This is a genomic window from Bradyrhizobium sp. 186 (assembly GCF_023101685.1).
Lineage (GTDB): Bacteria > Pseudomonadota > Alphaproteobacteria > Rhizobiales > Xanthobacteraceae > Bradyrhizobium.
This window is the reverse complement of record NZ_CP082164.1, coordinates 4741034-4797089: the sequence shown is the minus strand read 5'-3', so window position 1 is coordinate 4797089 and position 56056 is coordinate 4741034. Positions and strand designations below refer to the sequence as shown.

The following is a 56056-nucleotide window of genomic DNA, read 5'->3' as shown; positions in this document are numbered from 1 at the left end:
TCCGATTTGCACATCCAGGACGGCTATGCCGATCTCGGCGGCGGCAAGAAGCTCGACACCACGCGCGGCATGACGCTGCCGTTCACGCTCGGCCACGAGATCGCGGGCGTCGTCGACGAAGTGGGCCCCGACGCGCCGGCAAGCCTCATCGGCGCGAAGAAGGCGGTGTTTCCCTGGATCGGCTGCGGCCAGTGCCGCGACTGCAAGAATGGCGACGAGAACCTCTGCGTCAAGCAACGCTTCCTAGGCGTCTCCATTGACGGCGGCTTTGCCAGCCACGTTCTGGTGCCCGACGCGAAATACCTGCTCGACTATGATCCCCTGCCCGTCAACCAGGCCGCGACCTTGATGTGCTCCGGCGTCACCGCCTACGGCGCGCTCAAGCGCCTGGTCGACCGCCCGCGCCAGCGCAACCTGCTGCTGATCGGCCTCGGCGGTGTCGGCATGATGGGCCTGTCGTTCGCGCAAGCCATGTTCAAGCAGCCGATCACGGTCGCCGACCTCAGCCCGGCCGCGCGCGAGACCGCGCTGAAGAACGGCGCCGCGGTTGCCTACGACCCGGCCGAACCGGAAGTGATCCGGCGCATCCTGAAGGAGACCGAAGGCGGCTTTGACGAGGTCGTCGATTTCGCCGGCAACGAGAAGTCGATGGCGTTTGCGGTCGCGGTCGCCGCGCGCGGCGGCAAGATCGTGGTGTCCGGTCTGATGGGCGGCCAGTTCACGCTGCCGATGGTGCAATGGGTCTACAAGCGCATGACCATCGAAGGCTTCATGGTCGGCACGCTCGCGGAAGCGCAGGAGCTGATGGCGCTCGCGCGCGCCGGCAAGATCAAGCCGACGCCGATGCAGGAAGAGCCGATGGGCGATGTCCAGAAATGGATCGACGAGCTGCGCGCCGGCAAGGTGGTCGGCCGCATCGTTCTGAAGAACTGAGACGCAGGAGCGCTTGGAAGCCCCCCGGCGGCGTGATGCATGTCTCGCCGCCACGCTTTCATCGGCGTGATGACACGAAACAGCGGGTTGGGTTCCTCATGGGGGAACGCAGGAGTTGCGAACCATGGGTCTCGCCAGCCTGCTTTTCGGAATCTTGTGCTGAAATTGCGTGAGACGCGCGTTCCTTCAGGCAACGACGCGTGCGGAACGTCAGCGGCCGCACCGCGTTGGCAGCGCATGTCCATTCGCTGCACCGTCGAGAGCGCATTCTTCATTGCCTGGAGCTTCCTGGAGCAGAGCGGCGAGCTCGGCCCGCCGGATGCGACCGCAAACTTCCTTCTCGATGCCATCGAAGCGCGGCTCAAGACCGGCGAACGGCGGCCGTTGATGCTCGCCAACAAGGCGATCGACGCCTACCGCGAGCAGCTTGCCCAAAGCCGCATGTCCGCCGAACGCCAAGCGCGCCATGGATAGCGGCCCCTCGGCCCCCGGGCCTGGCGGCGTTAAGGTGGGTATAGGCCGGCAGTCCGTCGGGCAGAGCGCGCGGAGCGCACTCGGCAACAGTAACGTTGGTCCAATCCGCAAGGTCGTTATGTTCACTCCTGAACAGAGCGGCCAAACCCTGTTTCGAATTCCGTAGTTCTCCGGCCGTGAACAAAGTTCACGGCGTGGCGCTGGCACCACAGCGCTGTCTTCACCGCACCTTTTGGCGACTTTTCGCCCGCTGTCGGGTCCTTGTGTTCACTTTCGACGCAAACAGCATGAGCGCCACCACTGAGAAAGGCACGCCCAGCCCTCACGACCCGTCGGGCAAAACACCTCGTCAATCTCTCTGCGCAAAAACATTTCACTTTTCCGAATTTCGGATTTATGGCATATACCCCCTCACCTCGGCCCTGCCAAAGGGGCGTTCGCGATCGTCACGATATGCGGGCCGGGCGGCGATGGACGCGGCAGCGTCGGCGCGGGAGGTGGTGGCAGGGCGGGCAACCGTGAGCCTCACGCGACGCGGTACGACACGGTGCTGTCACGGCGGCCTCGATGGTCAGCAGGGGGTGAGCACGCGCCAGCCCCGGATGATCGGCGGGGACGTCCGCGGACGGAGAAGTCGTGTGGTCCTGTAATCCAGTACTTTTTTTCGTTCGCCAACCAACGGATAAAGGCCATAAAAACCAAATACTTAGACGATATGCACAAGATCGGCATAGGGGGCGACCTTGTGTGTCGCACCCCTGCCACACCACCCGGCATGCGGGTCCGCACCGGGCGGTTCGAGAAGTTGAGGTCATGAGAGCCGGGGCAGTCCCAGCCGGTCCGACCAGTTCAGGGTCAACACGGCGTTGAGGAGCATGCCGCTGTTACGCCACCAGCGACGGCTGTTGGCCGCCACCACCTGTCGCGCAACGTCGAGATTGGCTCCCAGCGCCAGCAGTTCCCTGTACATAGTCGTACCGCGCTTCCACTGCTTGAGCTGAATGGCGCGCAGCCGATGACGCATCCATTGATCGAGCTCTCGCCAGACCCGTGGGGTTTGCGCCAGCCGGAAGTATGCCTTCCATCCCCGAATGTAGGGCCGCAGATGATCCACCACATCCTGCATGCTGCGCCCGCCTGAGCGGCAGGTCAGTTGCCGGATGCGCTGCTTGAACGTCCTCAGCGGCTTGACGGCGACCTTGCGTTTGATCACTCCACCCGGGGCTGCCCAAAAACCGTAGCCCAGGAATTTGCGACCAAACACACTGGTCACCGCGCTTTTGGTCTCGTTGACCGTCAAGCGCAGCTTGTCATACAGCCGCCGAAGCAGCGCCATCACCCGTTCACCCGCCCGGCGGCTGCGGACGTAAACGTTCGCATCGTCGGCGTAGCGCACGAAGCAATGGCCCCGGCGTTCCAGCGCCTTGTCCACTTCGTCGAGCAGGACGTTGGCCAGCAGCGGCGATAGCGGCCCGCCTTGCGGCGTCCCCATCGTGCGCGTCTGGACCACGCCATCGTCCATGATCCCGCTGTTCAGATACGCCCGGATCAGCCGGATGACCCCGGCGTCTCCAGTCCGTTTCTGAAGGCGGTCGATGAGGATGTCGTGATCGACCCGGTCAAAGGAAGCGGCCACAGACTACCCATCACCGTGATATTCCAGATTCGCTGACCATCACCCGCGAGCGCCACGCCTTCGAAGGCCAGTCGCTGGCCGTGATCAGCAGCATCCGGCGGCGCGGCGTCCTCCTCGTTCTCGTGGTCTTGCCAGACGGTAGCCGCTCGCTGATTCCGGCCAATTGGACCGATTGGAACGCCGAGCAGGCAAGGCGAACGCCGGCGAACGATGCTGGTGGTGCCCACGATCTCGGCCGGCTTGGCGATTTGCTCCACCTGCGCAAGATCATTGACGCTCTCTACGACCGACCCGTCGAGTCGGTGCAGTGCAAGGAGCGCAACCATGCAACTGAACCTGGCCTTTCTCGACCGCCCCGATCTTCCACCGAACCCCTTTCCAGCAGCCCCGTCGGCGACGGCGTGGGAGCAGCTCGACGAAGCCTCGCGCGTCGCAGCGCTCGAGATCCTCGCACGTCTCATCGCCCGCATGATCTCGGCCAGGTCGACGAGGGAGGCAAGCGATGAATGAACGCGCCAAGATCACGGCCAGCCATCTGTCCCGCCAGGCCATCGTCTACCTGCGCCAGTCGAGCGCCGCCCAGGTCGAGCACAATCGCGAGTCGACCGATCGACAGTATGCGCTTGCCGCCAAAGCCCGTGAACTTGGCTGGCCCAATGATCGCATCATCGTCATCGATGAGGACCTCGGGCTCTCCGGTTCCGGCTTTGTTGCGAGATCGGGCTTCGCCCGCCTCACCGCCGAAGTCGCACTCGCCCACGTCGGCCTCGTGCTCGGACTCGAGGTCTCGCGCCTGGCGCGCAACAACGCCGATTGGCACCGCCTCATCGACCTCGGCGGCCTCACCGACACGCTGATCGGCGATGCAGATGGCATCTATCATCCAGCCCTCTTCAATGATCGCCTCCTGCTCGGGCTCAAGGGCACCATGAGCGAGGCCGAGCTGCATGTGCTGAGGGCCCGCCTCAACGGCGGCATTCGCAACAAGGCAGCACGCGGTGAACTCCGCCGAGGATTGCCGGTCGGCTTTGTCTGGGGCGAGGCCGATGGCGAGGTCCGCTTCCACCCCGACGAGGCCATTGTCACCGCCGTCCGCAACGTCTTCGCGCGCTTCGCCGAAACGGGCTCGGCGCGCCGCGTCTGGCTATGGTTTCGCTCGGAAGGGCTCACATTCCCTCTGCAGATGCACCAGAACGCAGAGATCCGCTGGGTCGAGGCCAGCTACACCGCCATCCACCACGTGCTCACAAATCCCGTCTATGCTGGCGCCTACGCCTATGGCAAATCACGCCAGGAGACGATGCTGGATGCAGCGGGTGCACGCACAAAGCGCGTGCGACAACTGCCGCGCTCCGAGTGGCAGGTACTCATCCCGGACCATCATCCGGGGTTCATCGATTGGCAGACCTATGAGGCCAACCAGGATCGCATCGCCAAGAACACCCGCCCCGGACCGCACAAAGTGGGTGGCGCCGTGAGGGAGGGCAGCGCCCTGCTGCAGAGCCTTGCCAGCTGCGGGCACTGCGGACGCCGCTTGCACACGCACTATCGCGGGCGCAGTTCCGCACCGGGGTATCATTGCCCCGGCAAGATCCTGGTCGAGGGCCGCGGCGTCTATTGCCTCAACATTGGCGGCATTCAGATCGACGAGGCCGTCACGCGGGCCTTCATCGCCGCCCTCGAGCCGGCAAAGCTCGCTGCCACGCTCGCCGCTGCCGAGCGGCTCGAAGCAGATCGCGATACCTCGCTCAAGCAATGGCGTCTCGGCGTCGAGCGAGCAAGCTACGAAGCGAGCCGCGCCGAGCGCCGCTACCGTGCCGTCGATCCAGACAACCGGTTGGTCGCTCGCGGCCTGGAGCGCGAGTGGGAGGAGAGCTTGAGCGCACTCGAAGCCGCCAAGGCCGAGCTTGCACGCCGCGAACGGGAGCGTCCACGCGTGCTCTCCCAAGAGGAGCGCGACCGTCTGCTCGCGCTCGGGCCCGATCTTGCCACCGTCTGGCACGCGGCAACGACCACGCCGCGTGACAGGAAAGAGCTGCTGCGAGCATTGCTCGAGGAGGTCATCATAAAGGTCGAGCGCGACAAGGCTGCAGCCCACCTCACGCTGCGCTGGAAGGGCGGCGCGCTCAACGAGATCGATCTCGCGCTGCCGCGCTCGCGGCCGGCCACGATACGCACCGATGAGGACACGATCGCGCTCGTCCGCCGGCTGGCGGGGCATTATCCCGACGCCGTGATCGCCGGCATTCTCAATCGCCAGGGGCGCGCCACAGCATACGGCCATCGCTTCGAGGCAAGCCGCGTCGGCAATCTGCGTCGCCACTGGGATATCCCGTGCTTCGAGCCGAAGGCCGAGCAAGCCGGAGGCGAACTGCTGACCATCAGCAAGGCCGCGGTCGTGCTCGGCGTCGCCCCTTCGACTTTGCACCGCTGGCTCAACGACGGCATCATTCCGGGCGAGCAGCTGACGCCCGGCGCACCCTGGCGCATTCGCCTGACCGATGACCTCATCGCCCGATTCAGCGAGACTGCTGGGGACGGCTTCGTGACCATGCACGAGGCAACCCGCAAGCTCGGTGTCTCGCGCCAAACCGTGTTGCAGCGTGTCAAGCGCGGCGAGCTCGAAGTCGTGCACGTCACGAATGGCAGGAAAAAGGGAATCCGGATCAAGGTGATAACCCGGCAATCCGAACTCTTCGATCAAACCTCATGAACCAGGGGGCAATATGAAGCGGTGTCCAAGTAGTCCGCGAGGTCAGCGTCAACGACTTCCGGGTGGCCACGGAACAGCAGCCCTTCCACCTTGACCACCGCCTGTTGGGCATTGCGCCCTGGACGGTACGCGTACTGTTCGGGTGGAAGGTCGGCTTCGAAGATCGGTTCCAGCACCAGCATTGTCGCTGTCATGCAGACCCGATCCCGCACCGTCGAGATGCCCAGCGGCCTGAGTTTGCCGTTGGCCTTCGGTATAAACACTCTTCTGATAGGATCCGGTTGGTAGCTCTCGTTCCGGAGCGCAAGCGCCAGTTCGCCAAGCCACCGCTCCACGCCGTACGTCTCAATATCCGCGAAGTCCTGCCCATCTACTCCCGGTGCGCCCTTGTTGGAGCGACACTGCGCGTAGGCGTGTGCCAGAATGTCCTCGCGGCTGATCTTGTCGTACAGCGCGTAAAAGCGACACCCGGCTTCTGCCTTCGCTTTCGCGTGCAACGCCTTCTGCAGTTTCTGAACAGTTTTCGGAGTTGATAGGTTGCCCAATCTCCAAATCCCTCACCACTTGTTGCGTCTGTCTTGAACTGAGGTCCCTTCCCTCCACCGGCGTTACCCGGCTTCCGCGGTAATACGAACCCCTCCGCCACCCCATGGCGCCCGGCCTGTCCCTCGCGGGCGTTCGGTTGGTCATCGCTGACCACGCCACGGGGCCTCCCGTGTTGCGTACGCTTTCCTTGTGTACATGCCGCCGCCACTACCCCGGCGCAGCGTCTGAACGTATCCTTCGCTCATTTCGTCCAGACGTATCAGTCTTCCCCGAAAGGGTTGTCGGGTCGACCTGCGCATTGTCCTTTTCGAGGCTTGCTCGGCGTTCACTCGCGTTGCGGCCTGCACACTCGCGCTGTCACCAATTCGTGACACGCTAATCGAAGGCTTCAGCCACTTCGTTACCTCCATGACTGCTCCGATGCTTCCGGCTGGAGCGGTTGCCGGGTGGGGTTTGCACCCACTGGAAAGCGCCGCCTTTGCACGGCGCACACCCAAGGCGGACGTCGCACGTCGTTGTGGCACGGCCGCTTTCGCATTGCGCCGCTCGCGCGGTTTGAGCAAAATCTATCGTCCCTCGCGTCCGCCAAAGCGTGCCGGGCGAGAGACGGTGATCTGACCGCCGGGTCGCGGCGACGAGTGCAGCAACGGGAGGCTCAAATGACAACCTGTATCGCAAGCGGGCCGCGGACCCACAGCACGCGGGCCATAACTGTCATTGCTCTGTGGTGTCTTGCAATTGAGTTTTCTGCCGGGGGCGCCGGTGCGCAGCCAGCCGGATTGGAGAAGATTCAGCACATCATCGTCATCTATCAGGAGAATTGGAGCTTCGACGGTCTGTACGGCAAGTTCCCCGGGGCGGACGGCATCGCCAACGCGGGCGAGCGCATCAGACAGATGAAAAAAGACGGCACCCCCTACACGATACTTCCACAGCCGCTCGATACGTCGAAAAATCCTCCGATCCCCGACCCCCGATTCCCGGCAGATCTGCCGGTCGCGCCGTATGACGCCGCCCGGTACGTTCCGCCCGACCAGAAGACTGGGGACATCGTGAATCGCGCCCTCCAGCAGGAACGTCAAATCAACGGCGGCCGAATGGACGGGTTCGTAGCCTGGAGCGAGAACGGCGGGTTGGCGATGAGCTACTATGACGCGACCGACCTGCCCGTCGGCCGCTTGGCTCAGCAGTACGTTTTGGCCGATCATTTCTTCCACTCGGCGTTTGATGGCTCACTGTTCAACCATTTTTGGTTGGTCTGCGCCTGCACCCCAGTCTGGCCGAACGCACCGGCGAATTTGGTGATCCAACTCGACGCGCAAGGTGTCGTGGTCAAGAATGGTTCGGTCACTCCGGACGGCTACGTAGTCCATACGGTCTATCCAACGAACCGGCCGTATCCCGCGAGCATCAAGGACCCCGCCCAGCTGATGCCGCTGCTGACGATGCCAACGATCGGAGACCGGCTAAGCGCGAAGGGGATTTCCTGGGCCTGGTATTCCGGGGGCTGGAATGACGCGGTTGCCGGCCATCCCGATCCGCTCTTTCAATTTCATCATCAACCATTCAACTACTTCCTCCCGTACGCAGAAGGCACGTCCGCCCGAGCCGAGCACCTGAAGGACATTGAGGACTTCCTCGCTGCTCTGCGGACAGGCAACCTGCCGGCCGTGGCCTTTGTCAAGCCAATCGGCGCTTACAACGAACACATGGGTTACGGGGATTTGCTAGGAGGTCAACAATACGCGGCGAATCTGGTCAAGGCGGTGCAGGACAGTGGCGTTTGGAAGGACAGCGCGATCATCATCACCTACGACGAAGCCGGCGGACGATGGGATCACGTGCCGCCCCCGCGGGGCGACCGCTGGGGTCCAGGGGTTCGCGTTCCGGCCATCATTATCTCGCCCTATGCCAAACGCAGCTTCGTCGATCACACCACCTATGAGACCACTTCGATCTTGAAGCTCATCGAAACCCGCTGGAGCTTGGCGCCTCTCGGTCCTCGAGACGCTGCGGCCAATAACCTCCTGAACGCCTTCGACTTCTCTCAGAACCCTTGATAGCGGGAGGGGCGCTGACCAGACTCGCCGCTCGATGGGATGTCCGCCTCTGTGCAGGTTTTCGGATGCCGGCATGCCGAGACCATCCCCACGCTCGGACAGCCGGCGCCCGAAAAGCGCCAAGGCACGAAATCGCGGGATGTGGGGCACCGACTGTGCAGCGGGTGCTATGGGGATTTGGCTTCGGCGTGAGTGTTGCGGAAGTTGAGCTGATGGTGGCGATCGGATCGCTTTAGCTCGAATCTTGGGCGTGCGTGCTGGCGCGAGCGAGCGGATCGCAGGTTGCTCGACAGGATTTGCGGCGCGATCACGGGCCAGTCTTGCTGATCGGCGCAAGTGGATGTGCTGCCGGGCGAGAGCCGGCCAAAATGGTGCGCTTCGGTGCGGTGCTGGATCAGCGATGACAGCATCATGAGGTGTCGATCCTGATCGCGGCCGGCGTGGGCGTGGGTCGGTGCTTTGGCTCGCTGCCGCGCGCGAAGGTCTCGATGACGAACATGCGTCCGCCGCAGCAGGGGCACGGTCGTGGCAGCATGCGGGGTTCGTCGGCCGCTGGGGCCTCTGAGGCATTTTGCTGTTCGGAGCGGATCGGCACGGCGAGCAGTTCGCGCGCCCGCGCGATGTTGGCGGCGCGGCTGCCACTGGCCAGCAGTCCGTAGTGCCGGATGCGGTGGAAGCCCCCGGGCAGCACGTGCATCAGGAAGCGTCGGATGAACTCGCGGGTCGACAGCGTCATGGTCTGATAGCGGCCAGGCCCCTCGATCCGGTAATTCTTCCACCGGAAGGTGACGCCGGTGTGGTCGGCCGCGATCAGGCGGCGATTGGAGATGGCGACCCGGTGGGTGTAGCGCGACAGATAGGCGAGCACGGCCCTGGGGCCGCCGAATGGCCGCTTGGCATAGACCACCCCATCGATCTTGCGCAGCGGCGCCAGATACGCCTTGAAGGCTCTGATGTTATCGAGGCGGGCGTGGACGCCGAAAAACTTGAGACGTCCGGCCCGGTGGGCGGCGACGAGCTTGGCCAGGAACAATCCCCGGAACAGGCACGAGAGAACCTTCACGGGCAGGATAAAGTCTGTCCTGCACGGTACCCACCGCGTGCCATCAATGGAGATGCCGCCGCCCGGCACGATCATGTGGACATGGGGATGATGCGTCAGCGCCGAGCCCCAGGTGTGAAGCACCGAGGTGATGCCGATGCGGGCGCCGAGGTGCTTGGGATCGGCCGCGATGGTAGTCATGGTCTCGGCCGAGGTCGTGAACAGGATGTCGTAGATCACGGCCTTGTTCTGATAGGCGATGTCCGCGATGGCGGCCGGCAGCGTGAACACCACATGAAAGTACGGCACCGGCAACAGATCGGCCTCGCGCGCGGCGAGCCATTCCTTGGCAGCGGTGCCCTGACACTTCGGACAATGGCGATTACGACAGCTGTTGTAAGCGATGACCGTGTGCGGGCAATCTTCGCAGCGCGCCACATGGCCGCCGAGCGCCGCCGTGCGGCAGCGCTCGATGGCCGACATCACCTTCATCTGGTCGAGGCTGACGTGACCGACATTGGCACGACGCCACGCCGCTCCGTGGTCGCGGAAGATATCCGCGACCTCCAGCACCGGGCGAGACATGACCGCTGGCCGCTACGTCGGCGGCTGGTCTTTCCTGTTCTTCTTCGGCTTCTTGCAAGGCTGCGACAGCAGGTCGAGCGGGCTCTTGATGCCAGCGATCATGCCGGTGGCGACGCGGGCGTAGCGCGCCGTCGTGTCCAATTTGTCGTGCCCCAGTAGTCACGATTCATAATGCACCTCGGCTAACTCATTGAAAGTCAAGGACCCGCTGCGTGGCATTTTGTGTTAGCGGAGGCTTCCGACGCTTTCCCTTGGCGAAACCTGCCAAGTCCTCGGCCCTGATCACCCAAGGCGCGCCCACGCAAGCTTGTCGGCCTTTGATGTCGCCGCGGCGGAGCATACGCAAGGCCGTCATGTTGCAGACGCCGATGAGTTTTGCTGCCGCTTCGAGCGTAATTTCGCCGCGCTCCGCCCACTCGCCGTCGCGGAAGACGGCGATGTCGTGGTGATTGCGGAAGCCGCACACGCGCTCTTGCGTCCAGGCATTGCCGTGCCCGGTCTCCACGCCAGCGCGATTGAGCAGGCGCGCGATCTGCCGATCGGGCATCAGCCGCGCCAGCTCACGCACGAGTGCGATCGTGTCGTCGGGGATGCGTGGATTGTGCCGGCCGGCCGCATTCAGTCGCTGTTTGACTTGCAGTTGGGTATGATCGCCGCCTTGCCAGTGCAGGACCGCATGGATGATTGCGCCGTCCCTGCGCACGACGATCTCCGTGAGTGCCGCGCGAAGGATACGCTTGCGCGTTGCGGCGGTTGCAGCGGGATGCAACCAGGCGCGCTCCAGATCAGCACCGAGCGCCACCAATTGCTGGCGCTCCGGCTCACCGAACGGCGGCGGACGGCGCGCAATCAGGGCGGCGATCTCTCCTTCAAGCTTTGCGACAGCCTGCAATGCCTCGTTCCAGCGGCGCTCCAGCTCGCCGGCGACCAGCCGGTTTGCCGGGTCGACGGCGTCGTACTGTCGGCGCGCGTGCGCGGCTTCGTAGCGCGCCTGCTGCAGCGACAGCTCCAGCTGGCGCTCGGCCGCGGTCGTCGTGCTCGATTGCGCCTTGATCGCTTTGAGTGCTGCCTCGGCGCCGAGCGGCTTCAGCACGCGCAGGACCTCGTTACTGATCGCTGCGTCGATGCTCAAGCCGCTGATCGAAATGCAGCGCGCGGCACCGTGGTTCGTACGCGCACCGTAGCAATTGTAGCGGCCGATCTTGCCGCTGTAGTGCACATGGAGCTTGCGGCCGCAGTGGCCGCATCGCAGCAGTCCGGGCAGCAGCAACTCGCCTTTACGAGCTGCTCCGCGAGCGAGTGCGCTGCTCATGCCGGTCGCATTGTTGGCGATCACCTCGAGGTTGTGCTCGAACTCGTCCCAGGTGATGTAGGCCGCGTGGTGATCCTTGATCAAGACATCCCATTCCGCCATGGGCTTTTGCACACCACGCCGGACATGCTTGCGTCCACCTTTGACACTCACACGGCTCGTCGTGCGCCCGAACGCGTAGGCACCTGCATAGATCGGATTGGTCAGGATGTTGTGCACGATGTTGTAGGCCGGCAGTCGCCACACGACGCCGTGCGCCTCTCCTTGGCGCGACTTGACCGGCAGCTCGATGCCCTCCTCTCTCAGCCAGATGTGCACCTGTCTAGCACTTTGCAGCTCGGCGAACTTGGTGAAGACCAGCTGCAGGGCGTCCTGCACGCGTTTGTCCGGATTCTTCTCTATGCGATCGCGACCGATCTTCACATAGCCGGCGGCGACACCGAGGACCAGCGCGCCGCGGCGCGCCTTCTGCTTCAGCGCTTCCTGCGAGCGGTGGCGGAACATCGAGAGTTCAAGCTCGCTCATCGTGCCCTTCATGCCAAGCAGCAGCCGATCGTTGGGATGGCGAGGATCGTAGATTCCGTCCTCGTCGACGATGAGCGTGCCGACCAATCCACAGAACTCGATCAGCGTATGCCAGTCGCGGCCATTACGGGCAAGACGCGACGCCTCGATCGCGAGCACAGCGCCGACACGGCCGTCGCAGATCGTTGCAAGCAGCCGCTCGAAGCCGGGACGCGCGATGCCGCCGCCGGACCGGCCGAGGTCGTCGTCGATGACTTCGACGTTGCTCCAGCCAAGCTGCTTGGCGCGATCGACGAGGCCGTATTGGCGCCGTCGGCTCTCATGATTATGCGCGAGCTGGTCTGCTGTCGATTGCCGGATGTAGACGCAGGCGTTGCGGGCGAGATGCTCAGTCGTGATTTTGGTCATCGCCGCTCCCCCCGCTTGCCGCCTTTGCCAGCGCCGCCGCGATCTCGCGCAGCAGCACCTCGATGACCATCGCGAGCTCGCTCTTTTGAGCTGCACGCAGTTCGACGCACGGTCGCTCGGCCTCGAACAGGCTTGGCTGGAAATTCTCGGATCGCTGCGTCATTCTCTAGTCGCTCCGTTTTTGATTCGGACGCCAGAAAGCCTAGAAGCGCATCGACCTCGTTGCGTAGGGAGCGAAGAACATTCAGGGGAAAATGCGGCTCAACGCTGATCTCGAATCGGGACGCAGCCTCGTCAGTCATCCACGCCGGAAGGCAGGCAAAGGTGCCGTCAAGTTGGTGAACAACGAGAAACGCGGCGCCACCTCGCTCAAGCCGCCGCCTAACACCTACCGTCTCCCCGAAGCGAGGATGAAATCGGTAAGTGATGCGTGCTTCAGCCTGTTGTTCGCGGGCAGTATGTCGCCCTTCCGAGCAGCGCCTGGATGACGCGAATATCGGTGCCACGTTCAAGGAGATGGGTGGCAAAGGAGTGTCGAAGCGCATGGAGCGTTACGCCCTTGCGGATTCCGGCCGCATCGGCCGCCTCATGGAACAGGCGGTTGAGTTGGCGGGTTGTCACCGGCTTACCGGGCTTGCGGCCGGGAAACAGCCAGCGTTCCGCCACGGGCGTTGTGGAATCGTAACTCGGCGGGCGCGTCTTCCACCATTGGCGCAGCAGGTCGAGCGTGTCGGGCGACAGCATGACATTGCGGTCCTTGCGGCTCTTGGACTGCTCGACCCGAATGATCCTCTGCGCGCTATCGATGTGCTTGACCTTCAGCCTGACCACCTCGCCGGCGCGCAGGCCGCAGCCATAGCCGAGACTGAGCAGCACGCGCACCTTGAGGCTACTCGCGACCGCGAGCAGGCGCCGGGTCTCGTCCTGGCTCATCACCAGCGGAATCTTCTGCGGCTCACGGAGGTGATAAATCTCGGCCGCAAGATCCAGTCGCCGCAACGTCACGCGAAACAAGAACCGCAACCCGGTCATGATGCGGTTGCGATTGCAGATGCTCGCGCCCGTCTCGGCAAAGATGCAGTTGAAACCGGCGGATATCCTCCGCCGTGGCCGTGTCCGGGGACTGCTTGAGAAACCTAGCAAACCGCTTGCAGCTGTGAACATGACCCCTCTGCGTCCCCGCGCAGAGCTTGCGTGCATTCATGTCCTCGATCATGCGCTGGCGCAACGGGCTGACCGTAACCGTACTCATGGGCAACTCCTGTCTTGGATGAGGTTGACGACACCCTCGATCTTCAAGACAGGCCGACCGGCCGGCTACCGATGATCTCTCATAGGTTCCCGCACCCTCGGCTAAGCCCCCCGCTTCAGCGGGCTATCGCGCAGCGATTTAGTGCTTTGACCCAACGGGGACATTGACCCAAGACCAGCCGATCCTGTCTACTCAACTGAGTGGCTGGCAACTGAGTGGCTCGCAGCGTGGATGTTAGACAATGCTGACGCAAATTTACGAAGTGGCGACACCTGCGGAAGCCGAGGCGATATCGACAATCGGCGTGGATCATGTTGGCGTGCTCGTCGGCGATGGTGCCTTCCCTCGCGAACTTCCGGTCCAGAAGGCGTCAGCCGTTATGAAGATGATCCGGGCGCCGTCCGTACTTTCCGCGCTGTTCCTCTCGGCGGATGTCGCTCTTATCGAACGGATGGCAGAGGAGCTTGATCCGCCCATCGTCCATCTCGGCGCATCAAGCGAATTGCTTACGCCTGATCTTGTCGTGGCGCTGCGAAAGTCCCTGCCAAAGACCAAATTCATGCGCAGCGTACCTGTCACCGGACCTGAGGCGGTAGGTGTGGCGCACGCATATGATGGAGTTGTCGATTGGATCCTGCTTGATAGTCATCGCACAGGTGATGCGCAAATCGGCGCGCAGGGCGTGACGCATGACTGGAGCATCAGTCGAAAGATAGTGGAGAGTGTTCGTACCCCAGTAATACTTGCTGGCGGCCTCGGACCAGACAATGTCAAAGAAGCTATTCGGTCCGTGCGACCTGCCGGTGTTGATTCGAAAACAAGAACCGATCACGAGGGCACTCACTCAAAAAACCTGGAGAAGGTAGAAGCCTTCTATCGCGCTGCGACGAGCGGTTAGATCGCACTTCTCTTCTTGTGCACTTTTCGGACTTCGCTCGATGTCCGCGTTGCGTCTGCAATGCGAAGCAAAGCGGACATAGCTATGGTTGATCGGAACAGCCAACAGGCGATCCGCCCGTTCGTCGGCAAACGCGGTAGCGCCAAGGTTCCTGGAAGCTACCGCTCCAAATTCCAAGGTTCGCGGACTTCGCCACCGATTGCGTGCCGCATAATATCCTTGGTCACGCGCCTGATCTCACTGACCCATCTCGCGGCGGCGGCCCCGGAGCTTCCGATACTTCAATCTCGCTGTGGTCGTGGATGTGCTCTGCGAGCTGACCGAGATCGCGCATGTCATACCATTGCCCGCAGGCCGGGCATCATTTCATGCGGTGGTCGGCCTCGGTCCTAGCGATGCCGTTGACGTCCCGACCCGGTTTCGTCATCTACAACGCCTTTGATCTCGTATTCAAACACGACACCTTCAGGATCGTTCACCATGAACCATTTTTCGGCGGCGTCCTCGCTCGCAAACCTTGTCGCCAACTTGCTTGCTTGTGCGGACAAGAGCAGGCTTGGACCCTGCCAGGAGTGCCAGCCTCACTTTTTAGCTGACAATCTCCCTGACCTTGATGCCGCGCAAGGTCTCGATGCAGTCAGCTACCAAATGCAACAACTCTTGCCGCTTTATGCTTTTCACCTGACGACCTTCCATGTTGATGAGAATGAATCTCGCCATCTCGTAGGCGACTTCAAACTGCGATTTGCCGGTAACCTCGACATCGATTCTTTCAGCCATTTCGCTCCCCGCTAGTTGGAGTTCTCCTCTAACCACTCATCGGCAAGGCCCGGGCTTGCGAACACCTTGAGATGATCAACATCGCCAACCTGTTTGCTGGTATCGACGTAAATCCAAACCGTTTTCATCGATCTCGCGCCAGCTTGCGGCGTCCCCAGTGAGGGTCCTTGAGAGATAGGTTAAACTCCCGAACGTGGCCCCGGTTCAATGCTTTCATGACGCCGATCCGGGCAAACATCGTCGGGCCTCCCAGTTCGACCACGCTATCGGTCACGCGGCGGCGGCCTTGTCTTCCTTATCCTCGCCCCGTGCGACGATCCTCAACGCTTCGTCCGGCAGCGGTCGCTGCAACGACTTCGCTTCGTCCCACGGCGCGCGCATCCAAACGTCGCGCTCCTCGTCGGTCGTGAGGAGAGCTGGCCCCGGTTGTCTGAACAGAATCTCCGCGTCGATAGGTGGAGCTTCTGCCGGGGTTAGGCCGCCGCGCGGAGCGGAGGAAGATCGAAGTAGGCTTGATCCGGGGTGCGGTCGTCAAGGCTCGAATGTGGTCGTTGTCCGTTGTAAAAGTCGAGATACCGGCCAATCGAATGTCGCGCCTCACTGACGGTTTCGTAGGCTCGCAGATAGACCTCCTCGTATTTGACGCTTTTCCACAGTCTCTCAACGAACACGTTGTCGCGCCAGGCTCCTTTGCCATCCATGCTGATGGCGATGCCGTTGTCGGCGAGAACGCCGGTGAAGGCCGCACCAGTGAACTGCGAGCCTTGGTCGGTGTTGAAGATGTCCGGCCTGCCGTGACGCGCGAGAGCATCCTCCAGCGTCTCGACGCAGAAGGCCGCCTCCATCGTGATCGACAGCCGCCACGACAGGACACGACGTGTCGCCCAGTCCAGCACCACGGTGAGATAGACGAAGCCCTGCGCCATTGGAATGTAGGTGATGTCCATCGCCCAGACCTGGTTCGGCCGCGTGATCTCGATGCCGCGCAGCAGATACGGATAGATCTTGTGGCCGGGTTCGGGCTTCGTGGTGCGCGGACGGCGATAGAGCGCTTCTATCCCCATCCGCCGCATGAGCGTCTTCACATGCCGGCGGCCGATCTTGCACCCTTGCAAAGCCAACAGGCCTCGCAACATACGCGAACCGGCGAAGGGATACTCCAGGTGCAGCCGATCGAGCTGCCGCATGATCTCGAGGTCGGCAGAAGAAACCGGCCGCGGCAGATAGTAGACGCTGCCGCGGCTGACCTTCAAAATCTCTGCTTGCTTGGTGATCGACAGATCGTGCTTACGGTCGATCATCGCTTTGCGCTCAGCAATCCCGCCTTGGTGAGCGCGCCTTCTAAAAAATCGTTCTCCAGCGTCAGCTCCCCGATCTTGGCGTGCAGCGACTTCACGTCGATCGCAGGCGCGGACGGCGCCGTGTTCCCCGATCCGAAAACTCCGGAAGCACCGCCCTCCAACTGGGCCTTCCAGGCCGTAATCTGATTGGGGTGGACATCAAAGTGTTCGGCCAGTTGGGCTATCGTCCGGTCGCCCTTGACGGCGGCAAGCGCCACCTTCGCCTTGAAAGCCGGTGTGTGGTTCCGGCGCGGTCGTTTGCTCATGGTCTCTCCTGCTCGCGGCGATTATCGCCGTTGTCAGGCAGAAATTCCACTTATCGACCTGTTCAAATTTGCGGAGCCGGCTCTAGGATCACCGGCATGGCCTTCGGGTGGATCGGCTCAACCACCCCGTTCGGCGAGGTCGTTAGAAAGCCGTAGACCAAGTGTGGACCGGGGATTGGCTTGGACTTGGTACCCCGATCGCCTTTGAACTCGGTCCAGATGCCCCCAAACGCGAACAGCGGGCGCTCCTCATTGAGTGCGAACCACACGACATCCTTTTTCTTGGTGTCGGGGTTCGCCTCTGGCGCATACTCGGCAAAGCTGTTCGCCGGGACCAAGCAACGGTGCTCTGGCTTGAGCCAGCCGCGCCAATGGGGCGATGACGTGTTGCGGATGTTGGTGACGGGCGGCCCGCCGGTACGCGGCGGCGATGGCATGCCCCACCGCATCAACATCATCTCACGGCCTGCGTCGTTGTTGCGGATCACCGGAGCCGGATAGTCCGGAAACATGCCCGGCATCGGCGGCAGATTGCCGACATAGCGGTTGACCACGCGAAACAGAGCGCGGATCGCCTCTTGGTTCGTGGTGACGCTGTAGAGATTGCACATGGACCCTGTCTATCACGGATGCCAATCCTGGCGAACATGGGTCGGGCCGCCGCGCTCGACTACCAGCAGCAGGGCTTCGGCCGCCGCAAGACGGGACCATCACTAGCCCACCGGATTATCTGCCGCCCGAGCACGCCACGTTGGGCGAAAAATCAACGATGGCGGCAGGGCTGAGCGAAAAGATGGGCATGTGGCCTGATTGGTGCCGCAATGGCACCTACCTTTTGATGTGGGCATGGGCGCTAGCTGGAGGCCCGAATGGGTAAGCAACAGACCGTCTACGAGAAGAAGCAAGAGCTAGAGAAACTGCTCGCCGAGATAACCGAAGCCACGCAGCGCGCGCGTGACGCCGCAATAGGCGTCACCGATGCCGACCTCAAACGCCAGATCGAATGCAAGCTCGACGAAATGCTTGAGCACGCGCATGTCGTTCAGCAGGAACTCGACAAGACCGGGATTGGATAACCCTCGCGTTCCGCCTCGAGCGCTTGCAGCGCGTCCCACGCGTGCGTTAATTCCGGCTCCGCGCGCGAACACAGCGGCGATCGTGCGAACGCATCAGCGGCCAAATAGCGCGTTTCAGTGTGTTTCAAAGGAAAGCCCGGCCAACTTCTTGCTGACCGGGCTTGTCGTTTGATGGGCGGCTTATTGATAGCTGATCTCGCCAGGTCTGATTACCACCCGCGCCGCCTCGCCATCATGGTCAACCACCACCACGTTGATGGGCGTCTTGAAGGCATTGTCCTCAACGTGCTGCGCCAGCGTGTCCGGTCCGCGACCTTCATTAATCCGCGTCACCAGCACACTGCCGTTGGGGCTCATGGCGCATAGAATGAAGGGCAGCTTCATCCCGTCATCGATGCACTGTCTCAGCACTTCGACGAAATGCTCCTGTAGTTCTTCCATCTTTGGGTCTCCATCGGTTTGAGGGAGACCTTGGGCCCTTGGCCCTGACCACGCTCGCCTTAAGAGCCGGCAAGGTCGAAATCCTTGCCTTGCCTTGCCTCGCCATGCCGCGTTGCAGCGCCGAAGCGCTGTGAGGCCGTCTAGGGTCAGGTCGGCGGCCTCAATGGTCCTACCTGAGCGCCAAGACTTGGCGAAGTTAAGGCGCGCTTCACGGCGTCTCAGCGGCGCTAGAACCTAGCGCCGCGAAGGAATGGGATCGGGCTTCCAGAAAGCTCAGGCTACGAGACGCAGTTCGGTTTCCGCTTGGCTCGTTGGTGCAGGCTCGCCGATGATCCGCCGCAGTTCCGCTGCGACGCCGTCGAGCACGGCGCGCTTCTCCTTCATCCGCTTCAGTAGTTGCCCGTGATTTGGTGGCTCACACTCTAGATGAATTGCGGAGCATCGACCTCGATCATCCTGATACGCAAAAGGCCATCGAGGAGATCAAAGTCATCTTTAAATCCACGGGGCGGCCGACCGGGTTGATGGCGAAGGAAGTGTCGATGCTGAGGGAGATCAGGCACTCGTTTGGCGTTTGAGGGCCACTCTCGCGCGATAGCATCTGTCAACACTGAGGCGGTGCTGCCTATCGCCACCACCACGCGCTCATGTCCGGGCGGCTTTGGCCTTGCGACCGATGTCCGAGATCAGCCGGTAACCGGACGTATAGCGGATATGACAAAATCGGCGTGATTGACCCGCAACAGACACTCGGTAAGTCGTGCGGCTACCTGAGAAGTTCAGGAAAGGTTCTAAGTTGCCGATCTGACCCCTTTCCACTCAATAAGTTGGTGAATGGTCCCTTTTGATTTTTAACAGTGGCCCCTTTTGATCACGATGCGCTCTCGAGAGAGCGGTGCTGACCCCGTGGGATTACGGTTCGTAGAAATGCGTACTTACCGCGCAGCCGGGCCGTGGATTAATTTCTCCACCTTGCCGAGCGGTCCCCAAAGGGAAGGATGCTGTTCCGGCTGGTTAGGGGTCCGAACAAACCCTCTTCCGGAGTCCCGCCTCAGGGCCATCCACCCATCAGTTCGCGGCCTCTTTCATTTACAGACCATGGCCTTTTGAATCGTCAAATCGCAACGGCAGACCTCCACCCGGCCTGACGCTGATGTGACCACGTTGCCCTCGACTAGGCTGGCCGAAATCGAGCCTACCCGTGCAGGTCAAGAATTCCGTCCTTATCGGATCGTTGACTGTTCAATCGACGAACGGGCGGCGGGTTATGTCAGGGAGAAAATAACCATAGTGTCGATTGCGTCAGCCGTATTCAGCATTGCGCAACGGTTGCGACAGCACGATTCGGATGGAATTGCACTTACCAAGATATATCACGGGGGCGCCATCCGCATGTTTACCATATACAGCTGCATCGCCTACGAGCATGACCTGCGACTGGTGGTGCTGGCGGCCCTCGTATGTGCGCTCGCGTCTTTCGCGGCGATCAACTTCCTCAATCACGTCCGCAAGACAACGGGGTACATGCGCGATGTCTGGTTGTGCGTCGCCGCCACCGCATGCGGCTTCGGCATCTGGGCAACACACTTCATCGCCATGCTTGCGTACTCGCCTGGCATCCCGAGCGGATACAACATCATTCTCACCCTGCTATCGCTCGTTGCGGCCATCCTGCTCACCGGCGTGGGTCTTTCGATCGCGTCCGGAAACAGGGTGCCTGCCGGGCGCTGGATCGGTGGAGCGACGGTCGGCGGCGGCATCGCAGCGATGCACTACACCGGAATGGCAGCTTTCGAGATCGCCGGACGGATACAGTGGGACCCCTTTCTCGTTGTCGTTTCCATCGTGCTGGGGGCAGCGATCGGAGCTACCGCGCTGCCAGCCGGTTTGCGCGACGGGTCGATGAAATGGAAGGCTATCGGGGCGGTGCTGCTCACGCTGGCAATCTGCAGTCACCACTTCACCGCCATGGGCGCGGTTTCGATCATCCCCGACCCAACTGTCGTGGTATCGGAACTGGCGCTGCCGGCTGGCTGGCTTGCGCTCGGCGTCGCGCTTGCGTCGCTGACGATCCTGTTTCTCGCTTGCGCGGGTCTTGCGCTCGATATCCGCGAACGCCATCGCGCCGAACTGGAAGTCGATCGCATGCGCGGTCTCGCCGATGCGTCGGCCGAGGGGCTGCTGGTCTGCTACGGCGACAAGATTGTTTCAATCAATACAAGCCTGACAGAACTGACAGGCTATGTCCCCGACGATGTGATCGGCGAATCGCTGGCGATCTGCCTGCCCGAGGAGTCCGTCAGGCGCAAGCTGGTAGCGAGGCCGCGCGAGCGGATCGAGGCTGAATTGCGCGACGTCAACGGCCAATTCATTCCGGCTGAGTTCATCCTTCGCTCGATCGATTTCGCCGGTCAACCGCATCATGCCATCGCCGTCCGCGATCTGCGTGACCGGAAGAAAGCTGAGGAGCATATTCATTTTCTGGCGCACCACGACGCCTTGACGGGTTTGCCGAACCGAAACAGCTTCAACGCCCGGCTCGATCAGGAAATCGAAGCGCATCAGGCCTCGGGCCGGTCATTTGCAGTGCTTTGCCTCGACCTTGATCGCTTCAAGGAAGTGAACGATCTGTTCGGGCATGCCGCCGGTGATGCGCTCCTGAAGAAGGTCGCGAAATGTGTCACGGCAGTTCTAGAACGGAACCAGATGATGGCGCGGCTCGGTGGCGATGAATTTGCGATTATCGCGACAAACCTCTCCAGTCCATCGGCGGTAGGCCGCATCGCCGAGAAAGTCGCCGAAGCGTTGCGGATCGAAAACGAATCATCGACCACGGCCTCGTTCGTTTCCACCAGCATCGGCATAGCGATTTTCCCGAACGATGCCCGGGACGGACGGGGCCTTCTTACCCACGCAGATACCGCGCTCTATCGCGCCAAAACCGACGGCCGCGGTGTTTATCGCTTCTTTGAAGCCGCGATGGGCGTTGAGGCACGCGATCGCCGCATGCTTGAGCACGATCTTCGCAGCGCCATCGCACGGCACGAATTTGAACTGGCCTATCAGCCGCAAGCCCGGCTTGATACGCGCGAGATCACCGGCTTCGAGGCCTTGTTGCGATGGCGTCATCCGCAGCGCGGTCAGGTTCCACCGGCCTTATTCATTCCCGTCGCGGAGGAAAGTGGAACGATCCAGCAGATCGGCGAATGGGTGCTTAGACAGGCATGCGCGGAAGCCAGCGGCTGGACGAATCCGCTCGGAGTCGCCGTGAACGTCTCGGCGATGCAACTGCATAATCCGCAGTTTACGCAACTGGTTCACGGAATCCTTGTTCAAACCGGGCTGAACCCCGGGCGGCTCGAACTGGAGATCACTGAAACCGCGCTGGTCCGCGACTTCAACCGGGCGCTGGCGACGTTGCGTCAGCTCAAGGCGCTTGGCGTCCGCATCGCGATGGACGATTTCGGGACCGGTTACTCGTCGCTATCGAACTTGCGGGCATTCCCGTTCGACAAGATCAAGATCGATGGCTCCTTCATCAAGGCGGTCGACACCAACGAACAGGCGGCGACCATCGTTCGCGCGGTGCTTGGCATCGGGCGCGGGCTCAAGCTGCCGGTGCTGGCGGAAGGTGTCGAGACCAGCGAGGAGCTGGGTTTCCTGAGCGCCGAACTCTGCGATCAAATTCAGGGATATTGGCTCGGGAAGCCAGCCGACGTAGCTGCTTTCCGCCACCTCACGCATGCCGCGGAAAGCGTACGCGATCTCGAGTTTCCCTCGCCCCACACTGGTGAGGGCGTTGCGCTGAAGGTCGTCCGTCGATGAAAACATTGAGCGCGATCAGTGCTTCGTTCGGCAATCACGCTGCTTCCGCCATCGACCGCGCAAACGGGATTAGCTTTCGGCGAGTTCGTCCAAAAATCTTCCGCGCATAGCCGTCGATTGGCCTCTGGCATCCGTTCCAGATCAAATAGTGGCCTGACGCCGGCGCCTTTGTGGCCGCAGACCTGACAAACGAACAGCGGCTCAAGATGCGACAACCGAATATGGTCCGGCCACTGCTCCGCGCTGATCTTTGACGTAGTGAGCGCACTTGTAGTCTTCGCAATAAACAGGAGCCGACGAAGGCCCGTGGCCCGCATTTCACCGAGAGTGATTTTCTGTTCTCGCCGAACTTGGGCAAGAATGAATCTGGGTGTGTAAGCGCTCCTCCTCGAACTAACACCATAAGTACGCGCTCCTGCGGGTGTCTCCTATTTGGCACTTTTCGGACTTAGCTCGATGTCCGCGTTGCGTCTGCAATGCGAAGCAAAACGGACATTGCTTTGGCTCATCGGAACAGCCAACAGGTGGGCCACCCGTTCGTCGGCAAGCGCGATAGCGCCAAGGTTCTTGGAAGCTGCCGCTCCAAATTCCAAGGTTCGCGGACTTCGCCACCGATTGCGTGCCGCATAATATCCTTGGTCACGCGCCTGATCTCACTGACCCATCTCGCGGCGGCGGCCCCGGAGCTTCCGATACTTCAATCTCGCTGTGGTCGTGGATGTGCTCTGCGAGCTGACCGAGATCGCGCATGTCATACCATTGCCCGCAGGCCGGGCATCATTTCATGCGGTGGTCGGCCTCGGTCCTAGCGATGCCGTTGACGTCCCGACCCGGTTTCGTCATCTGCAACGCCTACGACCTCGTACTCAAAGACGACGCCTTCGGGATCGTTCACCACGAACCACTCATCGGCAAGGTCCGAGTTTGCAAACACCTTGAGATGGTCACGGTCGCCGACCTGTTTCCTTGTATCGACGTAAATCCAGACCGTTCGTGAGAGGACCTGAGCACCAAGCGCTATTGCGTTTAATCGGTACGCTGGTCGAGGTGCCGCCATATGCCTAGAGGTCCGGGCTGCTTCCTCGGCATCGGCGTAGGGCCAGTCGGCTTTGAATTTCATGCGGCAAGCCTATCTTCCTTATCCGCACCGCGCATGACGATCTTGAGCGCATCGTCCGGCAGCGGACGTTGCAACGCCTTCGCTTCGTCCCATGCCGCGCGCATCCATACATCGCGCTCTTCGTCTGTCGTCAGGATTACCGGCATGGCCTTGGGATGGATCGGCTCGACCACAGCATTCGGCGAAATGGTCAGGAAGCCGTAAACGAGGTGCGGTCCGGGGATCGGTTTCGACTTAGTGCCCACGGTCGCCTTTGAACTCGGTCCAGATGCCGCCGAAGGCGAAAGGCGGTCGGTCATCATTCAGCGCAAACCACACCACGTCCTTGTTGGTCTCGGGTTCGGCATTCCTTCAGTGCAAATCAGCACCTTCCTCAGCCGAGGTGATCTCGCCACATTGGGGGCACCGAAAAATACGAACCGTCTTGCCCGTGCGTGTATCTAATGGCGTGGTGAGCAAGTGGGGCTGACGGTCGCAGCGAGGGCAGCGACGATCTTCCTGCACCTGCTGAGGTGGGAGCTTATCGCCATTCGAAGAGTTCATCGTCCGCTCCACCGCAGACGAAACCACCCCATCACCGCTAGACATATTAAATTACAGAACGAACGCTAGTTCCCAACAAATTGGTGACACCCGCGCGGTTTCAGGATCGGCGAAGGGGCGCTGCCGGGGCCTGTTGGAACGTCGCCGCCGTCCCAGTGGTGCGCCAGGACCCGATCCCGGATAGAAGCCGCAACGCCAGCACCACGGATCGGAGCCGTCCGGATTGCCGCTCCTCATAGCGATCTCACCAGCGCGGACATCCCCGTAGTAGACCAGCCCAAGCTTCCCTGGCTGGCATTGGGATCACGGCGGCAGTTGAGTTCGGGCATGCGCGCATCAAAGGGCACGTCGGACCGGTCCGCAAATGACGCTGTCCGTTGTGCCGCCCATGCCGTCTGGCGAGTACGGTTTCGATCTCTTGCAAATCGCTGCAGTCGCTTACTTGAAAAATCTGGACGAATTACATGATGACCGAGGCGCGAGACGCGCGGCAGATCAAGCTTTGGCCGAGTGTTTAGAGTCACGACGTGCGCAGGCCGACACATAGTTTTGGACCATACACCAGAGAAGGAGCGAACAGCATGCCAGACAATATCTCTAACGCAAACCGATCTGCGGGCGACCCACAAAGGCGCATCACAGCAGCAACTACAATCGGCATGAATGCCTTGAAGCCAATCATGCACTTTCAGGTCTCAATGCTGAGGATGTGGGCCGACAGCATCGAGAGGTTCGCGGGCAATTACGAAAAGGGGTTGGAAGAAACCGCGACTATTGTCGAGGAACAGTCAGACAAGCAACGCGCCGCGTAATGTCGCAAATGAGATTAGGCGGAGTCCGAGTTGGGTCAAAGGCGTCGTTTCCGCTATATCTGCGATGGGTCCGCTTCGCCTCTGGGAACAGACATTGCCTACCTTGTTCCGATCTCGGTCAAAACGTCGCGCACTTTGCGGTCGATCCCGGCAAGGTCAATGCTCCGATAGGTGCGGCAGCCGTACCGCGCCGTGCGGACGGCCTGCCCATACGTTTGCGCGCGGCCCCCGGACCATTTCCCCGCGCGTCGGACAAGCGTACCAGCAGCCAAATGGCGCGTTTCATGGTGTTTCAAGAAGCAACCCGGCCAGCTTCGCGCTGACCGGGCTGCCGAATCTAAGGAGCTTCCAGATTTAGGGGATCACGCCGCGAGCCGCAGCTTCTGGTCAACGGCCTTGACGGGCGGCTTGCCGATGATCCGCCGCAACTCGGCCGCGACGCCGTCGAGTACCGCGCGCTTCTCTTTGATGCGCGGCGAGTGATTGTAGACCTTGCCGGTGACGGTGGGCACGATTGCGTCGCCCTTTTTCGTCACTGCGTGGTCGAGGCACTTGGCAATTGCGGCGTCGTCAAATTCAAGATCGCCCGCCAAGGTCGCCGCCGTCCGGCGCAGGTCGTGCGGCGTAAATGGCTTGAGCCCGAGCAGCGCGCAGATGCCGGGCGTTTTCACCTTGCCCTTGACTTTGGTGCCCCGCAGCGCGGTCGCCATCACCTTTCGGTTCATCGGCTGATCGCCGAGCGGGCTCGCAAAGACGTATTGCTTGTTAGACCCTCTGAGGGCCTCCCGGACGATCTCCACCGCCAGATCGGACAGCGGCTGCTGGATTTGCCGGCGCTTTTTCACCCGCTTGAGTGGGACGTGAAGTAGCGGATCGGCGCCGTCGAGGTCGAATAACTCGTCGCGGCGGGCGGGCAGCAATTCACCGGATCGCAGCATGGCAACCAACTCGAACTTGAGCGCGAGGCAGGTCCGGCGATCCCACGGCGGGTCGTCACGGTCGAGGCCGTGCCAGAAGATCCTGATCTCGTCGGGCGACAGAACGCGGGTGCGAGGATGTTCGGGATCGAGCTTCGGCAGGTTGACGCAGGGGCTGGCAGTCACGTAGTCGCGGCCGGCTTCGGCTGCCCAATTGAACAGGCCCGAGGCCGCGCGCCGCATATGCCGGGCGTTGGCGACCGACGGCTTGCCGCCGTGTTTGCCTGCAACGATGTCATTCGATAGCGTGGCAATGTCGTGCTTGGTGACTTCGCTGGCGATCTTCTTGCCGAGCCGAGGCCTGATGAAGCGCCGCAGATGGCTGGCGACGCTTTCCCAGCTTTCGATCCGGGGCCGCATCTCGCCGTCCGGCTTCTTGACCGGCGTCTTCATCCACTCGATCCGCTCCTCGATGATCTCATCGACGGTCTTGCCGCGCTTCGCCTTCTCCGCCTTCTGGTCGCGGAAGGTCTCCGCCAGCGCCTCGCCACCCATGCCCTTGAGGCCGTAGACCCGGCTGCGGGCGTCCTCGACGGTGAAGGTCTCGGGATTGTAGACGCCGAGCCATCCGGTGCGCTGCTTGCCGGTGGTCCGATCGGTGAACTTGAAGGAAAAGGTAGCCACGCCGGCCGTGGTGATGCTGACGTAGAGGCCCGGACATTTGCGGTCGTAGAATTTGACCCGCTTGGTGGCCCGCTTCTCGCAGAGGCGATCGGTCAGGATGACGCTGCCATTGCGGCCGCGCTTCCCGGCGGGCTCGGTGGTCGTGGTAGTATCCATTTCGGTTTCAGGCTCCTAAGTGTCTGTCCGGGAACATCTTGAATCATCGGAATCATTTGTGATTCAAGGGTGGCGGTCCGATTCGAAGGGGCGCCCATGTGGACGAAGGAGAACCGCGGTCGTTACGACCGAAGCCGGCTACGCTATCCAAGCGATTTGACTGATGAGGAATGGGCGTTGGTGGAGCCGCTGATTGCGCCAGCCAAGCGAGGCGGCAACAAGCGCACGGTCGATGTGCGCGAGGTGATCAATGGCCTGATGTATGTGCTGAGCACCGGTTGCCAATGGCGAGCGATCCCGAAGGACCTGCCGCCACGCAGCACGGTGCACGACTATTTTGACTTGTGGGCTTGGAACGGCACGCTCGATCGCATCCATCACGCGCTCTATGTACAATGTCGAGAATTGGCTAACCGAGAACCCAGCCCGAGCGCCGCCATCATCGACAGTCAAAGCGTCAAGAGCGCGGAAAAAGGGGGGCGTGGATCGACCCGCATGGCTACGATGCGGGCAAGAAGATCAAGGGCAAGAAGCGCCACATCCTAGTCGATACTCAAGGCTTGCTGCTCCACGCCCTCGTGCATTCGGCGGACATCCAGGATCGTGACGGTGGGGTACTGGTGATGGCCACGCTGTTTGGCCTGCATCCATTCCTGCTGAAGCTCTATGCTGACGGCGGCTATCAGGGGCCGATCTTTCAGTCCGCCGTTCGCAAAATCCTCCGGCAAATCGACGTCGAGATCGTCAAGCGCTCCGATACAGCAAAGAGTTTTGCGATCTTGCCCAAGCGATGGATCGTCGAACGCACCATCGCCTGGCTCAACCGCTGCCGCCGTTTGGCCAAGGATTGGGAGTGCCTCAACCGAAAGGCATTGGCGTTCTTGCGCCTCGCCTCAATCCGCCTCATGCTGCGAAAGCTCTGCCAAAAAACAGCATGATCCCGGACAGACTCTAAAGGGTTTTGACCAACAGGGCCGGCCTTGGGGCCGGGCCCTAGACCGAACTTCCCCTTGAGTAGCGACGTAAGCATTTGAGCTGGCGTGTAATTCCAGCGGGCGTGACGGCGCGTCTGCCTACATTATGGGGCGATAGGAATGCCGAGCCGATTGAAGACGTCTTGTTGTAGTGGGGTTGGACTTGTGAGCATAGCGGCCGGGGCGTCCTGACCGATGCGAACGATGTTGCGTGTGAGCGTGGCGAGATCCTGCAACAGCGTTCGAAAGCTGTGCACGGGCCGGCCATCGTGGGTGTGCTTGCGATTAGCCTTGGTTCTGGCCGCGGCCGAGACTCTGGCCTTGGCGACGGGCGAGACGCGCGCGGCGTCGGCGGCCTCGCGGTCGTGATCGTCGAACAGGATCGGGGCCAGCGCGCGGCGCATGTGCCAGACGATGTAATAAGCGAGCATGCAGAGGAAGACGTGGGCGCGCACGCGGCCAGCGAGGCGATGGTGGATCGGGCGCACCTCCAGTTCGACGGTCTTGATGGTGCGGAAGGCGCGTTCGACCTGGGCCAGGCTCTTGTAGGCACGCACCGTGGCGGCGGTGTCGAGGTTCTCGGCCGGCACGTTGGTCCGTAGCACATAGAAGCCGTCGAGCGACGCTTCGTTGGCGATGGCATCCTCGATCCGACTGAAGTCGAACGAAGTGTCGGTGATGGCGAGGTGGAAGTGCTTGGCCATCTTACGCTTGCCCAGCACGGCGCCGACCTTCAGACCGATCTCATCCTCGCCGCGCAAGGGGTTGCGCTGACGCTGCACGGCGGCCTTGACGCGGGCGAGATCCTTCTCGGTCGCCGCCAGCAACTCGCCGCGCTTGCGCCGACGCTCGTCGGCCAGATCCGGGTTGCGGCACACGATCAGGCGCTCGCCGGGGAAGTCGGGGGACGTGATCTCGGCCATATCGCGATCGTCGAACAGCGACAATTGCAGCGGGCCGCCGTCCTCGGCGAGCTTGCGGATCGCCGGCGCCCGCAGAGCGGTGATCCAATCGAGCCCGGCCGGCATCAGATCGGCTTCGATACGGGCGCTGGTGATCATGCCGCGATCGCCGACCAGTACCACACGCGACAGCTTGAAGCGGGCCTTCAGTTTGTCGACTTGCGCGGCCAGCGTGCTCGGGTCGGCGGTGTTACCTTCGAACACCTCCACCGCCACCGGGCAGCCGTCGGCGGCGCACAGCAAGCCGAACACGATCTGCAGCTTGTCGGAACGACCGTCGCGGCTGTAACCATGCCGCGCCAATTCGCAATGTCGCCCCTCCAGATAGCTGGAGGTGAGATCGTAGAGCACCAGCGAGCCGTCATGCAGATGGCGCTTGGCGAGCGTCGCCTCGATCCCCGGTTGGGCCGTGCCGAGCAGGTCGAGCGCTTCGTAAAGCTCGTCCTCGTCGACGGCGCTGAGATCGAGCAGTTCGCCCAGCGAATGCGCCGCCGTCGCCTCGCTGAGCTGGCGCGCCGTGGCCAGCTTGGCGGCCGGTTCGATCACCCGTGCCACGATCAAGGCCAAAGCCAGCCTGGCCAACCGTCTGGGCTTGTCCGGGACAAGGCGATGCAGTCCGAGCTGGCGCGCCATGCCGAGCACCGCGGCCACGTGGCCGTGCGGCAGCGAGCGCTCGATCCGCAGTTGCTCGGCCGGCGAGACCAGCTCCTCGCCTTTCAGGACGCGGCGCAGCGCATCGATCTTCTCATCCGGCCAATGCGACAGGTTGGCCAGCGTGCGCGACTTGATCTTGTCGCCCTCGCGATAGCTCTCGCGCAACAGGATCGCGGGCGGTGAGTTGCGGTTGGGAATGCGGGCGACGAACATGCCGGAATCGAATCACGGAAACCTGCCATTCGCAAGCCAAAAATCATCATTTACATGCCTACAAAATCAGCCCGATCCAAACTTCTCAAATCCTCTCAACGCTCTAACAAAAATCCCGAGGGGAAGTTCGGCCTAGATTTGGCGAAACCCGCCGAAGCACCCCGAAACAGGGTAGGCGAAAAGAGCTTGTTTTAAAGGGTTTTCTTAGTTTCGGCGTGTTTCACCGAATGCCAAGATATAGACGTGTGGTCCTGACGCCCGGAGTCTGTGCGTCAAGTCTTGCGGTGATGTTGCGGCCCGACCGGGCGCGCGCATCAGCCATCCGCAGGGCGACGGGGGCAATAGTGCATCGCTCCCCGAGGAGAGCACGAAGGACACCGTTAAAACCATCCGCGCAGGGAAGGCCGGGCGTTCGGCTACACCTGTGGTCCAAACCGTGGGCACTTCTGTAGCGCACGGACCAAGGGTGCCGCCGGCGCCCGGCCTTCCCTGCGCCCTTTGGTTTTGAAGGGCGACGAGTTGAAGCAAGGCTCGGGCAAAACCTGCCGCGAGAACGCGAAGCCGTGGCCCCGCGCCACAACCGGCGCAGTCGCCGGGGCCAGGGCGCGACGACGGGTGCCCTGGGACATGGAGATCGACCGAGCAATGGCGGAACCCAAAAAACCTGATTTCGCGGCGGAACGAACGCGCCGCAGGCCCAATTCAGGCCACATCCTCTCCGGATTTGCGGCTCATTGCCACCCAACTCTTTGATGAGAAAGGGAAGGTAACGAGTTGCATCGGGCGTAAACGGGAGACCAGGATGGGCAACCGCACCGCGAAGTTCATTTCGACGCTGTTCGCCAGCATCATTGCCGGCGCGCCGTTGGCGGCCGTGTCGCAGAACGCGCCGAGCACATCGAGCACGGCAAACGCCGCCGCCGCCGACTGCCTCGCCTCGCCGAAGAGCACCGCGCCGCAGGGACAGCATTGGCACTATCGTCTCGATCGCAGCACCAAGCGGCAATGCTGGTACCTGCGCGCCGAAGACGGCAAGGCGACCACACAGAGCGCGCAGGCCGCGACCGACACACCCGCCCCGGATTCAGCGGCGCCGCCGCAGCACCCGGTGCAGGATGCGCGCGCTGAATATCTGACACCGCAGAGCTTCGCCGCACCGAGAATGCCGAACGCGCCGGCGCAGGGCGCGGCAATCGCACCGGCCGCGCCCCAATCTCCGGGCGCCAACGACAGCAATGCCCAACAGCCCGCGCTCGATGCACGTTGGCCCGACGCTTCCGCCACGGTCGCTTCGCCCGCGCCGCAATCGGTGACCCCACCTGCAACGGCCGCCGCGCAACCGAGCGCGAAGCCGGCAAAACCCGCTGCTCCGGTGGCGCTCGCCGCGGCCGATGCGTCCGCCGACAGGCCGACCGGCTCGCTCCAGATGCTCCTGCTCGTCATCGGCGGCGCACTCGCGCTCGCAGGCCTCCTCGCCAGCCTCATCTACCGTTTTGCCGGCGCACGCGTCCGCGTCCAGGCGGGCGACCGCCGCGTGAATTGGGACGATTGGGAGCCGCAGGATCAGCATGGCAGCCGTGCGCCATGGCTCAATGCGACGCCGCGCACGCAGCAGCCGCGTCCGGTGGACTTCGATGCCGCACCTCCGCAGGCCGCAACACCCGTTGCGATCGCCGACAAGATCGACATGGTTGTAGCGCACAAACCCGCCGCAGCAGAACGTGACGAGGCCAAGATCGAGTCATTCGACGGGGAATTTGAGGTCGAGGCATCGGCGCCTCAGCTCGCGGCCAACGATACCCATGACGAAGAGCCGGCCGATCACGTTGAAAATTCGCACGATGAGGATGCGGTCGACATCGACGTCATCACGACGATGCTGGAACGCCTGGCGAAGGAAGGGCCGAGGTTGACGCGGCCAGCTATCTCTCGAGCTGATTCCGCAGTCCACGTACGAAGCCTTCAAGACCGACCTGGCGTTCGCGCTTAAGCTGTTCGGCTCGTAGGATCGAGCGCACCGCCTCGAAAGCAATGCCGATATTGTCGTTGACAACAATGTAGTCGTAGGCGTCGAAATGGCTCATTTCATCGCCCGCTTTTTTCATGCGGCCGCGAATGACCTCGTCAGAGTCTTGCGCGCGAGTATGCAGCCGTTGCTCAAGCGCAGCAACCGACGGCGGCAAGATGAACACGCTAACGACATCCTTACCCGAACGATCGCGAAGCTGCTGGGTCCCCTGCCAGTCGATGTCGAACAACACGTCATTCCCCGCCGCCAGCGCAGCGTCGACGGGTCCGCGCGGCGTACCATAGCGATTGCCGAACACATTCGCCCATTCGAGGAGTTCGCCATTCGTCACCATCGTCTCGAAGCGATTTTGGTCGACGAAGAAATAATCCTTCCCATCGACCTCGCCCGGCCGCATCGGCCGCGTTGTCGCTGAGACTGACATTTGGAGGCCGGGGGTCTCCGCAATCAGCATACGCGACAACGTTGTTTTGCCCGCGCCTGACGGCGAGGACAGCACGAACATCAGCCCGCGCCGCTCGACACCGTCAGTTCCGTGACCGCTTGTCGTCATCGATCACTCCAGATTCTGGACCTGCTCGCGGAACTGCTCGACCACGTTCTTCATGGCGAGCCCCGTATTGGTCAGCTCGATGTCGTTCGACTTCGAGCAGCAGGTGTTGACCTCGCGGTGAAATTCCTGCGCCAGGAAATCGAGCTTGCGCCCGACCGGGCCGCCCTTGCCGATCAGTTCGCGCGCTTGCGCGATATGGGAGGCGATGCGGTCGAGCTCCTCGCGGATGTCGGCCCTGGTCGCGATCAGGATCGCTTCCTGCATCAGGCGATCGGAATCGAAACGGTCTGAGGTGTCGAGCAGCGCGGCAATCTGCTCGGCGAGCCTGGCCTTGATCGCCTCGGGCTTGCGGCCGGGCGCGGCCTCGGCCTTTTTCGCGAGCGCCTCGACCTCGTCGACCCGCTGGATCAGGATCTGCCCGAGCGAGGTACCCTCGCGCTTGCGCATCTCGACGAGTTCGGCGAGCGCCTTGTCGAAGGCTTCGGCCGCCGCCGCTCGCGCGGCCTTGTCCTCCTCCTCGTCGCCGTCGGGCTCGGCGACCTCGATCACGCCCTTGATGGCGAGCAGGCCGTCGACGCTCGGCGCCACCGCGTCGACCTTGCCGGCGATCACGGCGGCGGCCTTCAGGACGGCGTTGAGCACGTCCTCATTGACGCGGACCGTGGCGGCGGCATTGGTGCGCTTGACCGTGAGATTGGCGTAGACGGTGCCGCGCGACAGCACCTCGCCGGCGCGCTTCTTGGCATGCGCCTCGAGCTCCTCGAACCCCTGGGGCAGCCGCACGCGCAGGTCAAAGCCCTTGGCGTTGACCGACTTCAATTCCCATTCGAACGTATACGGCCCGCTAGCGCCGTGGCTTCGGGCAAAGCCGGTCATGGACGACAGCGCCATCGGGTCAGTTTCTCCGGACAGATGAGATTCGCGAGGCCATCAAGGCACGCGAATCTTAAGACAATTTTGCAGGAAAGTGGAATCCGCAGAGACCGCAGGTCTGCGTAGCCTCTAGCGTTGGACCACCGGCGGCGAAGGCTGCACCGCGCCCTGCCGGGCCGGCGCGGGATTGGCGGGCCGTGCCGGCGGCTTCTTCTGCTGGTTGGGCCGCGCCGGCGTGGTCGCGGTCGGCGTATCGGCGGCGGCGGGCGCGGCGGCGGCCGGCGCCTGCGCATCGTCGGCCGGCTCGACCGTGTCGTTCTGGATCTGCTTCTCCATCGCGCGCAGCTTGGCGACATTCTTCTGGTGCGCGTCGTAGGTCTCGGTGAAGGCATGCCCGCCGCTACCGTCGGCGACGAAAAAGAGGTCGCGGGTGCGGGCCGGGTTGGCGGTGGCTTCGAGCGAGGCGCGGCCCGGATTGGAGATCGGCCCGGGCGGCAGGCCTTCGATCACATAGGTGTTGTAGGGCGAGGGCTGCGTGATCTCACTGCGCTTGATCGGGCGGCCGAGCGTGCCCTTACCGCCGACGATGCCGTAGATGATCGTGGGATCGGACTGCAGCTTGATCCTCTGCTTCAGGCGGTTGACGAACACGGCGGCAACACGGCTGCGCTCATCCGGCTTGCCGGTCTCCTTCTCAACGATCGAAGCCAGAGTCACGAGCTGCTCCGGAGTCTTGACCGGAATGTCCTGACTACGGCGCTCCCAGATCTCGGCCAGCACGCGCTTGTGCGCTTGCTGCATGCGCTGGATTACCTGCTCGCGCGGGGTCCCGCGCGGGAACTTGTAGGTCTCCGGCAGCAGAGTGCCTTCGCGCGGCAGCTCACGCACGCTGCCGGTGAAGATGTCGTTGTCGGACAGCCGCGCCACGATCTGCTCGGAGGTCAGGCCTTCCGGGACAGTGACGGCGTGCTGCACCACCTTGCCTTCGACGATGGTGGCGATGACGTCGCGCAAGGAGGCGTTCTTCTGGAATGCGTACTCGCCAGGCTTCAGGTCCGAGCTCGCCTTCAGCGCAGCCACGCTGGCGATGAACACCCACGGATTGACGTCGGTCACGCCTTCCCGGTTCAGGGTCTCGGCGATGTCGCGCTTGCCCGCGCGCTGCGGGATGTTGACGATCTTGTCTTCCTTGAGCGGACCCGCTGCCTCAAGCACCTGCCGGCCGTAATAATAGACGGCGCCGGCGCCGACCATGGCGATCAAGAGGATGGTGATGATGGCGTTGCCAACGATCACGAACGGATTGCGCGCCCGGTCCGATCGCTTCGGCGGCGGCGGGACCTGCTCGGGCTCGAGCGCTGCCCGCGGACTCCGGGGCGAAATGGGCGGCCTTTCACTCATCCAAACAACCTGAATCCTGCCGGTTCAATCGCGGCCTGACAATCGCTTGTCCTGCCAAATGCACGCGCCCACGAGTATGACTATCGCCGAATACGGCAAAACGGTGGATTCGTCTCAAACGCAAGCTAACTGGCCAAACGCCGGAAGATCACCGACGCATTGGTACCGCCGAAACCGAAAGAATTCGACAGTACGACGTTGATCTCGCGCTTCTTGGCCGTGTGCGGCACGAGATCGATCGCAGTTTCGACCGACGGATTGTCCAGGTTGATGGTCGGCGGCACGATATTATCTCGAATCGCGAGGATGGCGAAGATCGCCTCGATCGCGCCGGCCGCGCCCAGAAGATGGCCGGTCGACGATTTGGTCGAGGACATCGCGACCTTGGAGGCGGCATTGCCGAGCAGGCGCTCCACCGCACCGAGCTCGATTTCGTCACCGAGCGGTGTCGAGGTGCCGTGCGCGTTGATGTAGTCGAGATCGGATGGCGAGAGGCCGGCGCGCTTCAGCGCGGCCGCCATGCTACGGAAGCCGCCGTCGCCGTCGGGCGCTGGTGAGGTAATGTGATAGGCATCGCCGGAGAGGCCGTAGCCGATCACCTCAGCGTAGATCTTGGCGCCGCGGCGTTTGGCGTGCTCGAACTCTTCGAGGACCAGGACACCGGCACCTTCACCCATGACAAAGCCGTCGCGGTCCTTGTCGTAAGGACGCGAGGCCTTCTCGGGCGTCTCGTTGAATCCGGTCGACAGCGCGCGTGCGGCATTGAAGCCGGCAATGCCGATGCGACCGATTGGGGATTCCGCGCCGCCGGCGACCATGACGTCGGCGTCACCCAGCGCAATCAGGCGGGCGGCGTCGCCGACCGCATGTGCGCCGGTCGAGCAGGCCGTGACCACCGAATGGTTCGGCCCCTTCAGCCCATGCTTGATCGAGACATAGCCGGAGGCGAGATTGATCAGGCGGCCTGGAATGAAGAAAGGAGACACCCGGCGCGGCCCGCGTTCCTTCAACAGGACCGCAGTGTCGGCGATGCCATTGAGGCCGCCGATGCCGGACCCGATCATGGTGCCGGTCGCGCATTTGTCCTCTTCGGTCTCGGGATGCCAGTTGGCATCGTCGAGCGCCTGGCCCGCTGCGGCCATGCCGAAGATGATGAAGTCATCGACCTTGCGCTGGTCCTTCGGCTCCATCCAGATATCGGGATTGAAGCTGTCGTTAGATCCGTCACCGCGCACCACGGTGCAGGCGATCCTGGTCTGAAGATCGGAGACATCGAAGCTCTCGATCTTGCGTGCACCGCTTTCGCCGTTGAGGATGCGCTTCCAGGTCGGCTCGACGCCACAGCTGAGTGGCGACACCATGCCGAGGCCCGTGACGACAACCCGCCTCATATCCGAAAACTCCGCTTCGAAAGATTCACGGCCGATAACAAGAAACCGGCTGACCGCTGGGAAGCGGCCCGTCCGGTTTCAATGTTGTCCCCGCGAAATGAAGAGCTTAGCTCTTCGCGTTCTTCTCGAGAAACTTCGTGGCGTCGCCGACGGTGAGAATCGTCTCCGCGGCGTCGTCCGGAATCTCGCACCCGAATTCTTCTTCGAACGCCATCACCAGCTCGACGGTGTCCAGACTGTCGGCGCCGAGGTCGTCGATGAAGCTCGCAGCGTCGACAACCTTCTCGGGCTCAACACCAAGGTGTTCGACCACGATCTTCTTAACCCGCTCGCCAATGTCACTCATTGCTTAACCTCGTGTTGTTCCCTGTAGACCCGACCCCCCGGGACGATACGAGCCGCGTGGTCGTTGACTGCCTTCGCTTACGAACTTTGATTTGGCCCCATCCTAACCGATGCAGGCCCGGCGAACGACGGCCAAGGCTCCGCATCGCCAATATACAGGGTTTCAAAAACCTGCAATGGCGTTCTTTGCCTATCCGTTGAAGGTCCGGTTATCATACTTCAACTGCCTTGACTACAAGCCTCATTTCGCTCCGGAAACGGCCGTTTGCCGCATCTCGCGCCGCCGGTGTGGGCGGTGCGGAACGACGGGCTTAGATCATGGCCATGCCACCGTTGACGTGGATAGTTTGCCCTGTGACGTAGGCTGCTTCGTTCGAACTGAGGTAGACGGCGGCTGCCGCAATGTCCTCGGGAGTGCCCAGGCGGGCGGCCGGAACCTTGGTCAGAATCGTTTCGCGCTGCTTGTCGTTGAGCGCATCCGTCATCGGCGTCTTGATGAAGCCCGGCGCAATGCAGTTCGCGGTCACGCCGCGCTTGGCGTATTCAGCGCCGAGCGTCTTGATCATGCCGATCAGGCCGGCCTTCGACGCGGTGTAATTGCCCTGCCCGGGGTTGCCTGTGACGCCGACCACCGAGGTAATGGCGATGATGCGGCCGAAGCGCTTGCGCATCATCAATTTGGTGGCGGCGCGCGCCAGACGGAAGGTCGAGGTCAGATTGACGTTGATGACCTCCTCCCAGTCCTCGTCGCGGAGCTGGACGAAGAGATTGTCGCGGGTGATGCCGGCATTGGCGACGAGGATGTCGACCTGCCCCATCGCCGCTTCCGCGGCGGGCACCAGCGCCTCGACCTCGTCGGCCTTGGAGAGATTGCAGGGCAGCACGAGGGCGCGCTCGCCGAGCTTGCTCGCAAGCTCGTCCAGCACTTCCTTCCGCGTTCCCGAAATCGCAACCGTGGCGCCCTGCGCGTGCAGCGCCTGCGCGATTGCGCCGCCGATGCCGCCGGTCGCGCCGGTGACGAGCGCCTTCCTGCCAGTCAGATCGAACATTGATAACTCCTCTAGGCCTGCTTCGCAGCGGCCGACGCTTCCTTGGCAGCGGCAATGTCGTTCGGTCCGCCGACCGCGACGCCGACGGCACCGTCTGCGATGCGCTTGACGAGACCGGTCAGCACCTTTCCTGCGCCGATCTCGAAGAAGCGGGTGACGCCCTGCCCTGCCATATAGGCAACCGATTCGCGCCAGCGCACCGTGCCGGTGACCTGCTCGACCAGGCGTCGACGGATCTCATCGGGGTCGGTGATGGCGCTCGCCAGCACGTTCGACACCAGCGGCACCGCCGGCGCCTTGATCGTGACCTTGGACAGCGCCTCCGCCATGGCGTCCGCGGCCGGCTGCATCAGCTTGCAATGGAACGGCGCGGACACCGGCAGCAGCATCGCGCGCTTGGCGCCCTTGACCTTGGCGATCTCGACGGCGCGATCGACCGCCGCCTTGTCGCCGGAGACGACCACCTGCCCGCCGCCATTGTCATTGGCGGCCTGGCAGACCTGGCCTTGCGCCGCCTCGTTGGCGACTTCGATGGCGGCCTCGTAGTCGAGGCCGAGCAGCGCGGCCATCGCGCCGGCGCCGACCGGCACGGCTTTTTGCATTGCGAGACCGCGGGTGCGAAGCAGCCGTGCGGTGTCGGAAATCGTCAGGCTGCCGGCAGCAGCCAGGGCTGAATATTCGCCGAGGGAATGGCCGGCAACGAAGGCTGCGTCCCGCGCCACGGAAAAACCAGCCTCGCTCTCGAGCACGCGCAGAGTGGCGACGGACACCGCCATCAGCGCCGGCTGGGCGTTCTCGGTGAGCTGAAGGGTTTCGGCCGGACCATCCCAGATGGTCGCCGTCAGCTTCTCCCCAAGCGCGGAATCGACCTCGTCGAACACGGCGCGCGCCGCGGGAAAGGCGTCGGCCAAGGCCTTGCCCATGCCGACCGCCTGGGACCCCTGCCCCGGAAATGTGAATGCTGCCGTCATCGGGCGCCCCCTGGATCGCTTGAGCAGTTTTCTTCGAGAACCGGCAGCCGACTACGTCCAGCCCGAGCCTTGGTTCCGATCATGCCCCAAAGGGGGCCGTAGACAACGACCGGGGGCGCGCTGTCAAGCCGCGATGGCGCTTTCGACCGGGCTTCGCGCCCCCAAAGCCACCCGCTGCCGTGCACCAACCGGGCTTGGCGCGGGCAGCCCGCTGGCAAAGCGTTTACGCTATCGGGAACTTCGCCGCAGCACTTAAACCGCCTTAAATGCCGCTGACCTAGGTTGCCGCCATGGCAACCATGGTCCCACAGACATTGAGCGCTTCCGCTTCTGCCGGGCAACCGGCGCGGCCGTGGCTTCATCTGCAGGGTTGCGTCGACTGGCTGCTCGCCGGCCCGCGTCCACAGCCCGACGACATCCAAAACGAATTGCTCCAGCAGCGGACCAACAAGACGAGGACGTTGGTGGTAGCCGTGCTAGCATCGCTGTTGATCGCATCGCTGGCCGCCGCACTGACCGGCGCCACATGGGCCTATGCCTGGGTGCTGGCAGAGCTGGCTCTCGGCAGCACACGCATTTTTCTGATGATGAAGGCCCTCGCACGGGCGAAAGCAAACCGGCGGGCGCCTGTGAACGTTTCGCCGATCTGGGCGGGCCTGGCATCGGTCATCCTGATTTCCGCCGGCTGCTATCAATGCGTCGCATCGGGCGTCATGTCGCTGGTCCTGATGGCCGGCATCGGGCTTGCGAATCTGGTCGGCGGCATCGCCTCGAGGAACGCCGGAACGCCACGCTACGGCATCCTTCTGATTTGTATTCTGACGCTTCCCTTCGCGGTGGCGACGATCCTGTCGCCGGTCCCGTTCCTGTTCATTATCGGGTTGCAAACGCCGGTCTACACCGCCGGGATGATTTTCCTGCTGCTCGAGAACCATAAGATCCTGCTCGACCTCCATCATTCCGAGCGCAACAACCGCCTGATGGCGCATCACGACCTGCTCACCGGCCTTCCCAATCGCGCCCTCAACCAGAAACTTTTTGCGGAGATGCTCGACGGCTCATGGCCGGATGCGGCGTCGGCCACCTCGAAGCTCACGGTGTTCTGCGTCGATCTCGACGGCTTCAAGGGCGTCAATGACAGATTTGGACATGCAGCGGGCGACGCCGTTCTCGTTGCCGTGGCGAAGCGCCTGTGTGCCAGCGTGCGCGACGCCGATGTCGTGTGCCGCATCGGTGGCGACGAGTTCGTCATTCTGCTGCCCGACATCACGGACGACGAAGCTGCCGCGGTCGCCCGGCGGATCATCACGCGTGTTGCGGAGCCATTCGACTTTGCGCCTGCGGTCCGGGTCGGCGCCAGCGTCGGCCTCGCCTCGGCGCCGCGTGACGGGATGACCGGCGATGAGCTGCTGAGCGCCGCCGATCGCGCGATGTACGAAGCCAAGCGCCGCGGCAAAGGCGCTTTCGTGATCCACAGCGGCATGGCCGAGCCGGTCACCCTCGTCCCCGAAGCGATACCTTTCCTCGCTGCGCCGAAAGCTGCGGCGCTCGCCTGCTAGAAACCGCCCGCCTTCTGATCCGCACCGACCTCGGCACCCTCCCGCGCGCGGCGCGCACTGCTCGCCAATTGGCCCGGCCGGTCGTCGCGGTCCGGCTTTGCGGTGGCAAGCCGCAGCACCGCGGCGTAGCTCCGCTGCACCTCCATGCGGCCGGCGTGCCGGCTCTCGCTGAGCAGGCGATGAACGTTCGGCAGATTGTAGCAGGGCACGTAGAACAGCAGGTGATGCTCGAGGTGATAGTTCACGTAGTAAGGCGCGATGAACAGGCGCTCGAGAAAATTGGCGTGGGTGGTGCGGGTGTTGCGCAGGGGATCGTGGCTATCGGGGACGACGGCGTGCTCGGCGATGTTGCGGACACGGGTGATAACCATCATCCAGGTCAGAAGCGGCACCAGCCATAGCAGCGGATAGGCCCACCAGACGCCGGCCGCCGCCAATGCCCCGAACATCACGGCATTGACGATGCATTGCGGACCCAGCTTCTCCCAGAAATGCGCGGCACGCTGCCGCCACGGCCAGTCCTTCGGCCCGAGCGCGTTGAGCAGTTGCGCCTTACGCTGCTGGTAGCCGGTCTGCCCGGTGATGTCGCGCATGAACTTGCGGCGGTAGCTCAGCCTGGTAATCGGAAACGGCGCCGACAGCACGAGGTCGGGATCGTCCTCCTGCTGCGTACGCGCGTGATGCTGCAAATGATAGCGGCGATAGGCGCGTGTCTCCGCGAAGATCGGATAGGCGCAGAACCACTGGCTCAGCGTCAGGTTGGTCTTCTCGTCGGCCGACAGGCATCCATGTGCGCCGTCATGCATGAGGATCACAAGCCCGAGCTGCCGCGAGCCGATGACGGCAACGGCAAAAATGTAGGTGAGCGGATTGGGCCACCACGCGACCAGCGCAATTGCACCGATGATCAGCGCCCAGGCGTGCGCGATCAGCGCCACGCCCTTCCAGGTCACGCGCTGACGCACGTCGACGAGTTGATCGTCGGTCAGGAAATCGCGGGCACGCATGCGAAGTGCCGTCATGGCCTAACTCTCCCCATCCGCAATGGTTGAAGCGTCGCGGTCGTCGACGAGGCGCAGGCGCGCGGCGTCGCTGGTGAATTTGGCCTGCTCGCCGAGCACGCGCAGCATCTCTGCGCATAGTTCGTCCGGCGAACGGCCCATGGCGCAGCCTTCGAGGATGACGCCGATGGCGACGGCCCAGAACCTACGAGAACTCTCGTCGGGGGCGCGCAAGGAGCGCCAGCCATGCCGCGCGACCTGGCTCGCATAGGCCCGCGCGCCTTCGGCGTGCAGGCGTTCGATGGTGCGCTCGACCAACGGCGCCAGATCCGGGCGCCGCCGTGTCAGCGTCAGCGCCTCGGCGAAGAAGGCGACCGAATCGCTCGCCGTCACCGTCTCGGCAAGAGCGTGGGTATACTCCTGCGGCGAGCGCGCCTTCAACGCCGCCTGCTCGGTCGCGCGCGCCAGATACAGCAGATCGCGGCAGGCGCATTCAACGAACAGCGCCTCCTTGCTGCGGAAGTAATAGGTAATCTGGCTAGGGAATGCGTTGGCGGCGGTCGCGATGTCGGCGATCGAGGCGCCGGACACCCCCCGTTCCTTGAACAGTGGGCTCGCCGCATCTAGCAGCAGCGAACGTGTCTTGCGGCCGGCTGAGCGCGTGGCACGCGCGGCATGCCTGGGGTCGCCTGCCGTCGCCTCAAATGGCGCATGGACGGATCTTTTCGCCATCATGCTCCTCCCTTGATTTATTTGTATGATATACAAACAAATAAATCAAGCGCTTCGGCTCTGATGGGCCCGCATTCCGACCATTCGGGCTCAAATTTGGCCCTGCAACCTTGCCAAGTCAGCCAAAATCCGTATAAGCGCGCCATCCGCAGACCCCGGCCGGGAGCTGAACGGACGGCCTCAGCAAGTCACTCGTGATTTTGGTGTGGCAGGGCCAGTCGGCCCGTCGTCCCGTGTTTCCGCCTTCTGAGCTTAATCCCAGAGTCCTTTCCGAAGGTCTCTTAAGGGCTTGACGCCGGGCGATGCGCCAACATGAGGAAAGGACACCCATGCCTCTTTATGAGCATGTTTTTCTCGCGCGTCAGGACGCGAGCACGCAGCAGGTCGAAGAGCTGACCGCACAGATGACCGGCATTGTCGAAGGTCTCGGCGGCAAGATCACCAAGACCGAGAATTGGGGCGTACGCTCCCTCACCTACCGCATGAACAAGAACCGCAAGGCGCACTTCGTGCTGCTCAACATCGACGCGCCATCCGCGGCGATCGCCGAGGTCGAGCGCCAGGAGCGCATCAGCGAGGACGTGATCCGCTATCTCAGCGTCCGCGTCGAAGAGCTGGAGGAAGGCCCGTCCGCGATGATGCGCAAGGCCGATCGCGATCGCGAGCGTGATGATCGTGGCGGCGGCTTCCGCGGCGAGCGTGAAGGCGGCTTCCGTGGCGACCGCGAGGGCGGTTTCCGCGGTGGTGATCGCGACGGCGGCTTCCGCGGTGATCGCGGCCCGCGTCGTCCGCGCGACGAAGCTGAAACCACCACCACCACGACGGACGCGGAGTAAGATCAATGGCTGAAGCTGGTGCACGCCGTCCGTTTTTCCGTCGCCGCAAGAGCTGCCCGTTCACGGGCGCGAATGCTCCGAAGATCGACTACAAGGACTCCAAGCTGTTGATGCGCTACGTCTCCGAGCGCGGCAAGATCGTGCCGAGCCGCATCACCGCGGTGTCCGCGAAAAAGCAGCGTGAGCTCGCCCGCGCCATCAAGCGCGCGCGGTTCCTGGGCCTGCTGCCCTACGTCATTCGCTAAGACGACCAATACGATCGGCGGCGATGCGCCGCCGATCGTCGCTTTCTGAATTCATAAGGCTTCCGGGTCGTCCGGGCGCCGATGGTTGGGGCGAGTGCCTCTAACCGCTCGAAGGGAGCGGGACAGCTGATGATGGCCTTTGGACTGATAGCCCTGATCGCCGGCGCTGCGTCGGCCCTAATGTTCGCCTCGATCGTATCGGGCGCGCTGATCTCGCTCGTCCTGTTCTATCTCGCACCGCTGCCGCTGATGGTCGCCTCGATTGGCTGGGGCCCGCTCTGCGCCAGCATCGGCGGCATCGGCGCTGCGATCGGCCTCGGCGCCCTGTTCGGCGTGCCCTACTGCATCGCCTTCGCCGTCACCGTCGCGCTACCGGCCTGGTGGCTCGGCCATCTCGCCCTGCTCAGCCGGCCGGCCGCGAGTATCACGCCTGCCGCCGCCACCGAGCCGCCGGTCGAGCCCGGGATCGAGTGGTATCCGGTCGGACGCATCCTGCTGTGGATCGCGGGCTTCGCGACGCTGACGACGATCGCGGCGCTGCTCACGCTTGGCACCGACGCCGACAGCATCATCGACACGCTGCGGCGCGGCTTGATGCGCATCCTCCGCGCCACCGATCCGCAGGCCGCAGGCGAGGCCGGCCCGTTCGTCGACGCGCTGGTGCGCATCGCGCCGGCTGCCGCCACCATCGTCGCGATGATGACGCTCACCCTCAATCTCTGGCTCAGCGCCAAGGTGACGGCGACGTCGGGCCGGCTGCGCCGCCCCTGGCCGGATCTGATGACGGCCGAACTGCCGCCGATGACCCTCGTTGCGCTCTGCGTCGCGCTCGCCTTTTGCTTCACCGGCGGGCTGCTTGCGATCGTCGCGCAGATCACCGCGGCAGCGTTGATGATGGCCTATGCGCTGACCGGCTTTGCCGTGTTGCATACGTTGACGCTCGCGCTGAAGAGCCGCACTTTCTGGCTCGGTTCGACCTACGCCGTCGTCGTCGTGTTCGGCTGGCCGGTAATCGCGATGGTGATCCTGGGCCTCGCGGATGCCGTGTTCGGCTTCCGCGAACGCTTTCTGCGCAGCCGGCAGCAGCCGCCGCCGCTGCCAACCTCTTAACTGCAACCCCGAAAACTGAAACTCAGAGCACTTCAAAGGAGAACGAATATGGAAGTCATTTTGCTGGAACGCGTCAACAAGCTCGGCCAGATGGGCGAAGTCGTGAAGGTTCGCGACGGTTATGGCCGCAATTTCCTGCTCAAGCGCGGCAAGGCGCTGCGCGCCACCGCCGACAACCGCGCCAAGTACGACGGCATGAAGGCCGAGCTCGAGACCCGCAACCTCGAGACCAAGGGCGAGGCGTCCAAGATCGCCGAGAAGATCCAGGGCAAGAACATCATCGTGATCCGTCAGGCTTCGGAATCCGGCCAGCTGTTCGGCTCGGTCACGGTGCGCGACGTCGTCACGGCCTTCGAAGCCGACGGCGTTGCGCTTGAGCGCCCGCAGGTGCAGCTCGACGCGCCGATCAAGACCATCGGCAGGCACACCATCACCGTCGCCATTCATCCCGAAGTCGAGGTCGAGGTCACCGTGACGGTCGCGCGCAGCCAGGACGAGGCCGAGCGCATCAACCGCGGCGAGGACATCTCGACCCGCAACGAGGACCGCGATGCGGCCGCCGAAGCGATCGCGGCCGCCGGCGAGTTCTTCGATCCGGAAGCGCAGCAGGGCGAATCGGCGCCGGCTGCAGAAGAGACCGAGAAGTAAGCCTCGCGTCCACGCTCGAAGCGAAGCCCGGCCGCCTCAAGCGGCCGGGCTTTTTGTTTTGGCGGCGACGTCCTCGCCCAGCATCGCGATCGAGGCGAGCGCGGTTGCCGTATGCTTCTCGACACCGTCACGGACGCAGAACACGTCGGCCGCCACCACGGAGACCTGACGGCCCGGCTTGATTACCCTTGCCCGGCAGATCAGCTTCTCGCCGACCGCCGGCGACAACAAATTGAGCTTGTATTCTGCCGTCAGCGCCGGCTGCCCGCGCGAGGTCGCGGCCGCGATCGTCGTTGCATTGTCGACCAGGAAGGCGGTGACGCCGCCATGGAAGAAGCCGTGCTGCTGCAACAGCTCCGGCCGGCGTTCCACCGCAATCGTGCAGGTGTCGCGCGACAGCTCCGACAGCTCGGCGCCGACCAGGTTCATAAAGCCCTGGCGGCCGACATTGGCGTGGATGCGCTCGGCTACGGCTGCGAATTCGGGGTCGGCTTCGTTCATAACGCAACTCCTTATGTGTTGATGCGTTTGGGCGGCAGCAGCGCGCGGACGGCGCAGGCGATCAGCGTATCGGCCTCGCTGCGCGGATCGGCGCGGGCGCGTCCCGAGAGGAAGGCACGGCAAAATACCTGCGCCGGGCCGATGAGCTGGCTGACGAACATCACCGGCGTCATCGGCAAAAGCTCGCCGCGCGCAACCAGCGGCGCACGCCAGCGTTCGATGCCCTCGGCAAGGCGCGCGTTCTGCGCGCGCTGGGCGTCGCGGACGTCCTCACTCCATTCGCCGCGCGAGATTTCGAAGAGATACCGCGCCTCGCGCCGGCTCAACACGACCCAATCGAGATGGGAACGGATCAGGCGGTCGATGCCCTGCCCGGCATCGGGCGGAGGATCGAGCGCGGCCAGCATCGCGGCGTGATAGTGCCGTAGCACCTCCAGGAACAGCTCGCCCGCGAGCTCCTTCTTCGATCCGAAGACATGGAAGAAGCTCCCGTTGGAGGTCCGCGCTTTGGTGCGGATCGCGGCCACCGTCGCGCCTTCGAACCCGACCCGGTCGAACACCGCAAGCCCCGCCGCCAACAGATCGTCACGCACACCGGATGGCATCGGCATCTCCTAGAGTATAACTCTAGAGTAATACTCTAATAGCGGTCAAGACGATGCGGAGGCGGCGATGACGCGACCTCCGTGGTCGATCAGAAGGCTTAGCGCGAGATCGGCGGCGCCGGCGGGCCGGAGGACTCGGCCGGCGCCGGGGACGGAGCTGCAGCGGTCGCAGGCGGCGCCGGCTCCTGCGGCTTGGCCGCCGGTTCGGAGTTGCCGCTCGTGGCGGGCTCAGCCGGCTTGGGAGCCGCGGCTTCAGTCGGTTTCGGCGCAGCCGGCTCAGCCGGCTTCACGGCGGGGGCCGGCGTCACGGCCGGCACCTGATCGGGCCTTAGCGCCGGAGCCTCATTGCCGCTCGGCTCGATCTTGGCACTTTCCGGCTTGGCTTCGGCGGGCTTGTCGAATGTCTCGTCGGATACCTTGCCGCTGTCGGGCTTGGACTCGTCGCGTTCGGAATCGACCTTCGCGCTGTTGCTCTTCGGTTCAGCCTTGGGTTCAACCTTGGGCTCGCCCTTCTTGTCGCCGGCTGACGGCGTAGCGGCATCCTCGGTCTCCGGCTTGCCGCGCTTGCTCAGGCGCTTGGCCTTGCGGCCCTCGGGCGATTGTTCGTTGCTGACCTGGCCTTCGGGCTTTGCGCCTTCCTTGACGCCCTCCTCGCTCGGCCGCGCCGCGCGCTTCTGGCGCCCCTCAGGCGCGGGCGCAGCGCCCTCGCCCTCCGGCTTGGCGGCCTCTTGCGAGCGCGGGCGACGGCCGGGATGTTCAGGCAACTGCGCGGGATTAGTATTAGCTTCTTTCTCCTTGGCGCCGTCCTTTTTGTCTTTGCCGTCCTTGGCCTGATAGCGGGTGTCGGTGGCACCGTTGGAGACGAGGTAGGAGGCCAGCACGCCGGCCATGTCGGAGCTGGTCGTGTAGTGCTGACGCAGGAAGCCGGACAACGAACCTGGCGCTACTGTCTTCAACAGACCCCTTGGGCTCTTGTGGCAGGCGCTACAGGTCTGCGCGAAGAGCTGGGATGGGGCCTTGCCGGCCTCGAGGTTCGTCGCCTGCGCAAGAACGGAGTCGGTCGCGCCGAAGCCGATCAGAAGCAATACCGTCGCGAGGCTGAGCGCTCGGCTCGACATTCCCATCATCTCCATTGAATTCCGAGAGGTGCAGCCGGCATCGGGGCGCGGCGGCGGGTCACCTTTTAGCGGATTGGGCCGCGAATGGAAGCAGGCTCCGCGCGCATGGCAGTGATTACGCGATTTTCGAATATCGGCTTTGAACACAGCGCAATAGCAGACCCCAAAGATGCCGTTTAGATTTACATGCAAACGCATAGGAACCATGTCGGTTCCTGGGCGTGGAATGTGAAGACCGGGTTAGTCGCATCTTATCGGGTTCGCCCGAGAGGAAGAGCATCGATGGACCGCTTGTTGCGTAGATTCTTGGCTCAATTCATCCGCCGCGGGTCGATGACGGTGACGGCCGCAGGCGGAACGAGGTTCACCGTTGGCGACGGCTCAGGACCACCGATCGAAGTTCGCTTCGTCACCGCTGATGCTCAACGCAAGGTGCTCATCAATCCCGAACTCGGGCTTGGTGAGGCCTTTATGGACGGCGAGTTCGTCGTCGAGCGCGGCACCATAGCTGATGCCCTCGCGATCACGCTCGATCAACCCGACCTATTGCCGCAGTGGGCAAAACCCTGGTGGCACTTGCGCTACCTGACGCGGCATCTGAAGCAGTTCAATCCGCGCTCGCGCTCCCGCAGCAACGTCGCGCATCACTACGATCTCGATGGCCGGCTCTATTCGCTTTTCCTGGACGCCGATAGACAATACAGCTGCGCTTATTTCGAAACGCCGGAGACCTCGCTTGACGATGCGCAGCTCGCCAAGAAGCGGCACATTGCCGCAAAGCTCCTCGTCAGGGACGGCCGGCGCGTGCTCGACATCGGCTCGGGCTGGGGCGGACTCGGCCTCTATCTCGCCGAGATCGCGGGCGCCGACGTCACCGGCGTCACGCTATCGACCGAACAATTGCAGGTCGCCAACACGCGCGCAGCCGAGAAGGGCCTGGCGCGGTCGGCGCGGTTCCTGCTCCAGGACTATCGCGACATCGACGGGCCGTTCGACCGCATCGTCTCGGTCGGCATGTTCGAACATGTCGGAGTCAGGTTCTACGAGACGTACTTCAGGCGCTGCGCCGAACTCCTGAGCGAGGATGGCGTCATGTTGTTGCACGCGATCGGCCGGTCGCAGGGTCCGGATTCGACTAATCCCTGGATCGCCAAATACATCTTCCCCGGAGGCTACATCCCCGCGCTGTCGGAGGTGTTGCCGGCGATCGAGCGCGCAGGATTGCTGGTCTGTGACATCGAGATCCTGCGCCTGCATTATGCCGAGACGCTGAAGGCCTGGCGAGAGCGCTTCATGGCGCGGCGCGAGGAAGCCGTGCAGCTCTATGACGAGCGCTTCGCGCTGATGTGGGAGTTTTATCTGGCGGCTTGCGAGATGACATTCCGAAAGCAGGACATGATGAACTTCCAGATCCAGCTCGCCAGGCGTCAGAACGTGGTGCCGATGACCCGCGACTACATCCTGCGCGAAGAGGCCCGGCTGCGCGACCTCGAAGGCGGCGCCAAGCCCAGGTTGAGGCTGGCGGGTGAATAGGCCTAGTGGCGCAAGGTCGAGAGCTGTGGGAGCGCGGGAATGAGGCCGGCAACGCCAATTGTGCCCGCAACTGCGCGACCGTCTCGGCTCCGACCGGCGTTCGCAGGAGTTCCGGGCGTACGACATCCTCCATGGCGGCAATCAGCCCCGAAAGCCAAAGCCGGCTGGCAGCCTCGCTTCGCCAAATCTGGGGCTGCCGTTCTGGCCGCATCGCTTGCCTCGTCTCCCTTGATGGCGGGGTCCCGGAACAACCGCTCTCCCGCCTACCCGTTCCGGTACTAACCCCGAAAGAATCCGGGGAGATGTGATCTGCTTCACATGAGTCTGGTCGGCCCTGGCTTAGACGATCGGCATGAGCAAAGAGAGCCAAACCTCATTCGACGTGCAGGACGACCTCCGCACCGATTACGCGCTGATCGCCACCGGCGTCGGCGCGGCCCTGGTTGCGCTGGTCTACCTCCTGCTGGTCTAAACCTGTGCCGAAAGTGGCCAGCGCGCCATATTGGACGCGCTTCTGGGTAGGTCGGCACGCCGACATATAAGGTTCACCTCATCCGGATTTTTCCGTGGCGCAGTCGCAGCCGCTTCCTGGCGCGGCGAATTCCGTGAAAATCCGTCAAGCGCGGCGCGTGCTGCGGTTGCTAGTCATCCACCGCTTTAATGATCAGTTGATAGCGGTCAGCTTTTGCTTCCGCTTCGGCCTGCGTCGGTGCTTTATCCCGGCCCCGCATCCGCCCAAGAAAATTGCTAAGCACGCCCGACCATGGCCCAGACTGATTCGAACGTCCTCAAACTCGCGCCCGACGCCGGAACTCCAGCCTATCGGAGTGCGCCGCATAATATCGAGGCGGAACAGAGCCTTCTGGGCGCAATTCTGGTCAACAACGACGCCTTCTACCGGGTCTCCGACTTCCTGGAGCCGAAGCACTACTTCGAGCCGCTGCACCAGACCATCTTCGAGACCGCCAGCAGCCTGATCCGGATGGGCAAGATCGCCACGCCCGTCACGCTGAAGACGTTCCTCCCCGCCGATACCGACGTCGGCGGCATGACCATCGGGCAGTATCTGGCGCGCCTCGCCGCCGAAGCGACCACGATCATCAACGCCCAGGACTACGGCCGCACCATCTACGACCTGGCGTTACGGCGCGACCTGATCGGCATCGGCGAGGACATGGTCAATGTCGCCTATGACGCCCCGGTCGACTTCGCGCCGAGGGCGCAGATCGAGGACGCCGAACGCCGCCTCTACGAACTGGCGGAGTCCGGCCGTTATGATGGCGGCTTTCAGAAATTCTCGCAGGCCTTGACGCTCGCGGTCGATCTCGCGGCGAAAGCGTTCCAGCGCGACGGAAAGCTGTCCGGCATCTCGACGGGCCTGCGCGACCTCGATACCAAGATGGGCGGCTTGCAGCACTCTGACCTCATCATCGTGGCTGGGCGTCCCGGCATGGGCAAGACCTCGCTTGCGACCAACATCGCCTACAATGTCGCCCAGGCCTATGTTCCAGAACTCCAGGCGGACGGCACCATGAAGGCCGCCAATGGCGGCGTCATCGGCTTCTTCTCCTGCGAAATGTCGGCCGACCAACTCGCCACGCGTATCGTGGCGGAGCGCACCGGCATTCCCTCCTCCCACATCCGCCGCGGCGGCATCTCGGAAGCCGATTTCGAGAAGATCCGCCAGGTCTCGATCGAGCTCCAGTCGCTGCCCTTCTATGTCGACGAGACCGGCGGTCTCTCGATTGCGCAGCTGATGGCGCGCGCGCGCCGGCTGAAGCGGCAAAAGGGGCTCGATCTCATCGTTATCGACTACATCCAGCTGCTGTCCGGCTCGGGCAAGCGCTCCAACGACAGCCGCGTTCAGGAAATCACGGAAATCACGACCAGCCTGAAAGCGCTGGCGAAGGAGCTCAGCGTCCCCATCATCGCGCTGTCGCAGCTCTCGCGTCAGGTCGAATCCCGCGAGGACAAGCGGCCCCAGCTCTCGGACCTGCGTGAATCCGGCTCGATCGAGCAGGACGCCGACGTGGTGCTGTTCGTGTTTCGCGAGGAATATTACCTCGCCATGAAGGAGCCGCGCCCCGGCACCGAGGAACACGCCAAATGGCAGGGCGACATGGAACGCACGGTCGGCCGGGCCGAAGTCATCATCGGCAAGCAGCGCCATGGTCCGACCGGCACGGTGGAGCTGCACTTCGACGCCTCCGTCACGCGGTTCGGCGACCTCGCCCATGACGGCCAGTTGCCGGATCGCAACGACTACTAGGTTCGTGGCCAAGTTCCCTGGGTTGAACCGCGGCGGCCTCTTGCGTAAAACGACGCCATGACAATGGCGTCCGACCCGAACATGATCCCGCAAACCGGCCTTCTCTCCGCGGAGGCCAATCAGGCTGCCGCGCTCGCAGCCTTCGGCGGCGTGCTCACCGTCGATCTCGACGCCATTATCGCCAACTGGCGCAAGCTCGAGAAGACGGCGGTGCCTGCGGAATGCTCGGCGGTGATCAAGGCCAACGCCTATGGCTGCGGCACCGAGCAGGTCGCACGCGCGCTGAACAAGGCCGGCTGCAAGACCTTCTTCGTCGCTACCATCGAGGAGGCGCGCACCGCGCGCGCGGCGGCGCCCGACGCCACGATCTACGTGCTCGGCGGCTACTTCCAGAACACCGGCGAGCACTATGCCAAAATCAACTGCCGGCCGGTGCTCGGCGACCTCAACGAGCTTGCCGAATGGGACGTGTTCTGCCGCCGCACCGGCTGGACCGGGGGCGCCGCGATCCACATCGACACCGGCATGAACCGGCTCGGGCTGACGCTTGCGGAAGCGCAGGCCATCATCCCTCGCATCAACGCGGGCGATCACGGCATCACGCTGGTGATGAGCCATCTGGTCTCGGCCGAGCAGCTCAACAGCCCGGTGAACGCCAAGCAGCTCGCGGCCTTCCGCAGCATCGCCAGCGAATTTTCTGGCGTGCCGGCGGCGCTTGCCAATTCGTCCGGCATCTTCCTGGGCGCGCCGTTCCAGTTCGATCTGGTGCGGCCGGGCGCCGCGCTCTACGGCGTCAACCCGACGCCGGAGGCCGACAATCCGATGCAGCCCGTAGTCGATCTCAAGGCGCGCATCGTGCAGATCCGCAACGTCGAGCGCGGCGAGAGCGTCGGCTATGGCGGCACCTGGACCGCACGGCGGCCGACGAAACTCGCGATCATCGCGGTCGGTTATGCCGACGGCTATTTCCGCGCCGCCAGCTCCAATGACGGCACCCGCGGCGCCGAGGTGATCGTCGCCGGCAAGCGCTGTCCCGTCGCGGGCCGCGTCTCCATGGACTTGATCGCGATCGACATCACCGACTTGGCCCCGAACGCGGCACGGCGCGGCCATTTGGTGACGCTGCTCGGCGGCGGCATCACCGTCGACGAGCTTGCCCATCACTTCGGCACTATCGGCTATGAGGTGCTGACCAGCCTCGGCCGCCGCTACGCCCGCGTCTACAAGGGCGGCAATGCGGTGGAGCCGCTGGAGCGGCCGGTTTCCCCGCCGACTGCCGAGCAGCCGCCTTCCCCGCCGCCAGTCGAGCAGCCGGCGAGCCCGCCGCCGCTGCCGAGCTGAGTGAGCTGGCAGCCGCTTACTTCTTCTTCCTACTGTCCAGCGCCGTCTTGCAGGTCGCGCTGAGCTGGTCGCGCTTGCCGTTGAGGCAGGCGACGATACCGCCGCCCGGCGCGATGCCGGCGCAGAATTTATCATAGTCCGCCTTGCACGCGCCGCGCGGATCGGCCGACTGTGCTGAAGCGGCGCCGGAGAATGCGACGACGAATGCAATAGCGGCAAAGTTCAACTTGGACATTGTATCTCCGGTGTCGGGACGTGAGAGGCGGTCAGCTCTACATGAAGATTGCGACATTCAACATCAACAACATCAATCGCCGCCTGCCCAATCTGCTGGCATGGATGCGCGCGGCAAAGCCTGATGTCGTCGCGCTCCAGGAATTGAAGGCAAGTGATGGCGAATTTCCGGCGGCGGCCATCGAGAAGGCTGGCTACGGCGCGGTGTGGCGCGGACAGAAGACCTGGAACGGTGTCGCCATCCTCGCCCGCGACGTCGAGCCGGTGCTGACGCGCGATCGTTTGCCGGGAAAGCCTGATGATCTCGAGGCGCGCTACATCGAGGCCGCGGTGCGCGGTGTCATCGTCACCAGCATCTATCTGCCGAATGGCAACCCGCAGCCCGGACCAAAATTCGACAACAAGCTCGACTGGTTCGCGCGTCTCAAGCAACACGCCAGGACTTTCATCAAGCAGGATTTGCCGGTCGTGCTCGCCGGCGACTACAACGTCGCGCCGACCGCGAGCGACATCTATCCGACGCGGTCGTGGGACAAGGATGCCTTGATCCAGCCGAAGAGCCGCGCGGCGTTCGCCTCGCTCGTCGCGCAAGGCTGGTGCGACGCGATCCGCGAACTGAACCCGGACAAGCGCATCTACACCTTCTGGGACTACAAGCGGAACCGCTGGCCGCGCGATGCCGGCCTGCGGCTCGATCATCTCCTGCTCAGCCCTGCCCTCGCCTCACGCCTTGCCAAGGCCGGTGTCGACAAGAAAATCCGCGGCGAGGACGGCGCCAGCGATCACGCGCCGGCGTGGGTGGTGCTGCGGTGACAGCGCTCACCACAAATTCTTGCCGTCGATCAGGTTCACCGGCACCGCCTCCAGATCGAAATCGTCGAACAAGCGCGCGTTGACGCCGACCTTGGGATTGTCGAAGTCGGGTTTGCCGGACGACCAGTCCGGCGACTCCGAATAGGTGCCGCAGCCGCAGCTTGCGCAAAAATGATGTTTGACGGTGCGGCTGCCCCAGCGATAGGTCGCGACGTTCTCCGGCGGTGACAGCAGGCGGAATTGCGTCGGCTTGTAATAGGCCCACAATGCGCCCCGCTTGGCGCAGAGCGAACAGGTGCAGCGCGTCACACTCGCCGGCGCCTCCGTCACCTCGAACACCGTCTCACCGCAATGACAGCTTGCCTCGATCGGCATGACCCGCACTCTCCACTTTTGTCAGGAGGTGGTCGTAGCCGGTCGCTGCTGCCAACATGCTGTCAGCAGCGGGCCCTCGTCTCGCAATTCGATCCGGCGCGGGTAGCGGCCTTCCGGCCCCTCCAACAAAAATATGAAAAACAACCCCATGCACAGTAGCCGACCACAATCGATTCAATGCTTTAGCGTGCCCGCACATCCGATTGACACGAGGGCCGCTCGCCCCTTTCCCGGCCGTTTGACTCCAGCCTCTTGACCCGAGCGTACTGGTTAGCATACTGGTCTGACCAAGATCAGACCAAAAGAGACCGGGATGGAGCTGAAACGGGTCGCCGAAGGCGAAAAGGGGTTCGAGAAGGTGTTTGCCTTCTTGCGCGAACGCCTGCTTGCTGGCTCGCTCAAGCCCGGCGACCGCCTGATCTCCGAGCGCGAACTCGCCAGCCTCCTCGGCGTCAGCCGGCCGATCGTCCGCGAGGCGCTGCGCGCCCTCACCGTGCTCGGCATCGTCGAGATCCGCGACCGCATCGGCACTGTGGTGACGCGGCCGGACGTCTCGGTGCTCAACGACTTCTTCACCTTCGCGCTCGCCCAGCAGGCGGACATGGTCGACGACGTGATGCAGGCGCGCGTCGCGATCGAATGCCAGGCGATCCGGCTCGCCTGCGAGCGCGCCAATATCGCCGATTTCGAGCGCCTCCAGCGCACGCTTGCGAAGATCGGGGAGACGATCGACGAGGCGGATGCTGGCGGTATGGCCGATTTCGAATTCCATCGCTCCATCGTCGTCGCATCGCACTCCGAGACATTGACGGTCCTGCACAATTCGATGGCGGGCCTGCTGACGCATTCGCATCGCAGCCGCCGCGAGCTGGTGCAGGCCTTCCCGTCGATGAAGACGTATCTGATCGACGACCACCGGCGCATCTTCGAGGCGGTCATCGCGCGCGATCCGGAACGAGCGGACGCGACGCTACGCAAGCATTTTGCCATCGGCGATGAATATCGGCGGCGTGCCATCGTCGGCGACATGGACAAGACCAGCGCCTCGCGCTGACCGCGGACAGGCTAATCAAGAAACGGACGAGCAACATGGGACGGGATGACAAGGGCAGCGTCGGCTTCATCGGCATCGGCACGATGGGCCGGGAGATGGTGCGCAACCTTCTACAGGCCGGGCACGCGGTGCGCGCCTTCGACCTCAACGAGGCCGCGGTGGCAGACATCGTCAAGGAAGGCGCGACCCGCGCAAAAACCCCTGGGGATGCCGCGCAGGGCGCCGACATCGTCATTACCATGCTGCCCGATACTCCTCACGTTGAGGCAACGGTTTACGGCGAGCACGGCCTGCTGAAGTCACCACCCGCCGGTAAGCTGATCGTCGACATGAGCACGATCTCGCCGGTCGCCGTCCGCCGCATCCATGCTGACCTCAAAAAAATCGACGTCAGCTTCATCGACGCGCCGGTCTCGGGCGGTCCGGTGGGCGCCAAGAACGCCGCGCTCTCGATCATGGCCGGCGGCGACGCTGCCGCCTTTGCGCAGGCCGAGCCCTTCTTCCGCGCGATGGGCACCACCATCACGCATGCCGGCGCCAGCGGCGCAGGCCAGACCGTCAAACTCTGCAATCAGCTCATCTGCGGCATCAACATCCAGGCGATCTGCGAATCGCTTGCGCTCGGGCGTGCCTCGGGCGTCGATCTCGAACTGCTCCGCCACGTGCTGCTCGGCGGCTCCGCCGCCTCCTGGATGCTCGACAAGCTCGGCCCCGCCATGATCGAGGGCGACGTGGCGGCCGGCTTCCGCATCGACCTGATGCTGAAGGACCTCCGCCTGGTGCAGGAGCATGCGCAGTCCCTGAACGTGCCGCTGCCCGGCACCGCCCTCGTTACCAGCCAGTATATCGATGCGCGCGCGCATGGTGAGGGCGCCAACGGCAACCAGGCGCTGTTCCGTGTCTACGACCGCATGACCAACCAGGTGACCGGCTGACCCGACACGATGAGCGTCCAACTCGACTTTCCCGCAGTGCTGGAGCGATGGCCGAGCTTTCTCGGCGGCGCTGCGCTGACGCTGGAGTTGGCATTCTTCGCGACTGTGCTCGGCGCCCTGTTCGGCACGCTCGCAGCCGTCGGCCGCGGCTCGCAAAGCTCGCTGATCGCGGGTGCCTGCAAAGTCTATGTCGAGACGATCCGCAACACACCGCTGCTGGTGCAGATCTTCCTGGTCTATTTCGGGCTCGCCAGCCTTGGTCTGAAACTCTCCGCCTTCACCGTGGCGGTCGCCGCGCTGACGATCAATGTCGGCGCCTACACCGCAGAGATCATGCGCGCCGGCTTCGAGGCGATCCCGCGCGGCCAGATCGAGGCGGCCGAGGGATTGGCGCTGTCGCGCCTCCAGATCTATTGGCACATCATCCTGCTGCCGGCGATCGAGAAGGTCTACCCGGCACTCACCAGCCAGTTCGTGCTCTTGATGCTGGCCTCCTCGGTCTGCTCGCAGATCTCGGCCGAAGAACTCACCGCCATCGCCAACTACATCCAGTCCGACACCTATCGCGCCTTCGAGACCTACATCATCGTCGCCGTGCTCTATATCGTCCTGTCGCTCGTCATGCGCGCCGGCTTCTGGGGTCTCGGCCTCGTGCTGTTTCCGCGCCGGCGCCGGCTCGGCACGCCGTTGTGAGATGACCATGGGCGGACATCTCAACATCAACCATCTGATCTTCCTCGGCCAGGGCGCGCTGTGGACGGTCGGATTGTCCGTGATCGCGCTGATCGGCGGCGGCATCGTCGGCTTCGTGATCGCGCTCGCGCGGATATCGCCGCTCAAATCCGTGCGGCTCGCCAGCGCGATCTATGTTCAGCTCGTTCAGGGCACGCCGCTGCTGGTCATCCTGTTCCTCGGCTATTTCGGCCTCGCCGCGATCGGCCTCAAAGTCTCGTCGCTCACGGCCGCCGGCGCCTCCCTCACGCTCTATGTCGCTGCTTATCTCGGTGAGATCTGGCGCGGCTGCATCCAGTCCGTGCCGAAGCCGCAATGGGAGGCCGCCGAGGGACTCGCACTGAGCCGGACCCAGCGCATGATGAAGGTGATCCTGCCGCAGGCCATCCGCATCGCGACACCGCCGACCGTCGGCTTCATGGTGCAGATCATCAAGAACACCTCGCTCGCCTCGGTGGTCGGCTTCGTCGAGTTGATGCGGTCGGGCCAGATCGTCAACAACTCGCTGTTCGAGCCGTTCGTCATCTACGCGATCATCGCCGTCGTCTATTTCGCCATGTGCTATCCCCTGTCGCTGTTCAGCCAGAGGCTGGAACGGCGGATGGGGCGTGGCAGAACCAACCTCGCGCCAGCCTGACATGCAGCAAATCATCCCC

General features: G+C 63.3%; 52 protein-coding genes and 3 pseudogenes (2 of these 55 cut by a window edge). 26 read left to right on the top strand and 29 right to left on the bottom strand.

The annotated features are described in order from the left end of the window. Together IVB18_RS22865 and IVB18_RS22860 are read left to right on the top strand one after the other, a co-directional pair. Positions 1 to 933: the 3' portion of an alcohol dehydrogenase gene (locus tag IVB18_RS22865; protein ID WP_247991192.1), read on the top strand. It extends 126 nt beyond the left edge of the window; 933 of the gene's 1059 nt are visible here — the last part of the coding sequence; its start codon lies off the left edge, out of view; its stop codon occupies positions 931 to 933. Positions 934 to 1170: 237 nt separating this feature from the next. Continuing rightward, positions 1171 to 1407 carry a hypothetical protein gene (locus IVB18_RS22860; protein WP_247991191.1) on the top strand — a complete coding sequence of 79 codons (237 nt, stop codon included), beginning with the start codon at positions 1171 to 1173 and terminating at the stop codon, positions 1405 to 1407. Positions 1408 to 2218: 811 nt separating this feature from the next. On the opposite strand, the pseudogene IVB18_RS22855 reads toward IVB18_RS22860, so the two are convergent. Together IVB18_RS22855 and IVB18_RS22850 are read right to left on the bottom strand one after the other, a co-directional pair. Then, positions 2219 to 3031 (bottom strand): annotated as a pseudogene (locus IVB18_RS22855) (group II intron maturase-specific domain-containing protein); the annotation flags it as partial. Further along, positions 2956 to 3369: a hypothetical protein gene (locus IVB18_RS22850; RefSeq protein ID WP_247991189.1), complete on the bottom strand. Its 414-nt coding sequence runs from the start codon at positions 3367 to 3369 to the stop codon at positions 2956 to 2958. The gene IVB18_RS22850 and the pseudogene IVB18_RS22855, both read right to left, overlap by 76 nt. On the opposite strand from IVB18_RS22850, the gene IVB18_RS22845 reads away from it, so the two are divergent. Then, on the top strand, positions 3368 to 3553 hold the full coding sequence (locus IVB18_RS22845; RefSeq protein ID WP_247985493.1) for a hypothetical protein: 186 nt from the start codon (positions 3368 to 3370) through the stop codon (positions 3551 to 3553). The genes IVB18_RS22850 and IVB18_RS22845 overlap by 2 nt on opposite strands. After that, entirely contained in the window at positions 3546 to 5756 is a 2211-nt protein-coding gene (locus IVB18_RS22840) for a recombinase family protein (protein WP_247991188.1), read from the top strand. Before IVB18_RS22845 ends, IVB18_RS22840 begins: the two co-directional genes overlap by 8 nt. Here IVB18_RS22840 and IVB18_RS22835 read toward each other — a convergent pair. Further along, positions 5744 to 6301: a reverse transcriptase domain-containing protein gene (locus IVB18_RS22835; RefSeq protein ID WP_247991187.1), complete on the bottom strand. Its 558-nt coding sequence runs from the start codon at positions 6299 to 6301 to the stop codon at positions 5744 to 5746. The genes IVB18_RS22840 and IVB18_RS22835 overlap by 13 nt on opposite strands. Before the next feature lie 660 nt (positions 6302 to 6961). On the opposite strand from IVB18_RS22835, the gene acpA reads away from it, so the two are divergent. Next, the gene (acpA, locus tag IVB18_RS22830) at positions 6962 to 8362 is read left to right on the top strand and encodes an acid phosphatase (RefSeq protein ID WP_247991186.1); all 1401 of its coding nucleotides are present in this window, start codon (positions 6962 to 6964) and stop codon (positions 8360 to 8362) included. A gap of 409 nt (positions 8363 to 8771) precedes the next feature. On the opposite strand, the gene IVB18_RS22825 is transcribed toward acpA, so the two are convergent. The 5 genes from IVB18_RS22825 to IVB18_RS22810 form a co-directional block, all read right to left on the bottom strand. Further along, positions 8772 to 9989 (bottom strand): IS91 family transposase, encoded by a 1218-nt coding sequence (locus tag IVB18_RS22825; RefSeq protein WP_247990350.1) that lies wholly within the window; start codon positions 9987 to 9989, stop codon positions 8772 to 8774. A gap of 12 nt (positions 9990 to 10001) precedes the next feature. Further along, a complete protein-coding gene (locus IVB18_RS51660; protein ID WP_256476955.1) occupies positions 10002 to 10130 on the bottom strand; it encodes a hypothetical protein in 129 nt (42 codons plus the stop codon). Positions 10131 to 10176: 46 nt separating this feature from the next. Next, positions 10177 to 12234, bottom strand: coding sequence for a recombinase family protein (locus IVB18_RS22820; protein WP_247991185.1), 2058 nt, complete (start codon positions 12232 to 12234; stop codon positions 10177 to 10179). Next, positions 12215 to 12397 carry a hypothetical protein gene (locus IVB18_RS22815; RefSeq protein WP_247531465.1) on the bottom strand — a complete coding sequence of 61 codons (183 nt, stop codon included), beginning with the start codon at positions 12395 to 12397 and terminating at the stop codon, positions 12215 to 12217. Before IVB18_RS22815 ends, IVB18_RS22820 begins: the two co-directional genes overlap by 20 nt. Before the next feature lie 272 nt (positions 12398 to 12669). After that, the gene (locus tag IVB18_RS22810; RefSeq protein WP_247990529.1) at positions 12670 to 13266 is read right to left on the bottom strand and encodes a tyrosine-type recombinase/integrase; all 597 of its coding nucleotides are present in this window, start codon (positions 13264 to 13266) and stop codon (positions 12670 to 12672) included. A gap of 461 nt (positions 13267 to 13727) precedes the next feature. Here IVB18_RS22810 and IVB18_RS22805 point away from each other — a divergent pair, with 461 nt between their 5' ends. Both IVB18_RS22805 and IVB18_RS22800 read left to right on the top strand, forming a co-directional pair. Next, positions 13728 to 14384 carry a phosphoribosylanthranilate isomerase gene (locus IVB18_RS22805; RefSeq protein WP_247991184.1) on the top strand — a complete coding sequence of 219 codons (657 nt, stop codon included), beginning with the start codon at positions 13728 to 13730 and terminating at the stop codon, positions 14382 to 14384. 480 nt (positions 14385 to 14864) lie between these two features. Then, positions 14865 to 15179 carry a hypothetical protein gene (locus IVB18_RS22800; protein WP_247991183.1) on the top strand — a complete coding sequence of 105 codons (315 nt, stop codon included), beginning with the start codon at positions 14865 to 14867 and terminating at the stop codon, positions 15177 to 15179. Positions 15180 to 15637: 458 nt separating this feature from the next. Here the strand turns inward: IVB18_RS22800 and IVB18_RS22795 are convergent. After that, positions 15638 to 16770, bottom strand: a protein-coding gene (locus IVB18_RS22795) for an IS3 family transposase (protein ID WP_247986008.1) whose coding sequence is annotated in 2 segments (ribosomal slippage) — positions 15638 to 16515 and positions 16515 to 16770 — 1134 coding nt in all. Because the reading frame shifts where the segments join, the coding sequence is not laid out codon by codon here. 83 nt (positions 16771 to 16853) lie between these two features. Beyond that, positions 16854 to 17381: pseudogene (locus IVB18_RS22790) on the bottom strand (SOS response-associated peptidase family protein); the annotation flags it as partial. A gap of 258 nt (positions 17382 to 17639) precedes the next feature. Between IVB18_RS22790 and IVB18_RS22785 the strand changes: the two are divergent. Next, on the top strand, positions 17640 to 17846 hold the full coding sequence (locus tag IVB18_RS22785) for a hypothetical protein (protein ID WP_247991182.1): 207 nt from the start codon (positions 17640 to 17642) through the stop codon (positions 17844 to 17846). Between the two features lie 180 nt (positions 17847 to 18026). Here the strand turns inward: IVB18_RS22785 and IVB18_RS22780 are convergent, their stop codons facing one another. Further along, entirely contained in the window at positions 18027 to 18287 is a 261-nt protein-coding gene (locus IVB18_RS22780; RefSeq protein ID WP_247991181.1) for a hypothetical protein, read from the bottom strand. 1392 nt (positions 18288 to 19679) lie between these two features. Here IVB18_RS22780 and IVB18_RS22775 point away from each other — a divergent pair. Continuing rightward, positions 19680 to 22112: an EAL domain-containing protein gene (locus IVB18_RS22775; protein WP_247991704.1), complete on the top strand. Its 2433-nt coding sequence runs from the start codon at positions 19680 to 19682 to the stop codon at positions 22110 to 22112. A gap of 805 nt (positions 22113 to 22917) precedes the next feature. On the opposite strand, the gene IVB18_RS22770 is transcribed toward IVB18_RS22775, so the two are convergent. Beyond that, positions 22918 to 23232, bottom strand: coding sequence for a hypothetical protein (locus IVB18_RS22770; RefSeq protein WP_247991180.1), 315 nt, complete (start codon positions 23230 to 23232; stop codon positions 22918 to 22920). Beyond that, a pseudogene (locus IVB18_RS22765) lies at positions 23229 to 23571 on the bottom strand (SOS response-associated peptidase family protein); the annotation flags it as partial. The gene IVB18_RS22770 and the pseudogene IVB18_RS22765, both read right to left, overlap by 4 nt. Positions 23572 to 24356: 785 nt before the next feature. Here IVB18_RS22765 and IVB18_RS22760 point away from each other — a divergent pair. Next, positions 24357 to 24587 carry a hypothetical protein gene (locus tag IVB18_RS22760; RefSeq protein ID WP_247991179.1) on the top strand — a complete coding sequence of 77 codons (231 nt, stop codon included), beginning with the start codon at positions 24357 to 24359 and terminating at the stop codon, positions 24585 to 24587. 362 nt (positions 24588 to 24949) lie between these two features. Here the strand turns inward: IVB18_RS22760 and IVB18_RS22755 are convergent, their stop codons facing one another. Then, positions 24950 to 26344 carry a site-specific integrase gene (locus IVB18_RS22755; RefSeq protein ID WP_247991178.1) on the bottom strand — a complete coding sequence of 465 codons (1395 nt, stop codon included), beginning with the start codon at positions 26342 to 26344 and terminating at the stop codon, positions 24950 to 24952. Positions 26345 to 26440: 96 nt separating this feature from the next. On the opposite strand from IVB18_RS22755, the gene IVB18_RS22750 reads away from it, so the two are divergent. Next, a protein-coding gene (locus IVB18_RS22750; protein ID WP_247801096.1) for an IS5 family transposase occupies positions 26441 to 27282 on the top strand; the annotation gives its coding sequence in 2 pieces (ribosomal slippage) (positions 26441 to 26813 and positions 26813 to 27282; 843 coding nt in all). A gap of 140 nt (positions 27283 to 27422) precedes the next feature. On the opposite strand, the gene IVB18_RS22745 is transcribed toward IVB18_RS22750, so the two are convergent. Continuing rightward, a complete protein-coding gene (locus IVB18_RS22745; protein ID WP_247983724.1) occupies positions 27423 to 29147 on the bottom strand; it encodes an IS1634 family transposase in 1725 nt (574 codons plus the stop codon). A gap of 802 nt (positions 29148 to 29949) precedes the next feature. Between IVB18_RS22745 and IVB18_RS22740 the strand changes: the two genes are divergently transcribed. After that, positions 29950 to 31137, top strand: a complete 1188-nt coding sequence (locus IVB18_RS22740) for a hypothetical protein (protein ID WP_247991177.1) — start codon at positions 29950 to 29952, stop codon at positions 31135 to 31137. On the opposite strand, the gene gmk is transcribed toward IVB18_RS22740, so the two are convergent. The 7 genes from gmk to fabD all read right to left on the bottom strand — a co-directional run bounded on the left by gmk (position 31070) and on the right by fabD (position 37759). Then, complete coding sequence (gene gmk, locus IVB18_RS22735) at positions 31070 to 31729, bottom strand: guanylate kinase (protein ID WP_247991176.1); 660 nt, start codon at positions 31727 to 31729, stop codon at positions 31070 to 31072. The genes IVB18_RS22740 and gmk overlap by 68 nt on opposite strands. 3 nt (positions 31730 to 31732) lie before the next feature. Continuing rightward, a complete protein-coding gene (locus IVB18_RS22730) occupies positions 31733 to 32620 on the bottom strand; it encodes a YicC/YloC family endoribonuclease (protein ID WP_247991175.1) in 888 nt (295 codons plus the stop codon). Positions 32621 to 32731: 111 nt separating this feature from the next. Then, positions 32732 to 34003 (bottom strand): endolytic transglycosylase MltG, encoded by a 1272-nt coding sequence (mltG, locus tag IVB18_RS22725; RefSeq protein WP_247991174.1) that lies wholly within the window; start codon positions 34001 to 34003, stop codon positions 32732 to 32734. A gap of 125 nt (positions 34004 to 34128) precedes the next feature. Then, complete coding sequence (fabF, locus tag IVB18_RS22720) at positions 34129 to 35394, bottom strand: beta-ketoacyl-ACP synthase II (protein ID WP_247991173.1); 1266 nt, start codon at positions 35392 to 35394, stop codon at positions 34129 to 34131. A gap of 106 nt (positions 35395 to 35500) precedes the next feature. Next, the gene (locus tag IVB18_RS22715; RefSeq protein ID WP_008130699.1) at positions 35501 to 35740 is read right to left on the bottom strand and encodes an acyl carrier protein; all 240 of its coding nucleotides are present in this window, start codon (positions 35738 to 35740) and stop codon (positions 35501 to 35503) included. 310 nt (positions 35741 to 36050) lie between these two features. Further along, entirely contained in the window at positions 36051 to 36788 is a 738-nt protein-coding gene (gene fabG, locus IVB18_RS22710; RefSeq protein WP_247991172.1) for a 3-oxoacyl-[acyl-carrier-protein] reductase, read from the bottom strand. A gap of 11 nt (positions 36789 to 36799) precedes the next feature. Then, a complete protein-coding gene (gene fabD, locus IVB18_RS22705) occupies positions 36800 to 37759 on the bottom strand; it encodes an ACP S-malonyltransferase (RefSeq protein WP_247991171.1) in 960 nt (319 codons plus the stop codon). A 290-nt stretch (positions 37760 to 38049) separates the two neighbouring features. Here fabD and IVB18_RS22700 point away from each other — a divergent pair, with 290 nt between their 5' ends. After that, the gene (locus IVB18_RS22700; RefSeq protein ID WP_247991170.1) at positions 38050 to 39318 is read left to right on the top strand and encodes a GGDEF domain-containing protein; all 1269 of its coding nucleotides are present in this window, start codon (positions 38050 to 38052) and stop codon (positions 39316 to 39318) included. On the opposite strand, the gene IVB18_RS22695 is transcribed toward IVB18_RS22700, so the two are convergent. Together IVB18_RS22695 and IVB18_RS22690 are read right to left on the bottom strand one after the other, a co-directional pair. Beyond that, positions 39315 to 40340: a fatty acid desaturase family protein gene (locus tag IVB18_RS22695; RefSeq protein ID WP_247991169.1), complete on the bottom strand. Its 1026-nt coding sequence runs from the start codon at positions 40338 to 40340 to the stop codon at positions 39315 to 39317. The genes IVB18_RS22700 and IVB18_RS22695 overlap by 4 nt on opposite strands. A gap of 3 nt (positions 40341 to 40343) precedes the next feature. Next, a complete protein-coding gene (locus tag IVB18_RS22690) occupies positions 40344 to 41051 on the bottom strand; it encodes a TetR/AcrR family transcriptional regulator C-terminal domain-containing protein (RefSeq protein WP_247991168.1) in 708 nt (235 codons plus the stop codon). 329 nt (positions 41052 to 41380) lie between these two features. On the opposite strand from IVB18_RS22690, the gene rpsF reads away from it, so the two are divergent. The 4 genes from rpsF (at position 41381) to rplI (ending at position 43890) form a co-directional block, all read left to right on the top strand. Beyond that, entirely contained in the window at positions 41381 to 41887 is a 507-nt protein-coding gene (rpsF, locus tag IVB18_RS22685; RefSeq protein ID WP_247991167.1) for a 30S ribosomal protein S6, read from the top strand. Between the two features lie 5 nt (positions 41888 to 41892). Then, positions 41893 to 42132 (top strand): 30S ribosomal protein S18, encoded by a 240-nt coding sequence (gene rpsR, locus IVB18_RS22680; protein ID WP_007592020.1) that lies wholly within the window; start codon positions 41893 to 41895, stop codon positions 42130 to 42132. A gap of 129 nt (positions 42133 to 42261) precedes the next feature. Then, the gene (locus IVB18_RS22675; protein WP_247991166.1) at positions 42262 to 43242 is read left to right on the top strand and encodes a hypothetical protein; all 981 of its coding nucleotides are present in this window, start codon (positions 42262 to 42264) and stop codon (positions 43240 to 43242) included. A 48-nt stretch (positions 43243 to 43290) separates the two neighbouring features. After that, positions 43291 to 43890 (top strand): 50S ribosomal protein L9, encoded by a 600-nt coding sequence (gene rplI / locus IVB18_RS22670; RefSeq protein ID WP_247991165.1) that lies wholly within the window; start codon positions 43291 to 43293, stop codon positions 43888 to 43890. Between the two features lie 36 nt (positions 43891 to 43926). Here rplI and IVB18_RS22665 read toward each other — a convergent pair whose 3' ends face one another. From IVB18_RS22665 to IVB18_RS22655, 3 genes are all read right to left on the bottom strand, one after another. Next, a complete protein-coding gene (locus IVB18_RS22665; protein ID WP_247991164.1) occupies positions 43927 to 44391 on the bottom strand; it encodes a PaaI family thioesterase in 465 nt (154 codons plus the stop codon). An 11-nt stretch (positions 44392 to 44402) separates the two neighbouring features. Next, a complete protein-coding gene (locus IVB18_RS22660) occupies positions 44403 to 44996 on the bottom strand; it encodes a TetR/AcrR family transcriptional regulator (protein WP_247991163.1) in 594 nt (197 codons plus the stop codon). 98 nt (positions 44997 to 45094) lie between these two features. Next, a complete protein-coding gene (locus IVB18_RS22655) occupies positions 45095 to 46114 on the bottom strand; it encodes a hypothetical protein (protein ID WP_247991162.1) in 1020 nt (339 codons plus the stop codon). Between the two features lie 282 nt (positions 46115 to 46396). On the opposite strand from IVB18_RS22655, the gene IVB18_RS22650 reads away from it, so the two are divergent. From IVB18_RS22650 to alr, 3 genes are all read left to right on the top strand, one after another. Then, positions 46397 to 47647, top strand: coding sequence for a cyclopropane-fatty-acyl-phospholipid synthase family protein (locus tag IVB18_RS22650; RefSeq protein ID WP_247991161.1), 1251 nt, complete (start codon positions 46397 to 46399; stop codon positions 47645 to 47647). 763 nt (positions 47648 to 48410) lie between these two features. Continuing rightward, positions 48411 to 49916 carry a replicative DNA helicase gene (locus tag IVB18_RS22645; protein ID WP_247991160.1) on the top strand — a complete coding sequence of 502 codons (1506 nt, stop codon included), beginning with the start codon at positions 48411 to 48413 and terminating at the stop codon, positions 49914 to 49916. Between the two features lie 63 nt (positions 49917 to 49979). Further along, complete coding sequence (gene alr / locus IVB18_RS22640) at positions 49980 to 51257, top strand: alanine racemase (RefSeq protein WP_247991159.1); 1278 nt, start codon at positions 49980 to 49982, stop codon at positions 51255 to 51257. A gap of 16 nt (positions 51258 to 51273) precedes the next feature. On the opposite strand, the gene IVB18_RS22635 is transcribed toward alr, so the two are convergent. Next, the gene (locus IVB18_RS22635; RefSeq protein WP_247991158.1) at positions 51274 to 51492 is read right to left on the bottom strand and encodes a cysteine rich repeat-containing protein; all 219 of its coding nucleotides are present in this window, start codon (positions 51490 to 51492) and stop codon (positions 51274 to 51276) included. A 41-nt stretch (positions 51493 to 51533) separates the two neighbouring features. Here IVB18_RS22635 and IVB18_RS22630 point away from each other — a divergent pair, with 41 nt between their 5' ends. Continuing rightward, the gene (locus tag IVB18_RS22630) at positions 51534 to 52304 is read left to right on the top strand and encodes an exodeoxyribonuclease III (protein WP_247991157.1); all 771 of its coding nucleotides are present in this window, start codon (positions 51534 to 51536) and stop codon (positions 52302 to 52304) included. A 6-nt stretch (positions 52305 to 52310) separates the two neighbouring features. On the opposite strand, the gene IVB18_RS22625 is transcribed toward IVB18_RS22630, so the two are convergent. Beyond that, positions 52311 to 52679, bottom strand: a complete 369-nt coding sequence (locus IVB18_RS22625) for a GFA family protein (RefSeq protein WP_247991156.1) — start codon at positions 52677 to 52679, stop codon at positions 52311 to 52313. Between the two features lie 313 nt (positions 52680 to 52992). Here IVB18_RS22625 and IVB18_RS22620 point away from each other — a divergent pair, with 313 nt between their 5' ends. The 5 genes in view from IVB18_RS22620 to IVB18_RS22600 are tightly spaced (at most 35 nt apart) and all read left to right on the top strand, a layout consistent with a single transcriptional unit that may run on beyond the window. Further along, a complete protein-coding gene (locus tag IVB18_RS22620; protein WP_247991155.1) occupies positions 52993 to 53733 on the top strand; it encodes a FadR/GntR family transcriptional regulator in 741 nt (246 codons plus the stop codon). Between the two features lie 35 nt (positions 53734 to 53768). Further along, a complete protein-coding gene (locus tag IVB18_RS22615) occupies positions 53769 to 54668 on the top strand; it encodes an NAD(P)-dependent oxidoreductase (RefSeq protein ID WP_247991154.1) in 900 nt (299 codons plus the stop codon). Positions 54669 to 54677: 9 nt separating this feature from the next. Beyond that, positions 54678 to 55361 (top strand): amino acid ABC transporter permease, encoded by a 684-nt coding sequence (locus tag IVB18_RS22610; protein WP_247991153.1) that lies wholly within the window; start codon positions 54678 to 54680, stop codon positions 55359 to 55361. Between the two features lie 7 nt (positions 55362 to 55368). After that, positions 55369 to 56037 (top strand): amino acid ABC transporter permease, encoded by a 669-nt coding sequence (locus IVB18_RS22605; RefSeq protein WP_247991152.1) that lies wholly within the window; start codon positions 55369 to 55371, stop codon positions 56035 to 56037. A 1-nt stretch (position 56038) separates the two neighbouring features. After that, on the top strand, positions 56039 to 56056 hold the 5' portion of the coding sequence (locus IVB18_RS22600; RefSeq protein ID WP_247991703.1) for an amino acid ABC transporter ATP-binding protein. Its footprint extends 741 nt past the window's final position; the window shows 18 of its 759 coding nt (coding positions 1-18); it begins with the start codon at positions 56039 to 56041; its stop codon lies beyond the right edge, outside the window.

Excerpts from the sequence above, each read along its gene's own strand:
- IVB18_RS22860 (WP_247991191.1), top strand. The coding sequence starts at position 1,171 with ATGTCCATTCGCTGCACCGTCGAGAGCGCATTCTTCATTGCCTGGAGC.
- IVB18_RS22845 (WP_247985493.1), top strand. The coding sequence starts at position 3,368 with ATGCAACTGAACCTGGCCTTTCTCGACCGCCCCGATCTTCCACCGAAC.
- IVB18_RS22850 (WP_247991189.1), bottom strand. The coding sequence starts at position 3,369 with ATGGTTGCGCTCCTTGCACTGCACCGACTCGACGGGTCGGTCGTAGAG.
- IVB18_RS22840 (WP_247991188.1), top strand. The coding sequence starts at position 3,546 with ATGAATGAACGCGCCAAGATCACGGCCAGCCATCTGTCCCGCCAGGCC.
- acpA (WP_247991186.1), top strand. The coding sequence starts at position 6,962 with ATGACAACCTGTATCGCAAGCGGGCCGCGGACCCACAGCACGCGGGCC.
- IVB18_RS22825 (WP_247990350.1), bottom strand. The coding sequence starts at position 9,989 with ATGTCTCGCCCGGTGCTGGAGGTCGCGGATATCTTCCGCGACCACGGA.
- IVB18_RS22820 (WP_247991185.1), bottom strand. The coding sequence starts at position 12,234 with ATGACCAAAATCACGACTGAGCATCTCGCCCGCAACGCCTGCGTCTAC.
- IVB18_RS22815 (WP_247531465.1), bottom strand. The coding sequence starts at position 12,397 with ATGACGCAGCGATCCGAGAATTTCCAGCCAAGCCTGTTCGAGGCCGAG.
- IVB18_RS22810 (WP_247990529.1), bottom strand. The coding sequence starts at position 13,266 with ATGACCGGGTTGCGGTTCTTGTTTCGCGTGACGTTGCGGCGACTGGAT.
- IVB18_RS22805 (WP_247991184.1), top strand. The coding sequence starts at position 13,728 with ATGCTGACGCAAATTTACGAAGTGGCGACACCTGCGGAAGCCGAGGCG.
- IVB18_RS22800 (WP_247991183.1), top strand. The coding sequence starts at position 14,865 with ATGAACCATTTTTCGGCGGCGTCCTCGCTCGCAAACCTTGTCGCCAAC.
- IVB18_RS22785 (WP_247991182.1), top strand. The coding sequence starts at position 17,640 with ATGGGTAAGCAACAGACCGTCTACGAGAAGAAGCAAGAGCTAGAGAAA.
- IVB18_RS22780 (WP_247991181.1), bottom strand. The coding sequence starts at position 18,287 with ATGGAAGAACTACAGGAGCATTTCGTCGAAGTGCTGAGACAGTGCATC.
- IVB18_RS22775 (WP_247991704.1), top strand. The coding sequence starts at position 19,680 with ATGTTTACCATATACAGCTGCATCGCCTACGAGCATGACCTGCGACTG.
- IVB18_RS22770 (WP_247991180.1), bottom strand. The coding sequence starts at position 23,232 with ATGAAATTCAAAGCCGACTGGCCCTACGCCGATGCCGAGGAAGCAGCC.
- IVB18_RS22760 (WP_247991179.1), top strand. The coding sequence starts at position 24,357 with ATGCCAGACAATATCTCTAACGCAAACCGATCTGCGGGCGACCCACAA.
- IVB18_RS22755 (WP_247991178.1), bottom strand. The coding sequence starts at position 26,344 with ATGGATACTACCACGACCACCGAGCCCGCCGGGAAGCGCGGCCGCAAT.
- IVB18_RS22745 (WP_247983724.1), bottom strand. The coding sequence starts at position 29,147 with ATGTTCGTCGCCCGCATTCCCAACCGCAACTCACCGCCCGCGATCCTG.
- IVB18_RS22740 (WP_247991177.1), top strand. The coding sequence starts at position 29,950 with ATGGGCAACCGCACCGCGAAGTTCATTTCGACGCTGTTCGCCAGCATC.
- gmk (WP_247991176.1), bottom strand. The coding sequence starts at position 31,729 with ATGACGACAAGCGGTCACGGAACTGACGGTGTCGAGCGGCGCGGGCTG.
- IVB18_RS22730 (WP_247991175.1), bottom strand. The coding sequence starts at position 32,620 with ATGGCGCTGTCGTCCATGACCGGCTTTGCCCGAAGCCACGGCGCTAGC.
- mltG (WP_247991174.1), bottom strand. The coding sequence starts at position 34,003 with ATGAGTGAAAGGCCGCCCATTTCGCCCCGGAGTCCGCGGGCAGCGCTC.
- fabF (WP_247991173.1), bottom strand. The coding sequence starts at position 35,394 with ATGAGGCGGGTTGTCGTCACGGGCCTCGGCATGGTGTCGCCACTCAGC.
- IVB18_RS22715 (WP_008130699.1), bottom strand. The coding sequence starts at position 35,740 with ATGAGTGACATTGGCGAGCGGGTTAAGAAGATCGTGGTCGAACACCTT.
- fabG (WP_247991172.1), bottom strand. The coding sequence starts at position 36,788 with ATGTTCGATCTGACTGGCAGGAAGGCGCTCGTCACCGGCGCGACCGGC.
- fabD (WP_247991171.1), bottom strand. The coding sequence starts at position 37,759 with ATGACGGCAGCATTCACATTTCCGGGGCAGGGGTCCCAGGCGGTCGGC.
- IVB18_RS22700 (WP_247991170.1), top strand. The coding sequence starts at position 38,050 with ATGGCAACCATGGTCCCACAGACATTGAGCGCTTCCGCTTCTGCCGGG.
- IVB18_RS22695 (WP_247991169.1), bottom strand. The coding sequence starts at position 40,340 with ATGACGGCACTTCGCATGCGTGCCCGCGATTTCCTGACCGACGATCAA.
- IVB18_RS22690 (WP_247991168.1), bottom strand. The coding sequence starts at position 41,051 with ATGGCGAAAAGATCCGTCCATGCGCCATTTGAGGCGACGGCAGGCGAC.
- rpsF (WP_247991167.1), top strand. The coding sequence starts at position 41,381 with ATGCCTCTTTATGAGCATGTTTTTCTCGCGCGTCAGGACGCGAGCACG.
- rpsR (WP_007592020.1), top strand. The coding sequence starts at position 41,893 with ATGGCTGAAGCTGGTGCACGCCGTCCGTTTTTCCGTCGCCGCAAGAGC.
- IVB18_RS22675 (WP_247991166.1), top strand. The coding sequence starts at position 42,262 with ATGATGGCCTTTGGACTGATAGCCCTGATCGCCGGCGCTGCGTCGGCC.
- rplI (WP_247991165.1), top strand. The coding sequence starts at position 43,291 with ATGGAAGTCATTTTGCTGGAACGCGTCAACAAGCTCGGCCAGATGGGC.
- IVB18_RS22665 (WP_247991164.1), bottom strand. The coding sequence starts at position 44,391 with ATGAACGAAGCCGACCCCGAATTCGCAGCCGTAGCCGAGCGCATCCAC.
- IVB18_RS22660 (WP_247991163.1), bottom strand. The coding sequence starts at position 44,996 with ATGCCATCCGGTGTGCGTGACGATCTGTTGGCGGCGGGGCTTGCGGTG.
- IVB18_RS22655 (WP_247991162.1), bottom strand. The coding sequence starts at position 46,114 with ATGTCGAGCCGAGCGCTCAGCCTCGCGACGGTATTGCTTCTGATCGGC.
- IVB18_RS22650 (WP_247991161.1), top strand. The coding sequence starts at position 46,397 with ATGGACCGCTTGTTGCGTAGATTCTTGGCTCAATTCATCCGCCGCGGG.
- IVB18_RS22645 (WP_247991160.1), top strand. The coding sequence starts at position 48,411 with ATGGCCCAGACTGATTCGAACGTCCTCAAACTCGCGCCCGACGCCGGA.
- alr (WP_247991159.1), top strand. The coding sequence starts at position 49,980 with ATGGCGTCCGACCCGAACATGATCCCGCAAACCGGCCTTCTCTCCGCG.
- IVB18_RS22635 (WP_247991158.1), bottom strand. The coding sequence starts at position 51,492 with ATGTCCAAGTTGAACTTTGCCGCTATTGCATTCGTCGTCGCATTCTCC.
- IVB18_RS22630 (WP_247991157.1), top strand. The coding sequence starts at position 51,534 with ATGAAGATTGCGACATTCAACATCAACAACATCAATCGCCGCCTGCCC.
- IVB18_RS22625 (WP_247991156.1), bottom strand. The coding sequence starts at position 52,679 with ATGCCGATCGAGGCAAGCTGTCATTGCGGTGAGACGGTGTTCGAGGTG.
- IVB18_RS22620 (WP_247991155.1), top strand. The coding sequence starts at position 52,993 with ATGGAGCTGAAACGGGTCGCCGAAGGCGAAAAGGGGTTCGAGAAGGTG.
- IVB18_RS22615 (WP_247991154.1), top strand. The coding sequence starts at position 53,769 with ATGGGACGGGATGACAAGGGCAGCGTCGGCTTCATCGGCATCGGCACG.
- IVB18_RS22610 (WP_247991153.1), top strand. The coding sequence starts at position 54,678 with ATGAGCGTCCAACTCGACTTTCCCGCAGTGCTGGAGCGATGGCCGAGC.
- IVB18_RS22605 (WP_247991152.1), top strand. The coding sequence starts at position 55,369 with ATGGGCGGACATCTCAACATCAACCATCTGATCTTCCTCGGCCAGGGC.